This is a genomic window from Streptomyces hawaiiensis, assembly GCF_004803895.1.
GTDB classification, from domain to species: domain Bacteria; phylum Actinomycetota; class Actinomycetes; order Streptomycetales; family Streptomycetaceae; genus Streptomyces; species Streptomyces hawaiiensis.
Genome location: NZ_CP021978.1, coordinates 6590964 through 6647868, shown reverse-complemented (window position 1 = coordinate 6647868; position 56905 = coordinate 6590964). Strand labels below are relative to the sequence as shown.

52 protein-coding genes and 7 pseudogenes (2 of these 59 only partly in view) are annotated in these 56905 nt (G+C 69.9%); 25 read left to right on the top strand and 34 right to left on the bottom strand.

What is annotated here, in order from left to right; genetic code table 11:
• Both CEB94_RS30670 and CEB94_RS30665 read right to left on the bottom strand, forming a co-directional pair.
• Positions 1-185, bottom strand: the start of a protein-coding gene (locus CEB94_RS30670) for an AAA family ATPase (RefSeq protein WP_175435248.1). The gene continues 949 nt to the left of window position 1, outside the view; only the first 185 of its 1134 coding nucleotides appear in the window; it begins with the start codon at positions 183-185; its stop codon lies beyond the left edge, outside the window.
• Positions 186-269: 84 nt separating this feature from the next.
• Positions 270-665 carry a cell division protein SepF gene (locus CEB94_RS30665; RefSeq protein ID WP_031134653.1) on the bottom strand — a complete coding sequence of 132 codons (396 nt, stop codon included), beginning with the start codon at positions 663-665 and terminating at the stop codon, positions 270-272.
• 194 nt (positions 666-859) lie between these two features.
• Here CEB94_RS30665 and CEB94_RS30660 point away from each other — a divergent pair, with 194 nt between their 5' ends.
• The 6 genes from CEB94_RS30660 (at position 860) to CEB94_RS30635 (ending at position 10413) form a co-directional block, all read left to right on the top strand.
• Positions 860-4882 carry a bifunctional nitrate reductase/sulfite reductase flavoprotein subunit alpha gene (locus CEB94_RS30660; RefSeq protein ID WP_175435247.1) on the top strand — a complete coding sequence of 1341 codons (4023 nt, stop codon included), beginning with the start codon at positions 860-862 and terminating at the stop codon, positions 4880-4882.
• 252 nt (positions 4883-5134) lie between these two features.
• A complete protein-coding gene (locus tag CEB94_RS30655; RefSeq protein WP_175437222.1) occupies positions 5135-6817 on the top strand; it encodes a hypothetical protein in 1683 nt (560 codons plus the stop codon).
• 237 nt (positions 6818-7054) lie between these two features.
• On the top strand, positions 7055-8389 hold the full coding sequence (locus CEB94_RS30650; RefSeq protein WP_175435246.1) for a hemolysin family protein: 1335 nt from the start codon (positions 7055-7057) through the stop codon (positions 8387-8389).
• Positions 8386-9408 (top strand): hemolysin family protein, encoded by a 1023-nt coding sequence (locus tag CEB94_RS30645; protein WP_175435245.1) that lies wholly within the window; start codon positions 8386-8388, stop codon positions 9406-9408. Before CEB94_RS30650 ends, CEB94_RS30645 begins: the two co-directional genes overlap by 4 nt.
• Before the next feature lie 388 nt (positions 9409-9796).
• A complete protein-coding gene (locus CEB94_RS30640) occupies positions 9797-10027 on the top strand; it encodes a hypothetical protein (protein WP_175435244.1) in 231 nt (76 codons plus the stop codon).
• A 215-nt stretch (positions 10028-10242) separates the two neighbouring features.
• Complete coding sequence (locus tag CEB94_RS30635) at positions 10243-10413, top strand: hypothetical protein (protein ID WP_175435243.1); 171 nt, start codon at positions 10243-10245, stop codon at positions 10411-10413.
• 76 nt (positions 10414-10489) lie between these two features.
• Here CEB94_RS30635 and CEB94_RS30630 read toward each other — a convergent pair whose 3' ends face one another.
• The 6 genes from CEB94_RS30630 to CEB94_RS30605 all read right to left on the bottom strand — a co-directional run bounded on the left by CEB94_RS30630 (position 10490) and on the right by CEB94_RS30605 (position 16532).
• Positions 10490-11611: an acyltransferase family protein gene (locus CEB94_RS30630; protein ID WP_175435242.1), complete on the bottom strand. Its 1122-nt coding sequence runs from the start codon at positions 11609-11611 to the stop codon at positions 10490-10492.
• 200 nt (positions 11612-11811) lie between these two features.
• Complete coding sequence (locus CEB94_RS30625) at positions 11812-12873, bottom strand: peptidoglycan recognition protein family protein (RefSeq protein WP_175435241.1); 1062 nt, start codon at positions 12871-12873, stop codon at positions 11812-11814.
• A 198-nt stretch (positions 12874-13071) separates the two neighbouring features.
• Entirely contained in the window at positions 13072-13761 is a 690-nt protein-coding gene (locus CEB94_RS30620) for a class I SAM-dependent methyltransferase (RefSeq protein WP_175435240.1), read from the bottom strand.
• Positions 13762-13837: 76 nt separating this feature from the next.
• Positions 13838-14875 (bottom strand): hypothetical protein, encoded by a 1038-nt coding sequence (locus tag CEB94_RS30615; protein ID WP_175435239.1) that lies wholly within the window; start codon positions 14873-14875, stop codon positions 13838-13840.
• Complete coding sequence (locus CEB94_RS30610; RefSeq protein ID WP_175435238.1) at positions 14868-15392, bottom strand: hypothetical protein; 525 nt, start codon at positions 15390-15392, stop codon at positions 14868-14870. Before CEB94_RS30610 ends, CEB94_RS30615 begins: the two co-directional genes overlap by 8 nt.
• Positions 15393-15644: 252 nt before the next feature.
• On the bottom strand, positions 15645-16532 hold the full coding sequence (locus tag CEB94_RS30605) for an NAD(P)-dependent oxidoreductase (protein ID WP_175435237.1): 888 nt from the start codon (positions 16530-16532) through the stop codon (positions 15645-15647).
• 288 nt (positions 16533-16820) lie between these two features.
• On the opposite strand from CEB94_RS30605, the gene CEB94_RS30600 reads away from it, so the two are divergent.
• Entirely contained in the window at positions 16821-20075 is a 3255-nt protein-coding gene (locus CEB94_RS30600) for an AfsR/SARP family transcriptional regulator (protein WP_175435236.1), read from the top strand.
• Between the two features lie 199 nt (positions 20076-20274).
• Here the strand turns inward: CEB94_RS30600 and CEB94_RS30595 are convergent, their stop codons facing one another.
• A complete protein-coding gene (locus CEB94_RS30595) occupies positions 20275-20691 on the bottom strand; it encodes a DUF6223 family protein (RefSeq protein ID WP_246111959.1) in 417 nt (138 codons plus the stop codon).
• 290 nt (positions 20692-20981) lie between these two features.
• Here CEB94_RS30595 and CEB94_RS30590 point away from each other — a divergent pair, with 290 nt between their 5' ends.
• The 6 genes from CEB94_RS30590 to CEB94_RS30565 all read left to right on the top strand — a co-directional run bounded on the left by CEB94_RS30590 (position 20982) and on the right by CEB94_RS30565 (position 29615).
• Positions 20982-22109 (top strand): sensor histidine kinase, encoded by a 1128-nt coding sequence (locus CEB94_RS30590; protein ID WP_175435235.1) that lies wholly within the window; start codon positions 20982-20984, stop codon positions 22107-22109.
• Positions 22106-22768, top strand: a complete 663-nt coding sequence (locus CEB94_RS30585; RefSeq protein ID WP_175435234.1) for a response regulator — start codon at positions 22106-22108, stop codon at positions 22766-22768. Before CEB94_RS30590 ends, CEB94_RS30585 begins: the two co-directional genes overlap by 4 nt.
• 530 nt (positions 22769-23298) lie before the next feature.
• A complete protein-coding gene (locus CEB94_RS30580) occupies positions 23299-23721 on the top strand; it encodes a hypothetical protein (RefSeq protein ID WP_175435233.1) in 423 nt (140 codons plus the stop codon).
• Positions 23711-24367 (top strand): hypothetical protein, encoded by a 657-nt coding sequence (locus CEB94_RS30575; RefSeq protein ID WP_175435232.1) that lies wholly within the window; start codon positions 23711-23713, stop codon positions 24365-24367. Before CEB94_RS30580 ends, CEB94_RS30575 begins: the two co-directional genes overlap by 11 nt.
• A 2-nt stretch (positions 24368-24369) precedes the next feature.
• Entirely contained in the window at positions 24370-29145 is a 4776-nt protein-coding gene (locus CEB94_RS30570) for a putative T7SS-secreted protein (protein WP_175435231.1), read from the top strand.
• A gap of 32 nt (positions 29146-29177) precedes the next feature.
• A complete protein-coding gene (locus tag CEB94_RS30565; protein WP_175435230.1) occupies positions 29178-29615 on the top strand; it encodes a PH domain-containing protein in 438 nt (145 codons plus the stop codon).
• Positions 29616-30397: 782 nt separating this feature from the next.
• Here the strand turns inward: CEB94_RS30565 and CEB94_RS30560 are convergent.
• From CEB94_RS30560 to CEB94_RS30520, 9 genes and pseudogenes are all read right to left on the bottom strand, one after another.
• On the bottom strand, positions 30398-31186 hold the full coding sequence (locus CEB94_RS30560) for a polyprenyl synthetase family protein (RefSeq protein WP_246111958.1): 789 nt from the start codon (positions 31184-31186) through the stop codon (positions 30398-30400).
• Between the two features lie 264 nt (positions 31187-31450).
• A complete protein-coding gene (locus CEB94_RS30555) occupies positions 31451-31957 on the bottom strand; it encodes an MmyB family transcriptional regulator (RefSeq protein ID WP_175435228.1) in 507 nt (168 codons plus the stop codon).
• 181 nt (positions 31958-32138) lie between these two features.
• Positions 32139-33320 carry an aminotransferase class V-fold PLP-dependent enzyme gene (locus CEB94_RS30550; RefSeq protein ID WP_175435227.1) on the bottom strand — a complete coding sequence of 394 codons (1182 nt, stop codon included), beginning with the start codon at positions 33318-33320 and terminating at the stop codon, positions 32139-32141.
• Between the two features lie 204 nt (positions 33321-33524).
• The gene (locus CEB94_RS30545) at positions 33525-34766 is read right to left on the bottom strand and encodes an MFS transporter (RefSeq protein WP_175435226.1); all 1242 of its coding nucleotides are present in this window, start codon (positions 34764-34766) and stop codon (positions 33525-33527) included.
• A gap of 173 nt (positions 34767-34939) precedes the next feature.
• A complete protein-coding gene (locus CEB94_RS30540) occupies positions 34940-35878 on the bottom strand; it encodes an alpha/beta fold hydrolase (RefSeq protein WP_218945943.1) in 939 nt (312 codons plus the stop codon).
• Positions 35879-36069: 191 nt separating this feature from the next.
• A pseudogene (locus CEB94_RS30535) lies at positions 36070-36279 on the bottom strand (helix-turn-helix domain-containing protein); the annotation flags it as partial.
• 249 nt (positions 36280-36528) lie between these two features.
• The gene (locus tag CEB94_RS30530; RefSeq protein WP_175435224.1) at positions 36529-37068 is read right to left on the bottom strand and encodes a DinB family protein; all 540 of its coding nucleotides are present in this window, start codon (positions 37066-37068) and stop codon (positions 36529-36531) included.
• Between the two features lie 107 nt (positions 37069-37175).
• A complete protein-coding gene (locus CEB94_RS30525) occupies positions 37176-37859 on the bottom strand; it encodes a hypothetical protein (protein WP_246111957.1) in 684 nt (227 codons plus the stop codon).
• A complete protein-coding gene (locus tag CEB94_RS30520; protein WP_175435223.1) occupies positions 37856-39232 on the bottom strand; it encodes an APC family permease in 1377 nt (458 codons plus the stop codon). Before CEB94_RS30520 ends, CEB94_RS30525 begins: the two co-directional genes overlap by 4 nt.
• A gap of 70 nt (positions 39233-39302) precedes the next feature.
• On the opposite strand from CEB94_RS30520, the gene CEB94_RS30515 reads away from it, so the two are divergent.
• The 4 genes from CEB94_RS30515 (at position 39303) to CEB94_RS30500 (ending at position 41666) form a co-directional block, all read left to right on the top strand.
• Entirely contained in the window at positions 39303-40310 is a 1008-nt protein-coding gene (locus tag CEB94_RS30515; RefSeq protein WP_175435222.1) for a GlxA family transcriptional regulator, read from the top strand.
• Positions 40311-40486: 176 nt separating this feature from the next.
• Positions 40487-41113 (top strand): HD domain-containing protein, encoded by a 627-nt coding sequence (locus CEB94_RS30510; protein ID WP_175435221.1) that lies wholly within the window; start codon positions 40487-40489, stop codon positions 41111-41113.
• Positions 41110-41256, top strand: coding sequence for a hypothetical protein (locus tag CEB94_RS30505; RefSeq protein ID WP_175430201.1), 147 nt, complete (start codon positions 41110-41112; stop codon positions 41254-41256). Before CEB94_RS30510 ends, CEB94_RS30505 begins: the two co-directional genes overlap by 4 nt.
• Before the next feature lie 74 nt (positions 41257-41330).
• Positions 41331-41666: an ankyrin repeat domain-containing protein gene (locus tag CEB94_RS30500; protein ID WP_054214933.1), complete on the top strand. Its 336-nt coding sequence runs from the start codon at positions 41331-41333 to the stop codon at positions 41664-41666.
• Here the strand turns inward: CEB94_RS30500 and CEB94_RS30495 are convergent.
• A protein-coding gene (locus CEB94_RS30495; protein WP_425472531.1) for an IS5 family transposase occupies positions 41638-42437 on the bottom strand; the annotation gives its coding sequence in 2 pieces (ribosomal slippage) (positions 41638-42089 and positions 42089-42437; 801 coding nt in all). The two genes, CEB94_RS30500 and CEB94_RS30495, sit on opposite strands and share 29 nt — an antisense overlap.
• A 36-nt stretch (positions 42438-42473) precedes the next feature.
• On the opposite strand from CEB94_RS30495, the gene CEB94_RS30490 reads away from it, so the two are divergent.
• Positions 42474-42833: a hypothetical protein gene (locus CEB94_RS30490; protein WP_175435220.1), complete on the top strand. Its 360-nt coding sequence runs from the start codon at positions 42474-42476 to the stop codon at positions 42831-42833.
• Between the two features lie 51 nt (positions 42834-42884).
• Here the strand turns inward: CEB94_RS30490 and CEB94_RS30485 are convergent, their stop codons facing one another.
• The 5 genes and pseudogenes from CEB94_RS30485 to CEB94_RS30465 all read right to left on the bottom strand — a co-directional run.
• Positions 42885-44111, bottom strand: coding sequence for a cytochrome P450 family protein (locus CEB94_RS30485; RefSeq protein ID WP_175435219.1), 1227 nt, complete (start codon positions 44109-44111; stop codon positions 42885-42887).
• Between the two features lie 11 nt (positions 44112-44122).
• Positions 44123-44356 (bottom strand): ferredoxin, encoded by a 234-nt coding sequence (locus CEB94_RS30480; RefSeq protein ID WP_175435218.1) that lies wholly within the window; start codon positions 44354-44356, stop codon positions 44123-44125.
• A gap of 168 nt (positions 44357-44524) precedes the next feature.
• Positions 44525-44869 carry a cupin domain-containing protein gene (locus CEB94_RS30475; protein ID WP_175435217.1) on the bottom strand — a complete coding sequence of 115 codons (345 nt, stop codon included), beginning with the start codon at positions 44867-44869 and terminating at the stop codon, positions 44525-44527.
• On the bottom strand, positions 44862-45269 hold the full coding sequence (locus CEB94_RS30470) for an MmcQ/YjbR family DNA-binding protein (RefSeq protein WP_175435216.1): 408 nt from the start codon (positions 45267-45269) through the stop codon (positions 44862-44864). The genes CEB94_RS30475 and CEB94_RS30470 overlap by 8 nt, the downstream gene beginning before the upstream one ends.
• 40 nt (positions 45270-45309) lie before the next feature.
• Positions 45310-45606 (bottom strand): annotated as a pseudogene (locus CEB94_RS30465) (amidinotransferase); the annotation flags it as partial.
• Positions 45607-45947: 341 nt separating this feature from the next.
• On the opposite strand from CEB94_RS30465, the pseudogene CEB94_RS41165 reads away from it, so the two are divergent.
• From CEB94_RS41165 to CEB94_RS30445, 7 genes and pseudogenes are all read left to right on the top strand, one after another.
• Positions 45948-46232: pseudogene (locus CEB94_RS41165) on the top strand (hypothetical protein); the annotation flags it as partial.
• Positions 46228-46416: pseudogene (locus CEB94_RS42285) on the top strand (RHS repeat-associated core domain-containing protein); the annotation flags it as partial. The pseudogenes CEB94_RS41165 and CEB94_RS42285, both read left to right, overlap by 5 nt.
• A 140-nt stretch (positions 46417-46556) precedes the next feature.
• Positions 46557-46787, top strand: coding sequence for a ribonuclease domain-containing protein (locus CEB94_RS41160; RefSeq protein WP_246111956.1), 231 nt, complete (start codon positions 46557-46559; stop codon positions 46785-46787).
• Complete coding sequence (locus CEB94_RS30455; protein WP_175435215.1) at positions 46784-47248, top strand: barstar family protein; 465 nt, start codon at positions 46784-46786, stop codon at positions 47246-47248. Before CEB94_RS41160 ends, CEB94_RS30455 begins: the two co-directional genes overlap by 4 nt.
• Positions 47197-47376, top strand: a complete 180-nt coding sequence (locus CEB94_RS42280) for a polymorphic toxin type 30 domain-containing protein (RefSeq protein ID WP_381108670.1) — start codon at positions 47197-47199, stop codon at positions 47374-47376. The genes CEB94_RS30455 and CEB94_RS42280 overlap by 52 nt, the downstream gene beginning before the upstream one ends.
• Positions 47377-47393: 17 nt before the next feature.
• The gene (locus CEB94_RS30450) at positions 47394-47714 is read left to right on the top strand and encodes a hypothetical protein (RefSeq protein ID WP_175435214.1); all 321 of its coding nucleotides are present in this window, start codon (positions 47394-47396) and stop codon (positions 47712-47714) included.
• Between the two features lie 122 nt (positions 47715-47836).
• Positions 47837-48076, top strand: a pseudogene (locus CEB94_RS30445) (isocitrate lyase); the annotation flags it as partial.
• Between the two features lie 742 nt (positions 48077-48818).
• Here CEB94_RS30445 and CEB94_RS30440 read toward each other — a convergent pair.
• From CEB94_RS30440 to CEB94_RS30400, 10 genes and pseudogenes are all read right to left on the bottom strand, one after another.
• Positions 48819-49628 carry an alpha/beta fold hydrolase gene (locus CEB94_RS30440; protein WP_175435213.1) on the bottom strand — a complete coding sequence of 270 codons (810 nt, stop codon included), beginning with the start codon at positions 49626-49628 and terminating at the stop codon, positions 48819-48821.
• Between the two features lie 237 nt (positions 49629-49865).
• Positions 49866-50027 (bottom strand): annotated as a pseudogene (locus CEB94_RS30435) (type II toxin-antitoxin system CcdA family antitoxin); the annotation flags it as partial.
• Between the two features lie 112 nt (positions 50028-50139).
• On the bottom strand, positions 50140-50712 hold the full coding sequence (locus CEB94_RS30430; RefSeq protein WP_246111955.1) for a hypothetical protein: 573 nt from the start codon (positions 50710-50712) through the stop codon (positions 50140-50142).
• A gap of 52 nt (positions 50713-50764) precedes the next feature.
• A complete protein-coding gene (locus tag CEB94_RS30425) occupies positions 50765-51076 on the bottom strand; it encodes a hypothetical protein (protein WP_175435212.1) in 312 nt (103 codons plus the stop codon).
• Positions 51077-51560: 484 nt separating this feature from the next.
• The gene (locus CEB94_RS30420; RefSeq protein ID WP_175435211.1) at positions 51561-52946 is read right to left on the bottom strand and encodes an FAD-binding oxidoreductase; all 1386 of its coding nucleotides are present in this window, start codon (positions 52944-52946) and stop codon (positions 51561-51563) included.
• A gap of 622 nt (positions 52947-53568) precedes the next feature.
• A complete protein-coding gene (locus tag CEB94_RS30415) occupies positions 53569-54177 on the bottom strand; it encodes an aldo/keto reductase (protein WP_246111954.1) in 609 nt (202 codons plus the stop codon).
• Positions 54178-54303: 126 nt separating this feature from the next.
• Complete coding sequence (locus CEB94_RS41155) at positions 54304-54462, bottom strand: alpha/beta hydrolase (protein ID WP_246112235.1); 159 nt, start codon at positions 54460-54462, stop codon at positions 54304-54306.
• Positions 54463-54902: 440 nt separating this feature from the next.
• A pseudogene (locus tag CEB94_RS42275) lies at positions 54903-55061 on the bottom strand (alpha/beta hydrolase); the annotation flags it as partial.
• Between the two features lie 235 nt (positions 55062-55296).
• On the bottom strand, positions 55297-56142 hold the full coding sequence (locus CEB94_RS30405; RefSeq protein ID WP_175435210.1) for an SDR family oxidoreductase: 846 nt from the start codon (positions 56140-56142) through the stop codon (positions 55297-55299).
• 97 nt (positions 56143-56239) lie between these two features.
• On the bottom strand, positions 56240-56905 hold the 3' portion of the coding sequence (locus tag CEB94_RS30400; protein ID WP_175435209.1) for an SDR family NAD(P)-dependent oxidoreductase. Its footprint extends 99 nt past the window's final position; 666 of the gene's 765 nt are visible here — the last part of the coding sequence; the start codon falls outside the window, past its right edge — the gene reads right to left on this strand; it ends in the stop codon at positions 56240-56242.

Genomic DNA, 56905 nt, shown 5'->3' with positions numbered 1-56905 from the left:
TCGGCGCCGCCCCCGAGCCGGGCGAGGGCCTCGTACGCCCGCAGCGCGCTGGTCTTGCCGCTGCCGCTGGGACCGGCGAGGAGAGTGAGGGGCCCGAGCGGGAACGCGGCGCGGCGGTGGGTGGTGAAGGCGGCCAGGCGCAGTTCGGTGACGCGGGGGCGGTCGGGGAGGGCGGGGTGTGTCATGTCCGGACGGTAGGGCTCCGCCGGCAGGACGAACCGTTCCGTCTCCGGGGGCTTCCTACGATCGAGCTACGGTCACCCCCGCGGTCACACCCCGGGGAGCCCCGCTCCCTCCATCAGCCCGGTCACCTCGGTCCCCGCCGGCGTCAGCAGGAACACGTTGCGGTCCACCCGGTGCATCCCGCTCGCCAGGCCGAAGACGACGCCCGTGCTGAAGTCGAGGACCCGCTTGGCGACCTCCGTCTCCGCGCCGGTGAGGTCGAGGAGGACGGGGACGCCCGCCATGAGCCGCTCGGCGACGTCACGGGCGTCGGCGAAGACGTTCACCCGCAGGACGACGAAACGGCGGCGGGTCTCCGTCTCGGCCTCGGGTATGGACCGGTGGCCGACGGAGGACGGCCAGGCGTCCCGGCCCCGCAGCGGTACGACCTGGGCGAGCCCCTCCCACTGTTCGTCGGTGACATCGTGGCTGTTCACCGGCATGCTCCGTCCTGGGTCGCGCTCGCTGTCTGCATCGGGCAATTCTTGCGCAGAGTCACCCGTTCGGCCCAACAGCGACACGCTCCGCCACCTCATTGCCCCTCACAACGGCCGGAAGGCGGATGTGTGACGGGCGTAACTGCTCGTGATCAAGCGATGTGACACCTGCGTAACGGGATGTTCGTACCGTCGACGGCATGACCACGACCCCCCGGCCGCAGCAGGAGACGCAGCGGGTGCGCACCGTCTGCTCGTACTGCGGTGTGGGCTGCGGCCTGGTGCTCGATGTGGGGACGGGCCCGGACGGGCGGCGCACGGTGCTGAAGGCGTCCGGTGACAAGGCGCATCCGGCGAACGCGGGCCGGCTGTGCACCAAGGGCGCGACCACGGCCGACATGCTGGCCGCACCCGGGCGGCTGACCACCGCGCTGGTGCGGGACGACCGGGGCGATGAGGCGGTCCCGGTGCCCGTGGCCGACGCGATCGCCGAGACGGCCGCGCGGCTGCGGTCGATCGTCGACGAACACGGGCCGGACGCGGTCGCCTTCTACGTCTCCGGACAGATGAGCCTGGAGGCGCAGTACCTGGCGAACAAGCTGGCCAAGGGGTTCGTGGGGACGAACCGGATCGAGTCGAACTCGCGGCTGTGCATGGCGAGCGCGGGCACCGGCTACAAGCTGTCGCTGGGCGCGGACGGGCCGCCCGGGTCGTACGAGGACTTCGACCGGGCGGACGCCTTCCTCGTCATCGGGTCGAACATGGCCGACTGCCATCCGATCCTGTTCCTGCGGATGATGGAGCGGGTCAAGGCGGGCGCCAAGCTGATCGTCGTCGATCCGCGGCGGACCGCGACCGCCGAGAAGGCCGACCTCTTCCTCCAGATCAGGCCGGGGACCGACCTCGCGTTGCTGAACGGCCTGCTGCGTCTGCTGCACGAGAGTGGACAGGTCGACGAGGAGTTCGTCACCGCGCACACCGAGGGCTGGGAGACGCTGCCCGGGTTCCTCGCCGACTACTCCCCGGCGGCCGTCGCCGAGATCACCGGCCTCGGTGAGGACGACCTGCGCGAGGCGGCCCGGATCATCGGCGCGGCGGGCCGGCGGTGGATGAGCTGCTGGACCATGGGCCTGAACCAGTCCACCCACGGCACCTGGAACACCAACGCCCTGGTCAACCTGCATCTGGCGACGGGCGCGATCTGCCGTCCGGGCGCCGGGCCGTTCTCCCTGACCGGGCAGCCCAACGCCATGGGCGGGCGCGAGATGGGCTACATGGGCCCGGGGCTGCCGGGGCAGCGGTCGGTGCTCGTCGAGGAGGAGCGGGCGTTCACCGAGGAGGTGTGGGAGCTGCCGCCGGGGACGCTGCGGGCCGACGGGGCCGGGCAGGGCACCGTCGAGATGTTCCGGCAGATGGCCGACGGGGAGATCAAGGCCTGCTGGATCATCTGCACCAACCCGGTCGCCTCGGTCGCCAACCGCCGCACGGTCATCGAGGGGCTGGAGGCCGCCGAGTTCGTCGTCGCGCAGGACGTGTTCACCGACACCGAGACCAACGCGTACGCCGATGTCGTCCTGCCCGGCGCGATGTGGACCGAGGCGGAGGGTGTCTTCGTCAACAGCGAGCGCAACCTCACCCTGACCCAGGCCGCCGCGGACCCGCCCGGGGAGGCGATGGCCGACTGGCGGATCATCGCCGAGGTGGCCTGCGCGATGGGGTACGAGAAGGGGTTCTCGTACGACAGCGCCGAGCAGATCTTCGAGGAGATCCGGCGGTTCCGGAACCCGAAGACGGGGTGGGATCTGCGCGGGGTCACCTACGAGCGGCTGCGGGAGACTCCCGTGCAGTGGCCGGCCGCGCGGGAGGACGGGCCGGAGCGCAATCCGATCCGGTACGTGGGGGAAGAGGGGCTGCGCTTTCCGACGGCTTCGGGACGGGCGGTCTTCTTCGCGCGGCCGCATCTGCCCGCCGCCGAGATGCCGGACGACGACTATCCGTTCGTGCTCAACACCGGGCGGGTCCAGCACCAGTGGCACACGCTCACCAAGACCGGGAAGGTCGCCAAACTCACCAAACTGAACCCCGGGCCGTTCGTGGAACTCCACCCCCAGGACGCCTCGGCGCTCGGGGTCGCCGACGGTGATCTCGTCGAGGTCGCCTCGCGGCGCGGGCGGGCCGTGCTGCCGGCGGTGGTGACGGACCGGGTGCGACCCGGGTGCTGTTTCGCGCCGTTCCACTGGAACGACCTGTTCGGGGAGTACCTGAGCATCAACGCGGTGACGAGCGACGCGGTGGACCCGCTGTCGTTCCAGCCGGAGTTCAAAGTGTGCGCGGTGTCGCTGGCGAAGGTGGCGGCGCCCGTACCGGAGACACCGGCCCTGACGCCCACGACGGTGACACCCGGCACCGCGAATCCCTTCGGCCTCGAACCCTCCCCTCCCCCTGTGCTCTCCGCCCAGGAGCGCCGGTACCTCACCGGTTTCCTCGCCGGGCTCGGCTCGGGCGCCCCTGGCGTGCCGGTGCTGCCGCCCGACGCGCCCTTCTCCCCCGAGCACGCGCTGTGGGTGAACGGGGTCCTGGCCGGCATGTACTCACGAACCGGGGCGGCGGCGCCGCAGGATCGGTCCGCAGGACGGGAGATCGTCGTGCTGTGGGCCTCGCAGACCGGGAACGCCGAGGAGTTCGCCACCGCCACCGCCGAGCGGCTGACCTCGACGGGGCACCGTACGACCCTCGTCGGCATGGACGACGCCGATGTCGGGGCGCTCGCCCGCACGGCGGACCTGCTGTTCATCACCAGCACCTTCGGCGATGGCGACGCACCCGACAACGGCTCGGGCTTCTGGGACGCGCTCCGCGGCGAGCGGGCCCCTCGGCTGGACGGGGTGCGGTACGCGGTGCTGGCCTTCGGCGACTCCTCCTACGACGACTTCTGCGGCCACGGGCGGCGGCTGGACGCGCGGCTCGACGAGCTGGGCGGGGTGCGGCTGGCCCCGCGTACGGACTGCGAGCCGGACTTCGAGCCGTCCGCCGGGGAGTGGCTCGACCAGGTGTTGTCGGCGCTGGGCGAGCGGTCCGACGTCCCGGCCGAGAAGCCCCGGACGAGGTCCAGGCCCGTCACCACCGCCCGCCTCGTCGGCAACCGGCTGCTCAGCCGGGCCGGGGCGGGCAAGGAGGTCCGGCGGTTCACCTTCGACACGAGCGGTACGGACCTGGCGTACGAGGCCGGGGACGCGCTCGGTGTGCGGCCGGTCAACGCGCCCGCCCTGGTGGAGGAGTGGCTGGCGGTGACCGGGGTGGACGCCGGGTCGGCCGTGACGGTCGACGGTGTCGGGGAGGTGCCGTTCGGCGAGGCGCTGCACCGGCATCTCGACATCACCCGGATCACCCCCGACCTGCTCCGCTTCGTCGCCGAACAGGCCCGGGACAAGCACGAGTTGCGCAGGCTGCTGCGGCCGGACAACAAGGACGGGCTGGCCCAGTGGAGCTGGGGGCGGCAGACCGTGGACGTGCTCACCGAGTACGCGGTGCGGGCGAGCGCCGAGGAGTGGGCCGGGGTGCTGCGCAAACTCCAGCCGAGGCTGTACTCCATATCGTCCAGCCCGCTGGCCGATCCCCACCGGGTGTCGCTGACGGTGTCCGTGGTGCGGTACGAGAGCCTGCACGGCCGGGCGCGCGGCGGGGTCTGCTCGCCGTTCCTCGCGGACGCCGAACCGGACACGGAGGTACCGGTGTTCGTGCAGCGCTCGCCGCACTTCCGGCCCCCGGCCGACGCCTCGACGCCGATGGTCATGGTCGGCCCGGGCACCGGCGTGGCGCCCTTCATCGGCTTCCTGCAGGAGCGGCGGGCGCTCGGCCACCGCGCCCCCAACTGGCTGTTCTTCGGGGAGCAGCACCGGGCGACGGACTTCTACTACGAGGACGAACTGACGGCGCTGCGCGACGAGGGCACCCTCACGCGGCTGGACACCGCCTTCTCCCGGGACCAGCGCAAGAAGGTGTACGTGCAGGACCGGATGCGCGAGCACGGGCCGGAGCTGTGGCACTGGCTGCGCGACGGGGCCCGCTTCTACGTCTGCGGCGACGCCTCCCGGATGGCGAAGGACGTGGACCGGGCACTGCGGGACATCGCGATGGCGCACGGCGGACTGGGCGAGGCCGAGGCCGCCGCGTATGTGAAGCAACTCGCGGCGGACAAGCGGTACATGCGGGACGTGTACTGACCTTCGGGGCCGAGGGCCGAGGGCCGGGGACCGAGGAGCCGGGGACCGAGGAGCCGGGGACCGAGGGGCCGGGGACCGAGGGGCCGGGGACCGAGGGGCCGGGAGCCCGGGGGGCGAGAGGCCCGCTTACCCGGATCACACCGGAATCTTCACCTCCCTCCGGGCCCCGCTCACCGGCGGCGATTAGCGTCCTGCGGCGTGTACTCGGCAGAAACCACGCTGGTGGTGCCCGGCCCGCGCACGCAGTCGGCGGTGTCGGCGGCGCCCGCTCCCCCGGCCCAGTGGCACCGCGTCCTGACCCTGCTCGCCGACATCGGCCTGCTGATCGGCACGCGGGCGGTGTGGACGTCGGCGGCCGGTCACCGGCCGGCCGTGGCCGCGGTGATCTCGCTGTGCTACGCCTCGATCCTGGCGTGCGGGGTGCTGGCCCTGGTCGTCCGCGGGGCCCGGTCGCTGGCCCGGGTGGACGGTTGCGTGCTGGTGACAGGCGTGACGCTCACCCTGTGCGCGTGGATCATGCTCCACAACGGCTCCGACGAGGCCCTCCTCACCACCCAGGCGGCGCGCGAACTGGCCGCGGGGCATCCGGTGTACGGGCAGCCGTGGCCCTGGCTCTTCGGCCACGGCGTCGCCCTCACCCCGACGGTGACCGGCGGCTACGACTACACCTACGGCTATCCGCCGCTGGCCCCGCTGCTGACGGTGCCGTTTCTGTGGCTGGGCCACGGCGGCACTCCGGCGACGGCGGTGAGCACCGGCGCGCTGATCGCCGGGACGGTCGCGCTGTGGCGGATGCTGCCGGCGCCGTGGCGGTCGGCGGCGACCCTGGTGTGTCTGGGCTTCGGGATGCTGCCGTCGTACGGGCGGCTCGGCTACCCGGCGATCGTGGCGCTGGCACTGCTGGTGCCGGTGGTGGTGCGCTGGACCCGGACCGGTCAGGGCGGACGGCTCGGGACGGCGGGTCTGGCGCGGGCCGTGTGTCTGGGGGTGGCGTGCGCGGCGCAGCAACTCCCCTGGTTCCTGGCGCCGTTCCTGCTGGCCGGGATCTACGCCGTGCGGCGCGGCGAGCTGGGCGGGCGGGCGGCGGCGCTGGTGGTGGTGGCGAGGTTCGCCGGGACCGCGGCCGGCGTGTGGCTGCTGATCAACGCGTACTTCGTGGTGAGCGAGCCGGGGCGCTGGCTCACGGGGATCGCCCTGCCGCTGACGCAGGGGGCGGTGCTGCACGGCCAGGGCGTGGTCGGCATCTCGCTGTATCTGACGGACGGCAGCGACCGGCTCGACTGGTACTCCCACGCGAGCCTGCTGCTCCTCGCCGGGCTGCTCGCGCTGTTCGTGCTGTTCGTACGACGGCTCGGCCCGGCCGCGACCGTACTGCCCTGGTGCGCCTTCTACCTGGCGACCCGGTCGCAGGACGGCTACTACCTGCTGATGACGCCGTTGTGGCTGGCGGCGGCGGTGACCGCTCCGGCGTCGGCGTTCGCGAGGGCCTTGCAGCCTCGCCCCGGCCTGCTGTCCGGGCCGCACCGCCGCCCTGCGCGGATCGCCGCGACGGCCCTGCTGCTGGCGCCGGCGCTGGCCTGCGCGGCCGTGGCGGCGACGGGCACACCGCCCCTGCGGATGCGGGTCACGGCGGCCCGGCACCCCACCGCGGCGACCGTCTCCCGCCTCGCCCTCCAGGTCACAAACACCGGCGACACGGCCCTCACCCCGCACTTCACCCTGACCACCGGCCAGGGCATGGACCCGTACTGGCGGGTCGTCCGGGGCCCGCGCACCCTGCCCGCGCACGGCACCGCCCGCTATGAACTCCGACCTCCCGCGGGCCGCTTCCCGCTCCCCCGGCCGGGTGTCCGGATCCGTCTGCGCGCGTTCACGGCGTCGCCGCAGACCCTGTCGAGCACGGATGTGCAGGCGGCGGTGCGCGCAGCGGGCTGACGGGGGGAAGCAGGGCCGCGTGGGCGACGGACGCCTTGGCTTCCGTGCCCTCGGGCGGCTGGATCTACACGGTCGTAGAATTCGGGAACACCGGAGCGACGACCAGCGTTGAACCGGAGACACGCCGCACGTAAGGAGCACGTTCTTGTCCGCCAGAGCGACGGACCCCCCGGGGCACAGTCCCCGACCATCCCGCCACGGCACCCATGATCGCGGCACACGGCGGGGTGGTGTTCGATGAGTGCCGCAGAGGCCCTGCTGGGCCTGCTCGCCGTGTTCGTGCTGACCGCCGGCACCGGCTACTTCGTGGCGCAGGAGTTCGCCTACGTCTCCGCCGACCGGCTCACCCTCGCCCGTGAGGCCGAGGCCGGGGACCGCAAGGCGGCCCGTGCCCTCAGGGTGCTGGAGCGGCTGTCGTTCATGCTGTCCGGCGCGCAGCTCGGCATCACCGTCACCGGGCTGGTGGTCGGCTTCATCGCCGAGCCGTCGGTGTCCGCGCTGCTCAGGCCCGCCCTGTCGGGGCTCGGCCTGCCCGACGCGGCCGTCAGCGGCATCGCCGTCGCACTCGCCTTCGTGCTGGCGACGGTCGTGCAGATGGTGCTGGGTGAACTCGCCCCGAAGAACCTCGCCATCGCCGTGCCCGAACGCCTGGCGAAGGCGCTGGCCCCGTCCACACTGGCGTATCTGAAGGTCGTCGGCCCGCTGGTACGGATCTTCGACAGCGCGGCCAACCGGCTGCTGCGCAAGGCCGGGATCGAGCCCGTCGAGGAACTGCACCACGGCGCCACGCTGGAGGAGCTGGGCCATCTGATCGGCGAGTCCCACGAGCGGGGCGAGCTGCCCGAGGACACCGCCGCGCTGCTGGACCACGCGCTGGAGTTCTCCGAGCGCGCCCTCGACGAGGTGATGGTGCCGCGCGCCGACGCCGTGTTCGTCCGCAAGGACGCCGGCGCCGAGGAGGCGGTCGGTCTGATCGCCCGGCACGGCCACTCCAACTACCCGGTGCTCGGCGACCACCCGGACGACATCGTGGGCGTGCTGGGCGTGCGCGAACTGATGGCGTTGCCCGCCGCACGTCTGGCCGGCGCGCGGGCCGGTGAGGTGGCCCGGCGACCGCTGCTGCTGCCGGACACGCTCGCGCTGCCCGACGCGGTGGCGCGGATGCGGGAGCAGGACGACGAGTTCGCGGTCGTCCTCGACGAGCACGGCGGCGTGGCGGGCATCGTCACCTACGAGGACATCGCCGAGGAGCTGGTGGGCGACATCGCCGACGAGTCCGACCAGGTCACCGTGCTCGCCGTCGCGGACGGCGACGGCTGGCTGGTGGACGCCGGCCGCCGCGTGGACGAGGTGTCCGAGGCGACCGGTGTCCGGCTGCCGGAGGACGACGACTACGACACCGTGGCCGGCCTGGTCGTGGACCGGCTCGGCCGCTTCCCGACGGTCGGCGACCGGGTCACGGTCGAGCTGCCCGGGGGCGGCCGGGCCCTGATCGACGTCCGCACGCTGGACCGGCACGTGGCCGACCGCGTCCGGATCAGCCCGCTCGTGGAAGCCGAGGAGATGGCGTGAGTTTCCCGATGGCGGTCTTCGTGACCGTGCTGCTGCTGATCGGCAGCGGTTTCTTCGTCGCGGCCGAGTTCGCGCTGGTCGCCGCCAAACGGCACCGCATGGAGAAGGCGGCGGCCGAGGGACGGCGCGGCGCCGGGGCGGCCCTGGCCGGGATGCGCGAGCTGTCGCTGATGCTGGCCGGCGCCCAGCTGGGCATCACCGTGTGCACGCTGGGCCTGGGCTCGGTGTCCAAGCCGGCGATCTCGCACGAACTCGACCCACTGCTGCACAAACTGGGCCTGCCCAGCGCCGTCAGCTACGGCGTGGCCTTCGCCGTGGCGATGGTCGTGGTGGTGTTCCTGCACATGGTGCTCGGCGAGATGGCGCCCAAGTCCTGGGCGATCGCCCACCCGGAGCGTTCGGCGATGCTGCTGTCGCCGCCCTTCCGGGCCGTGGTGCGGGCCGTACGTCCGCTGATCCGGCTGCTCAACTGGGTGAGCAACGCCCTGGTACGGCTGTGCCGCGTGGCCCCGCGCGACGAGCTGGCCTCGGTGCACAACCGGGAGCAGCTGACGCACCTGGTGGAGGAGTCGGAGCGGCTGGGCCTGATCAGCGCGACCGATTCAGAACTGCTGACCCGCTCGCTGACCGAGCCGGAGACACCGGTCGCCGCGCTGCGGATCCCGGCCGCCGAGATCACCTGGGTCGAGGGCGGCGCGGACCTCGACGCGCTGCTGCGCTTCGCCGCCGAGCACGACCGCACCCGGCTGCTGGTCCGGGAGAACGGCGCCGTCCTCGGCTCGGTGCACGCCCGGGACGCCCTGGTGGCCCGGCCCCGGGGGCGGGCCACGACCGCGCGGGACCTCGCCCGGCCGGTGCCCGAGCTGGCGGAGACCGCCACGGTCGCCGAGGCGATCGAGGTGCTGCGCCGCCGCCGGTCGTCCCTGGCCGTGGTGCGCGACGGCTCCGGCCGGCTCACCGGCCTGGTCACCCTGGACGACCTGCTGGCCCGCCTGATGCAGCCGGCCGCGGCGGTCTGACGGGGACGGGGCCCGAACATCCAGCACATCTGCACACCGCGCCCCGGGAGGCGGCGCGGCGTCCGGCCGGCCGCCGAGTCCCGGCTCCGGTGTGGGCACTTGGCGGCGAAGTGCCCGCTTCGGGAATCGGGGCGCAACGCCCTATCGCCCGGGCGGGCGACGGGCTGTGTGAAGGAGTGGGCGCATCCGGTGACCCCGTGGTCATAGGGGTGAAGGCGGTGGCGGAGCGGAGCCGCGCATCGCCGGTGAGCGGTTGGCTCTCCGCTCCGGGGAGTGCTTTGATCCTGCGCACGGCGGGAGCGGCCGGAACGGAATCCCGGTCCCCGGATTCCGGTTTCGCTCGCGCTCACCGCCATTGCGAGACATTCACGCGAAGGGAAACACCCCCATGAACCTCACCTCTCGGGTCGCCACCGCCGAGCTCTCCGACGCCGACCTGGACACCGTCGCCGGCGGCAACGCGGGCGGCGTCGGTGTCTCCGCGGGCCTCGTGGGCGGCCTCTCCGCCGGCCTGGTCGGCCCCCTGACCGGCGAGGCCTGCGCCACCGTGCAGGCGGTCCTCTCGCCGGAGGGCGCGGCTGCGGGCGCGAACGCGGGCGTGCACACGACGTCGCTCTGACGACATCCGCGCGGAGGGCCCCGGGAAGCGATTCCCGGGGCCCTTTCGTATCCGCGTCCGCGCACTCTCGCCCGTCACGGCCGCAAACGTGGGGGATTTGCGAAGCACGTGACGGAAATCTGGACACCACGGGGGTGGGTAACGCGGTGAACGGGCGTGACGCAGACTTACTCGGACCCCTCAGATCCCGGCTGCGAAGCGATAGGAACAGCACTGTGAAAACCGACTCGACCCGGACCGAAGAACTGCCGATCTACGAGAGCCTCATACGCGAACGCGGTGACGTCGTCGAGGAGGCCCGTGCGGTGGCAGAAGAGACCCAGCACCAGATGAGCCAGGCACTGAACGGCGTCGCCCCGACCCCGCGCGAGACCGGCGCGCACTGATCTCCGGGGGCCGTCCCGGCCCCGGTTCACCGTCCACGCCGCCTCACTGCGCTGTCTCTCCAGCGGGCCGGTTCGGTCAGGGCGCGGCTCGACGGGCCCCGGCCCGGGTGGCGGCCGTGTCGCGGAAGGCCCACGCCATCTCGGGTTCCGTCACAGAGCGGAAGACCCGCCGTACGGACGGTGTGCACAGGGCGGTGACGACGACGGCGGCGACCAGGGTGGCCGCGATCATGCCGACGGGGCCGCGGACCCAGGCCGGCTCGTACCAGCCCCCGTACTTCGCGGCCTGCGCGACGAAGCCGTGCAGCAGGTAGCCGGACAGGGTGCCGGCGCCCAGCGCGGTGAACCAGGTCCGGCGCCCGGGCACCCAGGCGAGGAAGCAGCCGGCCAGGACGAGGGAGCAGCCGAAGGCGGCCAGGGTCATCAGCGGCCCGTACCAGAGGGGGACGCCCAGCTCCCGGGCGCTGTCGGCGTGGAAGAACCAGGCGTAGTCCATCCGCGGCACCGCCCAGTACGCCATTCCCAGCGCGCAGACGGCCACCGGCACGGCGAGGATCCGTACCGTGCGCCGTCGCACCAGCCGGAAGTGCTCCGGCCGCAGCAGCAGACCGCACACGAAGTACGGCAGGAACTGCAGGGTGCGCTGCAGATCGAGGTCGTGGCCGATGGACGGCGCGGTCGTCGCCGCCATCGCGATGACCAGGGCGAGCGGGAGCGGCCACCGCACCAGCCGCCACAGGGGTGTGGTCAGCCGCCAGACGAACAGCGCCGCGAGGAACCAGGTGAGGTACAGGGGGTCCAGCAGGCTGACCGGGCGGTCGGGGTCCTGGCTGGTCCAGCGGGTGAAGTACGTGTACGCCGTCTCGAACACCACGTACGGGACGGCGACGCCGGTGACCAGGCGCCCGATGCGGGACGGGCTGCCGTCGAAGGTACGGGAGAAGTAGCCGGAGATGATGATGAACGCCGGCATGTGGAAGGCGTAGACGAGCATGTAGAGGGCGGTCACGGCCCTGCTGCCCTGACGCAGTGGCTCCCAGGCGTGCCCCACGGCCACGAGCACGATCGCGAGGTACTTGGCGTTGTCGAAGAACGCGTCCCGCTGCCGGACCGGGCGGGGCGCCGCGTCCTGCTCCTTGGTCCGCGTGCCCCGGGTCGCTTCGGCCCCTGGGCGGACCGGGGTCACCGTGTCACTCACGGGCCCTCCCGGAGCGACTGAGGGCGAGGGCGCCTCTTCCGGCCGGGAGTAAGGGAGTGGCGTGTGCGCAGAACATCGCCCGCACCCTAATCACAGGGCCGCGTGTTCGTTCAACTCGTAACGGACATGGCTCGCTTCGGTTCATGCCGGGCTATACGTGCCGAGGCGGGCGATCGTCTCCCGGTGTGCCCTTCCGGTGCTCAGGCCTCCTTCCACACGAGCACGGTCAGTACGGCGCTCGCGACGGTGACCGGGACGGGGGCCTGGTTCAGCAGCCGCACCCGCATGCTGCGGCCCGACGCGATCCGCTTCGTCACGGGCAGTACCGCGAAGGTGCCGCCGCCCGTGCCGACGATCTCGTGGATCGGATGGTCCGCGCGGTGCCGGTCACCCTGGTACTCCGACATGCGCGCCTGGACGACCGCGCCGACGGGCAGACCGTCGAGGTGGAGGCCGAGGGTTCCGCTGAAGCGGGCCGGGCCGCGGGCGAAGACGCTCCCTCCGGTGGCGTGGTCGCCGGTCTCGTCGGTCCACTCCGCAGTGAACTCGACCGAGTCCCAGGCGCCGGGCGCGAGGTGGTACCGCGCGGCGGCACCGAGGTTGACGTACTGGGGCATGGGGTCCTCTCCTTCCCACCGGCCCGCCGGGTGGGCCAGGGCGTCGGCGACGTCACGGCGGAAGCCCGCCATGTCGAATCCGCGCGGGTCGATCTTCCAGTCGCTCCATTCCAGGTGGCCGATGGCGCTCTTGCGGCCCCAGCCGTGCGCGCGGCAGATCGCGGCGGTGGCCTTGACCATCGCGACGTACTGGGCGGGCGGCCACGGGTCCTTGCCGTCGCCCTTGTTCTCGCACTCCCAGCCGTAGAACCGGGCGTTGCCGTCGACCGCGCCGGCCGAGCCGTCGTGCTCGTGCGTCGGGGGCGGGTACGTGCCGTACGACTCGCCGATGACGGCGTTGAGCACGTCGCCGTCGCCGCCGCCGGCATGGTTGGCCCGGCCGTTGCCGGTGAGGTGGACGACGCCGTCCTTGGTGACGCATCCGGTGGCGAGCGGGCCGGGCAGGGCGCTGTGGCCGTGGAAGATCAGCCCGACGACGTCCGTGCCGGGGCCGGTGACGGTGTGGTGGATCATCACGCCGTGCACGGGGCCCCAAGGGCCTTTGTGGTTCCGGTTGTTGGTGCGCCAGCCGGTGACCTCGTGAACGGCGCAGCCCTCGGCCTTCAACGCGGCGACGAGCCGGGCGGCGGTGAGCGGGGTGGCCATGAGTCAGTCCTCCGTTCCGGCGCGTCCGTGCCGGTCTGAAGACGGTCCGATCACATCTGGGGAGCGTGCCTGATCTCGGAGCTTGCCTGCCTCGGCAGCGTTCCGGTCCGCGGAGCTCGCTGCCGGGCCCTCACCATTCTCTCGCCGCTCGCCCCGTCGCTCACCCGGCCGTACGCCACGACCGCAAAATCGGCGTGATTACGACGGCGTCGCATCAGGGGCGGGCGGGGCACCTCCCGTCCCGGTGCGGGTCCGCAGCACGTCGTAGCCGACGAACTCGAACATGCGCAGGCCGGGGCGCGGCGGCCGAGGGGTGCCGGCGAACCGGTGCACCCCGACGCCGTAGCCGGCCTCCGGTTCGGACAGCCACCGCGGTTCGAACCCCTCCCTCTCGAACCACTCGCAGATCAGCGGCACCCGGTCGGGCTCGCCGCGGTGCCGGGTCCAGACGACGGTGCCGCCGGTCCTGCACAGCTGGGCGCATGCGCCGATGGTCCGCTCGATGTCGGGGTCGGTGATGTTGCCGAACACTCCGCAGACCAGCACGAGGTCCGCGGGAGCCAGGTCCTGGTACCGGTCGACGAGCGAGGCGTCACCCGTCACCACCTCGACCCCGTCCAGGTGTGCCCGGCGTGCCGTGTCCGAGGCCGCCTCGGCGTTGCGGGGGTCCAGTTCGACCAGTCTCGCCCGCACCTCGTGGCGCCGGGGGTGACGGGCGAGGACGTGGAGAAGGTCCCTGCCGTCCCCGGCGCACAGGCTGATCACCTTCAGCGGTCCGGCCGGGGCGTCGTCCAGGGCCTGGCGGATCTGCTGCCGCACGGTCCGCAGGCGCCGCGCCATCCAGGAATCGGCCGTGTCGTACTTGCCGTGCCACGCACTCCAGTCCATGGCCGCACCCTAGGCTCGGCCGGCCGTCGCGGACGACCGGATTCCGACCACCGTCCGCGGACCGCGGCGGGTCGGGTCAGGCCGGGTCCGTGGTGGGTTCCGCGCGGTAGGCGTCCAGGGCGGCGGCGCGTTCGTGGTACGGGATGCGGGAGAGCCGCGACACCATCGTCCACATGTCGCGCTCCGCGGCGAGGGTCTGCGGGAGGGTCAGGCCGAGGGATGCCGCGAGGGGTTTCCGGCCGGTGTTGACCAGGGCGCGGACGGCGGCCGCCCACTCGTCGGTCGCGGTGACCGCCGACCGGTACCAGACCGGCACGAGCGCGAGGAGTACGACGAGGGCGCTCAGCAGGGCGAGGCGGTCCGGCCGGCTGCCGGCCGCCAGGGCGAGAGCCGCCGCCAGGGCGACGGCGACGTGGCCGGACAGCAGGGCCACGAAGAAGTCGACGCTGGCGCGGGCGAGTTCACTCTGGCGGCGGATCTGGTCCGGGACGCAGCCGGTGAGTTCGTTCCACAGCAGCTGGGTGTCGAGGCGGTAGCGGTCCCAGCCGTACTCCTCGAAGCGGCGGATGGCGTTCCCGAGCCGGGTCGGGGCGATCTGGTCGTCGGCGATCGGGAACCGGGCGAACCGCTCACGCAGCAGCCCGCGCTGGACAGCGGTACGACGGCGGTCCCGTGCGGCGGCCCGGGCGAGCCGCGGGTCGGCCAGCAGCCTGGCGAGCTCCTGGGCGTCCTCGGTCCGCAGTGGCCCCTGCTCGGCCTCGCGGAGCTCCAGACGGAGCACGGTCAGCCGGTCCGCGAGGAACGCCCTGTTGCGGCGACCGCGCCGGCAGCCCGCTTCGAAGGCCCGGGCCGGCCACAGCAGGTACCCCTCCAGGAGCCGGTAGAGCGCGTTCTGGCAGGCGTTGGCGACCAGTCCGAGCAGCAGTGCCCCGGTCAGCAGGGTGAGGCCGGTGCCGAGTCCGCTCGCGCCGCGCAGCCGTTCGAGCGGGCCGAGGCCGCGCAGGCTCGGGGCGACGGCGAGCAGGAAGACGGTGAGATTCAGCGCGGTGGGCAGGATCCAGCCCACCAGCAGCGTCCAGGCCCCGCCCAGTACGCCTTTGGCGATGTCACCCATCGGCCGGGTCGGGCCATTCGTCGTCGTCGGAACCGGTGCTGGGGCCGGGTGGGGTGTGGCCGGCCGGGGTTTCGTAGCCGCCGGGGCGCGCGCGACCGGCGGGCATGGTCCGCATCGACGCCTCCCCGACAGGGCGCGCGGTGGGCAGGTGCGCCTCCAGCCGGTCGAGTGACCGGGCGAGAGCGGTGCCCGAGGCCAGGAACGGCTGGGCCGGTCCCGCCGCCGCGAGACGGGCGCGGAGCCGGGCGATGAGATCCGGCGTGACGCGGCCGGTCCGGGAGATCTCCTCGACGGCCGCGTCGCACTCGTCCCGCAGGGCGACGATCTCGTCCGTGCCTTGCAGGGGCGCGAGGTCGGACCGCACCTCCCCGAGGACGGCGAGGAGTTCGACGGCGCTCGCGTCCGGAGGCGGCGGGGACACGTAGCCCCACCTGCCGTCGCCGGGCGTGAAGTGCCGGTCCGGCCCACTGGCAGGGCCCGGCGCCGCGCTCTCCGGCCGCTCCCCCTCTGTTGCCATCAACTCTCCTCGGTCGCTGCCTCGTTCAGGCGGTCCGCTGATCCAACCGCATGCCGAGAGGGCGGGGCAATCCGGCGAGGCGGGTCATGCGCCGGGTCATCGGGAAGGCGGTCCGGCCGGTCCGCGACGCGATCGGGGGACGCGTCCGGGGAATGCTCCCGAGGGTCCCGCCCGGCTGACACGGCCCGCCTCGATGCCGGTTCGGCGCCCGGGAGAACGCGCGGCACCCACGGACGGAACCGGACCCGGTCATCACTGGTTCGGGCGGCGGTATGCCTTCACGACGCTGGCGTAGCTGTTCTTGGCGTGGCCCTGGGCGATGATGCCCTCCATCAGCGCCTCGGAGTACCTGGGCAGTTCGGTGTCGACGCCGAGCGCCTCGCTCTCCTCGACGAGGTGCTTGAGCGCGCCCAGGTGCGTCTCCAGGGTGGCGTCGTTGGCCGGGAACCTCTCGTCGCCGGCGTCGATCTGCGCGGCGTAGTCGGCCGTGAACATCTTGATGGCGTCCAGCCACATGTGCGCCCACGGCAGGAACTCCCGCGCCTTGACGCCGCCGGTCTCCACGATGGCAACGCCGTGCAGGAAGCTGTTGAGGGCGCCCCACATCAGGCCGAGCAGCGACACGTCGAACAGGGCGGGCTTGCCGTGGTCGGTGCCGAGGTAGGTGGTGCCGCCGCCGAGGAGCTTCAGAACGGGCTCGTGGGCGTCGAAGACGGACTGGTCACCGGCGTAGAAGACGACGGAGGTGGCGGCGCCGATGCCGGGCGGTGTGATCATGATGGCGCCGTCGAGGTACCGCGCGCCGTTCTTCTCCGCCCACGCGGCGGTCTGCCGGGCCTGCTCGGAGGAGCCCGTGGTCAGGTTGACGACGGTCTTGCCGCGCAGGGCGTCGCCGAGCGAGCCGATGACGTCGTGCACCACGTCGTACGTCGACACGCATACGACCACGAGGTCGCTCGCGGCGACGGCGTCGGCGGGGTCGGCGGCGAGGACCGCGCCGTCCGCGACGAGACGATCGGCCTTGTCCGCCGAGCGGTTCCACACGGTGGTGGCATGACCCGCCTTCAGGAAGGCGGCGGCCAGGGCCTGCCCCATCAGGCCGAGGCCGAGCACCGACACCGAGGTGTGGTTGTCACCCATGATCTGTTCCTCCAGTACGAAGTGGTGTGCTGTGCGGGCCGGCACGCGGGGGCCCGCCGATGGGAAGGCGGCTTGAGATGTTCCGCGGGGCGTGACGTCGGCTCAGAGAAAAACGCTGGGCCGGTCCGGACGCGGCCCCGGGCCGCTTTCCTCGGGGAACCCTGGCATCCGCCCCTTCGGATTCGCTTCGGACGACTTCGGAAAACGCTGCGGGGGCGCCCTCCGGACCGGCGGCAGAGCCCTTTTCGTCGCACGTGGCGCCGGTCGTCCGCCGGTTACGCTGAGATCATGGAGTTCGGGGTGCTGGGGCCGCTGGAGGTGCGCACGGACGAGAGTCGGGTCGTGCGGGTCCCCGAAGTCAAGGTGCGCATGCTCCTCGCCGATCTGCTCGCCCACCACGGGCAGGTCGTCCCGGCGGCGCGGCTCATCGAGGACCTGTGGGGCGGCTCGACGTTCACGGCACGGCCGACGGCGTCGCTCCAGGCCAAAGTCTCCCAGTTGCGGCGCGTGTTGGAGGACGCGGAGCCGGGCGGCCGCGAACGGATCGCACACCGGCCGCCCGGATACGTCCTGGACGTCCCGGCCGCAGCGCTCGACGCCGGGCGGTTCCGTGAACTGGTCACCCGGGCCCGGTCCGGCGAGGACCCGGTGACGCGGGCACCGCTGTACGCCGAGGCGCTGGCGCTGTGGCGGGGCCCCGCCTTCGCCGGGTTCGCGGACCAGCCGTCGGTGCGGCCGACGGCGGCGAGCCTGGAGGAGGAGCGGCTGGCGGCGGTGGAGGAACACGCCGGAGTCCGGCTGGAGTTGGGCGAGCACAGCATGCTGGTGGGCGAGCTGACGGAGCTGGTGGAGCGGCATCCGCTGCGCGAGGGACTGCGGGGCGCGTTGATGCGGGCGCTCTACCAGGCGGGCCGCTCCTCCGACGCGCTCGACTGCTTCAACGATCTGCGGCGCCGGCTCGACGAGGAGTTGGGGCTGACCCCCGGGCCGTCCCTGGAGGCGCTGCGGCAGGCCGTCCTGCGCCACGATCCGGTTCTGGCCCGCCCGGCACCCGGGGCATCGGCGGCGCCCGCGCGGTCCACCGCGGGGGTGCGGGCGGGGCCCGGGCCGGCCGGTTCGGCCTCGGCCCTGGTGGGCCGCGAACAGGACGTCCGGGCGATCCGGGCCCTGCTCTCACAGCACCGTCTGGTGACGCTCACCGGCCCGGGCGGGGTCGGCAAGACCCGTCTCGCCCAGGCCGCGGCGGAGAGTCCGGCGTGCGCGTTCGGCGAGGGCACCTGGCTGGTGGAGCTCGCGGACGCCGGGGGTCTGAAGCGGTTCGCCGGCGCGGAGGCCCTGGCCGAGCAGGTCATGGCGACGCTGGGAATCCGGGACAACCCCTCGGACGGCAACGCCAAGGGCCCGACGGACCGTCTGGCCACCGCGCTGGCCGGCCGGCGGCTGCTGCTCCTGCTGGACAACTGCGAACACGTCGTGGAGGCCGTCGCACGACTGGCCGCCCTGCTGCTGAGCCGGGCACCGCACCTGCGCATCCTGACGACCAGCCAGGAACCGCTGCGCACTCGGGACGAGACGGTGTACCCGGTGGCGCCCCTGTCGCTGCCCCCGGCGGACGACCCGGACCTCGACGCCCTGACGAGCGCGGGCGCCGTACGCCTCTTCCTGGACAGGACCAGGGCCACGACCCCGGAGTTCGTGCTCGACGCCACCACCGCCCCCCTCGTCGCCGATGTGTGCCGCCGTCTCGACGGCATCCCGCTCGCCCTGGAACTGGCCGCCACTCGCGTGAGATCGCTGGGCATCAGGGAACTGCACGACCGGCTCGACGATCGTCTCAAGGTGCTCAACAGCGGTTACCGGGACGCCCCTTCACGCCAGCGGACGCTGCGGGCCACGCTCGACTGGAGCTGGGGCCTGCTCGACGACCGCGAACGGACCGTGCTGCGCAGGCTGTCGGTGTTCGGCGAGGGGTGCGGACTGCGGGCCGCCGAGGACGTGTGCTCCGGCGGCGGCGTGTCCCCCGCCGACGTCGTCGACGCACTGAGCCTGCTCGTGGAACGCTCGCTGGCCGTCCGCACCGAGGGACCTCTGGGTGCGCGCTACCGGTTGCTGGAGTCCGTCGCGGTCTACGCGCGTGACCAACTCGCCGAGTCGGGTGAGTCCGCCGAGACCGCCGCCCGGTACCTGCGCCACTGCGTCCGCCTCGCCGAGCGGGCCCGGCCGCGTCTGCACGAGCGGGAGCAGTCCCGCTGGTTTTTGTACCTGGACCTGGAGACGGCGAACATGCAGCGCGCGCTGGCGGAGGCCGACCGCGCCGGGGCCGCGCGGGAAGCACTGCGCCTGGTCAACTCGCTGACCTGGTACTGGTACGTCCGTGGCCGGCTGGGCGAGGCCCGCAGGGCACTGGCGACGGCCCTGGACACGCCCGGTGAAGCCGCTCCCGAGGAGCGTGTGGAGGCGATGTTCTGGTACACCGGCATCCGCCTGCTGCTCGGCGAGCACGACGGGGAGTGCGACGCCCCGGAGGAGTGCCCGCCGGAGTCCACCCTGGAGTCGACCAGGGCCCAGTGGTTCCTGGCGCACGCGCAGTGGACGGTGGGGGCGCTGGTCGAGGGCGAGCGGCGCGCCGAGCGCGTCCTGGTCCGCTTCCGCACCCTGCGCGACGCGTGGGGCACCGCCGCCGCGCTGACCACACGCGCGTGTTTCGCCCTGGCCCGCGGGGACCTGGAGTCGCTGCGCGGCAACGCCGAGGAGGCCCGCGCCCACTTCGCGGAACTGGGCGACCTGTGGGGCCGGTTGAAGACGACGGACGTGCTCGGCAGGCTCGCCGAGATCAACGGCGACTACGACCTCGCCGCCCGGCTGCACCGGGAGAGCCTGAGCATCGCCCAGGCCCTGGAGGCATGGCCCGAGATGTCCACGAAGCTGTCGGGTCTCGGCAGGATCGCCCTGCTCACCCAGCGCTACGACGAGGCCGACGACCTGCACACGCGCGCCCTGCGCATCGCGGTCGGGCAGGGCAACCAGCCGGAGGAGCAGTTCGCCGCGCTCGGCCTCGCCCTGAGCGCCCGCCGCCAGGGCCACCTCGACGCCGCCGAGGAGTTGCTGCGCCCCTGGCTCGCCTGGAACCGCCGCCGCGGCGACGGCCCGGGACTGGCCTTGGTCCTGGCCGAGTTGGGGTTCATCGCCGAGCAGCGCGGCGACGCCAGGGGGGCGTTGGCGTACCACCGGGACGGCCTCGCGGCCGCCGCCACGACCAAGGACCCCCGCTCGGTCGCCCTGGCCCTGGAAGGCCTGGCAGGCGCCTACTCCCTGACAGACGCCCCGGAACGGGCGACCCGCCTCCTCGGCACGGCAGCAGCGACCCGCGAACGCGCCGGTGCTCCGCATCCACCGGCGGAGCGCGGAGACGTGGAACGCGTCGTGGGCCGCCTGCGCGCCGCCCTGAACGCAGCCGTCTACGCCCACGAGTTCACCCTGGGCACCCAGCAGCACCACGAGACCCGGACAACGGAGGAACTCCCCCACCAGGGGACGCCATGAGCCGGAACGTCTCCACTGGGGCGGGCGGCGGCCCGGTCAGGCCATGAAAGAGGCGGGTCGGCGGCCCCCTCCTCGGGTCCCCGCCCCCGGCCGGGGACGTACCCGCTGCCGGTGGCCGGTGGCCACCACTCGGCGTTGTTCCCGGCGGCTTCGCGCCGGGCATCCGGGCCGCTGGGCTCGCCGGTCACCGACGCGCCCTTCAAGGTCCGGACGATTCGTGTGAGGCGGACCCGAACTCCCGCCCGCGTTCGAGGCGATCGCCGTTCCCCTCCGCGGCACGGGAGCGGGCGAGGGCCCGCCGCCCGAATGCCATGGCGATCAGCCCCAAGGGGATGGCCGCGATGGCTCCCACCATCCCGTTGCCGGTGCCTGGCCCGCCGCTGGAGGTGGCCAGATGCACCACCGCGAGAGCCGTGCCGAGCAGGCCCACCGCCATGGCCGACATGGCGCCGGTGCGCGCGTTGCCGGTGCTGATACGGCCGGCGACACGGGCCAGGGCAAGCCAGCCGGTGATCACGCCGGTCAGCCCCACGCCGAGGGCCAGGTTGGCCCCCGTACGCCCGTCGCCGATGACGCCGCCCTCGGCGGCCACCGTCAGGACCTCTGCTGCGCTCACGCCGTCTCCTCCTTCGTAGTCGGCCGTGTTCGGCCGTGGTCGCCACCGTCGGCGCATCCTTCGTGCGGGAACTTCGTGCGGGAACAACGTCCGGGATTCGCTGTGCCTCGAGCGTGCCTGCCGACCGCACTGCCGGTCGTCCGGCGAGTGCGGTCTTTTCGGCCTGCCCTCGACATGGCAGGCGACTGCTGCGGATACGGCAGGCGGTGCGCCACTACCGCGGACGCGGTAGCCGGCCGCTCGTCCGCGGGCGGGACTCACCGGAGGCAGCGCCCGGCTAGGGTGCGCGCATGGACACAGGGCGTTTCCGTGTCCCGGCCGGTGCCGTGGACTGGGCGATCGCCGTCAGCGTGGCGGCACTGCTGCTGGGCACCGGCTTGTCCGGACCGCACCCGGCCGGAGCGCGTGCGCTGTTCGGCTCCGTGCTGCTGGCGGCCGGCGGTCTGACGCTGGTCGGGCGCCGCAGGGCTCCGATCGCCGTGCTGGCCGTCACCGGACTGTTCGCGGTGGGGTACGAGGCAGCCGGTTTTGACGTGCTCGCCGTGTCGTACCTGGTCGCGGTGTACGGGGCCGTGCGGACCGGGCACCGGACCCTGGCGGTGGCGGCATCGGTGTCCCTGCTCGTCGTCCTCCCCCTCGCGGCCCTGGTCTTCAACGACGGGTCGGCGCGCGAGGCATTCGCGCAGGCCCGGAACGTACTCGAAATCGCCTGGCTGGTGGCCGCGTTCGCCGCCGGGGAGGCGCTGCGGCAGGCCGAGCAGCGGGCGGACGAGGCCGAGCGAACCCGGGAGGAGACCGCGCGGCACCGGGCCGACGAGGAGCGGCTGCACATCGCGCGGGAGCTGCACGATTCACTCACCCACCAGATCTCGATCATCAAGGTGCAGTCCGAGGTCGCCGTCCACGTGGCCCGCAGGCGTGGCGAGCAGGTGCCCGGGACGCTGCTGGCGATCCGGGCGGCCGGGCGTGAGGCGACCAGGGAGTTGCGCGCGACCCTGGAAGCGCTGCGCGACGACGGCACGACCCCGCCGCAGAGCCTTGAGCACCTGCCCGGACTGGTGGAGCGAGCCCGTTCGATGGGTCTGGACGCGACGCTGACGGTCGAAGGGCAACAGCACGACGTGCCGGCCGCGGTGGGCCGGACCGCCTACCGCATCGTTCAGGAGGCGTTGACCAACACGGCCCGGCACGCCTGTGCCACCACCGCGACAGTCCGGATCGAGTACGGGCCCGCCACGCTGTCCGTCCAGGTCGACGACGACGGCAAGGCCACCCCCGATGACGCCCCGGTTCCCGGCCTCGGGCTGCTCGGCATGCGCGAACGCGTCAACGCCCTCGGCGGCCGGCTGCGCGCCGGACCGCGCACCGGGCACGGCTTCACCATCCAGGCAGAACTCCCCGTGGAACGAGCATCATGATCCGTGTCCTGCTGGTCGACGACCAGCCGCTCATCCGCAGCGGCTTCCGGGCGCTGCTCGACCTCGAAGACGACATCGAGGTGGTGGCCGAGGCCGGCGACGGCAGGGAGGCTTTGACGCTCGCCCATGAGCGTCTGCCCGATGTCGCGCTCATCGACATCCAGATGCCGGTCATGGACGGCATCGAGGCGACCCGGCGCATCGCCGCCGACCCCGCCCTGACCGGCGTGCACGTCGTCATGCTGACCAACTACGGCATGGACGAGTACGTCTTCGAGGCACTGCGCGCCGGCGCCGCCGGGTTCCTGGTCAAGGACATCGTGCCGGAGGACTTCCTGCACGCCGTACGGGTCGCCGCCCGCGGCGACGCCCTGCTCGCCCCGTCCCTCACCCGCAAGCTGATCCACCGGTACGTCACCCAGCCCCTCCCCACCGCCACCGGCGCCGCACTCGCGGAGCTGACCGGCCGCGAACGCGAAGCAGTCGCCCTGGCCGCACAGGGCCTGTCCAATGACCAGATCGCCGACCGCATGGTGATCAGCCCGATGACCGCGAAGACCCACATCAACCGGGCCATGACCAAACTGCACGCCCGCGACCGGGCCCAACTCGTGGTGTTCGCCTACGAGTCCGGCCTGGTCGCCCCACGCAACGCCTGACATCCCGGCAGCGGCTGCCGCCCGGCCGACGGCGGAGGTGCCGCAATACGATGTCCGTGACATACCAGCAGGTCAGCTGCCGTTTTCCGGTCTGCCGGAGGAGCCTTCGGGCACTCGGAGCGTCAAACGAGCGTCACGACTGGCCGGGGCGGCTTCCTTACTCAATCGCTTCGACCAGGCGAGCCAACAGGACGTCAGCCACCAGTTCCTCGAACACGGCGGTGAGACCTCGCGCTGTACGGGAGAAGTTCCGGCGGCGTCTGCCGAGTCGCTGGACCTGTTACAGGGGCCCCACCTCATCCGGGACGCCTCCCGCAACTCGTGTCCCGCACCCGGGCGGCCGCGTGACGGACATGCCGAAGCTGCGCACGCGGCTCCTGGCGCGAATCTGCACCGTGAGGGCTGTCTCCACAGCGGTCTCGTACTGAGGGCGACACGCAGGGCCATGATGAGCCTTCAGGAGAACCGCCGACATGTTCGCGTGCGTCTTGATCTACGGTGCCATCAGTCACCTAGGACGGGGAGGACCCGTGGAGCAGACCAGGACAGCGCTCGCCGAGCGAATCGCCGAGCAGCGAAGGGGAGTCGGCGACCCTCGGGCGTTGGTCGGTGAGATGCGTCGCTCGGTCCTTCTGGTGCCCACGGCCGGTGGGGGCCTTTGGTCGGCGTGGTCGGGCGGGGTGCGGTGGATCTGCGGGTTCACCGACGAGGCCGCACTGGCCCGGTTCGCCCTGCATCATGCATCCGGTGATCAGCCCATGGACTACGCGGCGCTGTTGGGTGCGCGCATCGTCGACGAGGTCGTGCCGTCCCTGGACGAGCCCGCTGGGCTGGCCGTCGACATCGCCACCGAGGACGGGTCGATGTTCTTCCCGCCGGTCGTCGGCATCGTTGCGGACGGCGTCGCCGTCGACTCCGGCGAGGCGCAGGAGGGGCGGGGCCATGGGCGGTGACGGGGCTGACCTGCAGTTCGACAAGGCGTCTGTCGCGAAGTTCACGCAGGGCGTGGGCGCGACCATCGACGGGCTCGGTGATCTGGGCGGCGCCACCGGTTCGGTGCTGGGCAAGGGCTTTTCGGAGCTGGCGATGACCGGGATGGAGGCCGGGCACCACGGCCTCTCGGTCGACTTCGAGGACTTCTGCGAGCGCTGGGAGTGGGGTGTGCGGGCCCTGGTGGGCGACGCCAGCGCGCTCGCGAACCGCCTCGGCCTGGCGGCGGGCACCCAGTGGGAGCACGACCAGTACGTCGAGGGCACGCTGAAGGTGGGCGTCAACTCCGTGATGGGCGGCAACCCGCACGCCACCGAGGAGGAGATCACCCAGCAGGGCTGGGGTGACATCGTCACGCCGGACTACCTCAACCCGGACTGGAGCGCGGAGTCGTTCGACCAGGCGGGTCAGGACATCGAGCAGACCTGGAAGGACACCGGCCGCACGGTTCTCACCGAGGGTGAGGGCGGCCGGCGGTCGCAGGCGATCATCGACGCGTCGGGGGTATCCGACGAGCAGTGGAACCAGGCACTGGACAACACCTTCGGGCCCTCGCCCGAGGAACGCGCCCAGCAGGCGCAGCAGCAGGGTGAGTCCGGGGGGAACTGACGGTGGGTATAGGCGACTTCATCAGCGACATCACGCCCGACTCGGTCGAGGACGCGGTCGAGGACGGTGTCGAATGGGCAGGCAACCGGGTCGAGGACGCCGGTAACTGGACCGCCGACCGGCTGCAGGACGTCGGCTGGGAGTCCGGCGCGGACTGGGTGCGTGAGCAGTCCCGGTCGGTCGCCAACCGGATGGGCGCCGAGGTCGACGAGATGGACCTCGGGCAGACCGAGGACAAGACCAAGCTGATCTACGGCAGCCCGAGCAAGGTCACCGCCACCGCCGACAAACTCCGGGCCTTTCAGACGGCCTTCGACGACGCCGGTGACGGTCTCAAGGGCCTGGACTCCTCCCGACTCAAGGGCGAGACGGCGAACGCGCTGCGCACCGCGGTGAGCACCCAGCCGCCCAAGTGGTACGCCGCCGCCGACGCCTGCGCGAAGGCGCTCGGCGCGCTCGACGCGTTCGCCGGCACGATCACCTGGGCGCAGGCACAGGCGCAGACGGCGATCGACAAGTGGAAGGAGGGCGTCAAGGCCTCCGAGGACGCCGCCGACGCCCACCGCAAGAAGGTCGACGGCTACAACGCCGCCGTCGACCGCTACAACGCCCAGCCCGCCGACAAGCGCGACCCGGCCTCGCTGCCGCCCAGGCCCGCGGCGACGTTCGAGGACCCCGGCAAGAAGCTGATGCAGGAGGCGCAGGACATCCTCGCCGAGGCCCGCAAGCAGCGGAACTCGGCAGCGGAAACGGCACGCACCGCGGTCCGCGCCGCCCGCGACATGGCCCCGCAAAAGCCCTCCTATGCCGAGCAACTGGCCGGCGGGTTCCAGGAGTTCCAGATCATGGGCGACCATGTCGGGGGCGGGATCATCAAGGGCACGGCGGGCATCCTCAACTTCGTCCGCAGCGTCAACCCCGTCGACCCGTACAACATCACGCACCCGGCCGAGTACGCCACATCCCTCAACAGCCTCGCCGCCGGCCTGATCGTCGCCGCCAACGACCCGGTCGGCACCGGCAAGCAGATGGTCAGCGACTTCATGAAGGACCCGGCCGAGGGCTTCGGCAGGCTGATTCCCGACCTCGCGCTGACCGCCGCCACCGGAGGCGGCGGCGCCGCGGTCAAGGGCATCCGCATCGCCGAGGAGGCCGCCGACGCCGCAAAGGCGCGCCGGCTGCTCGACGACGCCCCCGACGGCACCCACAACCGCCCCGACGGCGAGCGCACCACCGACGGCACCGACCCCGTCGACCTCGCCTCCGGCCGGATGTTCCTGCCCCAGACCGACCTCGAGATACCCGGTATCCTGCCGCTGGTCTTCACCCGCCGCACCGAGTCCGGCTGCACGGTCGGTCGCTTTCTCGGCCCCTCCTGGACCTCCACCGTCGACGAACGACTGGAGATCGACGCCATCGGCGTCGTCCACGTCACCGCCGACGGCCTCCTGATCCCCTACCCGCACCCGGTCCCCGGCGCGCCCACCACCCCGGCATCGGGCAGAGCCCGCGCCCTGCTGGCCCGCGACGCCGACGGCGACTACACGGTCACCGACCCCGACAGCGGCCTGACCTTCCACTTCACCGCCCCACCCGGCAGCGAACCAGGGGACGACGGCGAAGCCTGGCTGACGGGCATCACCGAACGCAACGGCCACACCATCACCATCGACCGCACGGACGACGGCCTGCCGCTGACCCTGGCCCACTCGGCGGGCCACCAGGTGAAGCTGTCCCTCGCCGACGGCCTGGTCACCGCCCTGTCCCTGGCAGGCACGGGCGAGGGCGGCGCGGACCTGCCCCTGATGAACTACGGCTACCAGGACGGCAACCTCACCACCGTCACCAAACCCTCCGGTGCCACCACCACCTTCGTCTACGACGACCGCCGCCGCGTCATCGCCTGGATCGACTCCAACAACAGCCGCTACGACTACATCTACGACGACCACGACCGCGTCATCGCCGAAGGCGGCGAAGCAGGCCACGTCCAGATCACCCTCACCTACACCGAACCCGACCCAGAAACCGGCCACCGCACCACCACACTCACCACCACCGGCGGACACACCACCCGCCACCTCATCGACCACCGCTGCCGGGTGATCGCCACCACCACCCCCCTCGGCCACACCACCCGCTACGCCTACGACACCCGCGGCAACCTACTCACCCGCACCGACCCGCTCGGACGCACCACCACCCACGCCTACGACGAGAACGACCGGCCGGTCGCCGTGCTCCGCCCGGACGGCAGCCGACTCGCCATGAAGCCCGGCCCGTTCGGGAGGTGCACGGACCTCCACGGCCCGGACGGCAGCCGCTGGGTCCAGAGCTTCGACGAGCGCGGTAATCGGGTAGCGGTCACCGATCCGGCCGGCCATACGACCCAGTACGCCTACGACGCTCGGGGATGCCTGACGTCGATCACCGACGCGCTGGGAGCCGTCACCACAGTCCGCTGCGACGCCATGGGCCAGCCCGTGCAGGTCATCGACCCTGCCGGCGGGACCACTCAGATTCAGCGCGACGTCCTCGGACATGCAAGACGCGTCACCGACCCCACAGGCGGCGTCACGTGCCTCGAATGGGACCCCGACGGCAATCTGGTCCGCCGGGAGACCCCGAACGGCACCACCGAGTCGTGGACCTACGACGGCGAGGGCAATCGCCTCACCCACACCGACCCGATCGGCGGGGTGTTCCGCTTCGAGTACACGCACTTCGACCTGGTGGCGGCCCGCACCCAGCCGAACGGAGGCCGGTACGAATTCGGGTACGACGCCGCCCTGCGGCTCACCCAGGTCACCAACCCGCAGGGCGCACGATGGACCTACGAGTACGACGCAGCCGGTCGCATGGTCTCGGAAACCGACTTCGACGGCCGCACCCTCATCTACCGCTACGACGCCGCCGGACAACTCATCTCCCGAACCGACTCGCTCGGACACGTCATCTCCTTCGAGCGAGACCAACTCGGCCAGGTGATCCGGAAGGACGCCGACGGCGAGATGACCACCTACGGCTACGACCGGGCCGGACGTCTGCTGCAGGCGTCCGGCCCGGACAGCGAACTCCTCTACATGTACGACCGCCTGGGACGGGTCAAGTCCGAGCTGGTGGACGGCCGCGCCATGAGTTACGCGTACAACGCCGTGGGCCGCCGCACCCGCCGTATCACTCCCACCGGCCACGTGACCACCTACACGTACAACGCCAGTGGCCGTCCCGAACGCCTGACCGCTGGAGGGTCCCCGGTCGTCTTCACCCATGATGCCGCGGGCCGTGAAACGGCTCGTGTCTTCGCGGACTTCGCCGACCCCCTCACCGTCACCTCGGCCTGGGACGAGGCCGGGCGGCTGTCCGCCAGTCACCTGACCGCCGGCGGCCGTACTCTCAACAGCCGTACCTACTCCTACCGCCCGGACGGCCACCTCAGCTCTAGCAGCGACCTCCTGTCGGGCACCCGCAGCTTCGACCTGGACGCGGTCGGCCACGTCACAGCCGTCCACGCTCAGGGGTGGACCGAGCGGTACGCCTACGACGCGAGCGGCAACCTCACCGAGGCGTCCTGGCCCGCTTCCCACCCTGGCAACGAAGCCACCGGACCGCGGACTTACGCCGGCACGGCGATCACCCGTGCCGGAGCCGTCCGCTTCGAGCACGACGCCATCGGCCGCATCACCCTGCGGCAGAAGACCCGTCTGTCCCGCAAACCCGACACCTGGCGCTACGAATGGGACGCCGAGAACCGGCTCACCTCGGTGATCGCCCCGGACGGCACCCGTTGGCGCTACCGCTACGACCCCCTGGGCCGCCGCGTCGCCAAGCAGCGTCTGGCAGACGGCGAGAGCGTGGCGGAGGAGATCCGGTTCGCCTGGGACGGCATGACCCTCTGCGAACAGACCGTTCACCGCCCCGACCTCCGGAACACAGTCGCCCTCACCTGGGACCATCGGTCCGGCGTTCCCCTCTCACAGACCGAGCGCATCCTCACGGCGGACACCCGTCAGGACGAGGTGGACCGGCGCTTCTTCGCCATCGCCACCGATCTCGTCGGGACCCCTACCGAGTTGATCGGCCAGGACGGCGACATCGCCTGGCGCACCCGCGCCACCCTCTGGGGCACCACCGCCTGGAGCAGTTCCAGCACGGCCTACACCCCGCTCCGCTTCCCCGGTCAGTACTACGACCCGGAAACCGGCCTGCACTACAACTTGTTCCGCCACTACGACCCTGGGACCGCGCGATACCTCACCCTCGACCCCCTCGGGCTCACTCCCGCGCCCAATCCCGCCACCTACGTCCACAACCCCCACACCTGGTCCGACCCCCTCGGACTCAGCCCGTATCCGCGTGGCGAGAAAGGCAACCCGTTCGAGAACCGTGCGGATGCGGAAGAGGCGGCTTACGAGCTCGCCGGTGTTCGTTACGGCGAAGAACCTATCGCCGAGTGGGTAGTCACCGGGGACAAGCAACTGAAGCACGCGCCGGATTATGTTTATTCGCCCGACCCGGCACATTGGGGTAATTTCCGACAATTCGAAACAGACAGTGGCTCGCGTGTCGTCGTCGAGCACACCCACGATCCGGCAGGCCCTCACTTCCATGCCGGCAAACCGAAGATCGATGACACCCGGAACTTCGTCAACTTCGGCTGGGACAATGCAAGGGTGCAGCGGCCCGACGGTAGTCTTGGCTATCCGGAGTCCATGGAGAGATATGCCAAGATAAACAAACCGGGTGGCGATCATCACCTGTTCTACGAAGGCGGCTGAATGCCGTGGGGGCCGACGAAAGGTCAGGGATCATGAACGACCGGCAGGCACCGGAGTGGCTGGACACCCTTGGGCGCTGCGGACTTGAGGTAACGGGGAAGGCGGCACCTGACGGCCCACCCGTGAACGCCGCCATCTATGCGGTCAGCGGATTCGAGGTGGAGCCGGTCGCCGCAGTCCCCGCCTCCACGTCCCACTCCGCCGAGGGACTGGACGAGGCGTGGCATCACCATGCTGCACAAGCTTCGCTCTACGGGGAGAACGGAGAGTTCCTCATCCTCCCGCCCGTACCTGGCGGGAGCCAGGTCGGCTGGGTGCGTGTAAAAGACCCGGTCGGCAAGAACCTCCCGTCCCGTATCTGCGCGGCGACGGGTTCACCCGAGTTCATGGCCGTTTCGGTTGACGGCCGCCACCTATGTGCCACCTCGGTCGAAGAATCCGACTACTGGGTCGTAGTGCACGAATTCTGAGGTCAGATGAGCGTCACGAGCCTCATTTCCCGGTCGGTTTGAGTGATGCGTTCGGTCGGTGTGCTGGTCAGGGCCCGGTAGATCTACCGGTACGACTACAGGAATCAGGGACCGGCGGTCGGGTTCATCGACCCGGCATCCCAGAAGATGGTCATGCTGCACGCCGATGGTAGATTCTGGTCGGCCTGGAAAATCGGTGACGAACAGTTCGGGGGAATCATCGACAAAGGGCTTCTGTGGTGACCGGTCCAGAACACGGAAAATCATCGGACCTGAGGATCGTGCTCGATACGGACGGCACTTTCACCTCGTCCTGGCTGCTTGGGAAGTCGGTGGCCCCGGTGCCTGTGGGCGCGCAGATCGACGCGGCGCCGGCTCGCCGGATCACGGACGGCTGCCGTGCCGTCGGGGCCTCCCACGTCCTCACCACGAGCCTCGCCGGCAACCCCGGTGCCACGTCCCGGCTTCCCGCCGACGCGGACTGCACGGGCATCCGCCCAGCGCTCCTGCTGCGCACACCCGATACGCAAGGAGCCGTGCTTTATCCGGAAGAAGGCTATGCACTGATCACGGGAACCGCCGCTTTCATGGCCGCGGCCGTCAACGAGGGCACCGACACAGCACGCGCACGCTTCGGCCGTCATGCGCGCGCTCTCCGGAAACGTCACCCCTCACTCGCGGCCATGGCCGCCTCTCCCCCCCCCGCCAGAGGGCGTGGTCCCACCCGGGCGACGTCGACCCGGGCAGTGCGGCAGCACGGCAACTGACGCTGCTGGACGCATTCACCGACGGGACGTGCAGCGCACCGGACTTCGCCCATGGCTGGTGGGAGGCCCGGCGGCTTTCCCAGGCGAACGGGGAGCGCGTCCGGGGGGCGCTCGAGGATCTCTTCGACCAAGAGAGGCCTTTGTGGCCTGCTCGGCTCCAGCTACCGAGGCACCGAGATGCAGCGGACGCTCGACTGTGTACTTGGCCGTCTTATAGCGAATGATCTCCATCGCGTGGCCGAGGTCAGTGGTGAAACTCTTTGCCGTCAACAGATCCAGGTACTGTCCGTACATGACCTCCGTACGCATCACGTCCAGCACAGGGAGAGCAGCAGCAAGCTGCGCCGGAGTGAGGCCGGCCGAGTGGAAAAGCTCCTGACTCCAGGCAAGAGCCAGGTCACCAAGCAGTATGGCGGCGTTTGTTCCGAATTCCATGGCGTCAGGGCGTGCAGCATACCTGCGGGCAAAGGCGCGGTGCACCGTCGGTTTACCCCGGCGCGTGGACGAGTTGTCCATAACGTCGTCATGAATCAAGGTGAACGCGTGAAACATCTCAAGCGAGGCGGCAATTCTCAGGACCTTCTCCGTGTCCGCGCTCTCGGCAGTGCTATGCCAGCCGACCAGGCAGAGAAGTGGTCTCATGCGTTTTCCGCCGGACCCCAGAAAGTCACGGAAAATCTCTATTGCTTCCGGAGGGAAACAGCCATCTGCGGCAGCCGTTGATTTCTCGACCAGGAAGGCTTCCAGGACGGAATCAACCGCGCTGCGCATCTCGTCAAGATTGAGGGGATCTAATGCCAGCATGGACCTGCTCATTTCTCACTCTTTCCTCTTCGCGTCTCAGGAATCCGGCCGAAGACATCTCCAGGCGACCGTGCCAGCTGCTGAATCGGAAGGTGCGCTCTCCAGGAAGCGGAGCGCGCCAAAGAGCACGGCGAGCCTGACGGTTCGCGCAAAAGGCGGAACAGGGCACACCGACTGCCCTCCGCCCACGGCGCTGAAGATCGGCCCCACTGCGCCCGGGTAGAGCCGAGGGCCGCACGGCGGTACGTGGCCTGCGGACAACCGTCATCCACCCCAGCTTGCCAGCAGCCGTAATAACTCTGCGGACGGTGAATCCGGCGCGGCATGACAGGTGATCAGAAACTGGTGGGGGTCGTTGGCGGGTGCCAGGACCTCGAACCAGAGAGTCAAGTCCCCTACCAATGGATGATGGATCCGTTTCGGACCGCGGATCATCTCCCTGCCTGTCCCACGGGACCAGATCAGATGAAAGTCCCTGCTTTCGGCAGAGAGTTCGTCGACAAGCGTGATGAGTTGCGAGTCATGGGGAGCACAAGCCATCTGCGTTCGTAAGTGATGGACCACTTCTAGGGCCTTGTGGTCCCAGTCGGGGAAGAGATCGTGAGCCCGGGGATCGAGAAACGTGATGCGAGCCCAGTTCCTTTGCCGAGGCGTCATGTCTCCGAAATCGCCGTACAGAGACGTGGCAAGGGTATTCCAGCCCAAAATATCCGTCTCCCGCCCCATCACGTAGGCTGGAACGTCGATTAATGCGTCTAATAACTGCTTCATCCCTGGACGCAGAGGGCTGCATTGCACCGGTTTTCTCCTCACGAGATGGATCGTGGCCATGCGTAAGCCAGCGGACTTGCCGCTGTGTCGAGGCCGGCCGTGTCGGAGGGGCGGCGGGGTGAGGGCTCGTACCGGTGTAGCCGGGGAAGGGGTCGGGCAGGCTTCACCGCGCCATGCGCCATCAGCGCAGCGCCCTCACGGCCTTGACGACCCTGCCTATCTGCTCGGGGGCAGTCAGCATGGTCGGCCCGAAACGCAGGTGCGGCTGGGCGTAGGGGGTCTCTGTGGCGATGACTTTGTGGACGGCGCGGAGTTCGTGTTCGGCATCGGCAGCGGCCCAGCCCTCCACAGTGCAGCAGACGACGCCGGCCGAAATAGACGGGTCGCGGGGGGTCAGAACGCGTACGTTGGGGAGCCGGTCCAGTTCGTCCTTGAGAAGGGTGGCCTGGGATGTGATGCGCTTGGCAATTCGGGCGCGGCCGATGGTCTCGTGGAAGCGGACGGCCGCGGGAACGGCCCAGCGTTGTTCGAAGGAGTGGTAGCCGCCAGGGGTGTTGAGGATCGCGGGCGCCGCCACCGGGTCGCGGTCGCCCACCCAGCCCTCATAGCCTTCACGGCTGAAGTTGGGAATCACCGGAGCCACGAATGGCCAGTGCTCGGGCTTGCCCCATAACAGGCCGGTACCGCGCGGGCCGTGCAGCCACTTGTGCGTGCTGGTGGCGAAGAAGTCGCAGCCGAGGTCCGTCATCGTAATGTTCTCGGCCGCGAATCCGTGGACGCCGTCCAGGCACAACAGGACGTGGTCGGAGAGGTCCCGCCTGGCATTGATGTCTCGCAACGCGTCGGCTATGGCACGCGCCGGCAGTTTCACGCCGTTGTCGGAGTTCACCCAAGTCAGAGCGAGCACACGGGTGCGGGGGGTGATCGAGCGGACAATCCGGGTGACGATCTCGTCCGGCGTCGCCATCGCCGGGTCGTCGTACAGCCTGATCTTGCGCACCGGGACACCGCCTCGCTGGTGGCGCAGGCGCAGCGCCTGGTGCGTGGCGTAGAAATCGTGCTCGCTGGTGAGTACCTCCTGGCCGCTACCCAGCCGCAGGCCGCCGTAGAGGAGTGCGAGCCCCATGGTGGTGCTGTCGGTCAACGCCACATCGTCTGCGTCGGTACCGAGGAAGCCCGCAAGCGATGTGCGCACTTCCAGGCTGCCGTCCTCGTCGATGAAGCCGGCTCCGGCAGCGATCGGGTCCGCGTCCAGCGCGTCGCGGTAGCGTTCGATGGCGTCGCGTACCTGGCGGGGGTGCGAGGCGAGGACAAACGCCGAGAACTGCAGGTAGTCACGCGACAGTGTGAACTGGTCGCGCACGGAACCCCAGTCTGCGGGGTCAAACCCGTGCTGGGAGGCGGCGGGATCAGCCTGAGCCGCACTGGCCGGTAATCCGATGGCTGCGGTGGCGCCGAGAGTAGCTGTGGCGAAGCCGCGACGGGTCAGCCCGCCTCGTGATGTCTCAGGTCGCGGGATGGCTACGCCGGTCCTGCCGGTCGTGTTCACAGTAGTCACCATTTGTCGTCAGAGGGGGAGCGGGGAATCATCCGTGTGACTGGGTCGGGTCTTGGAAGCCGTGTCCGTGCCGTGGTGTGGGTGCCGTCGCGCGTGCACCGCGATGGCCGTCGCCGTGATGACGGCCATCAGCTCCAGGCCGGCCGCGGTCCAGCCGACTGCGGGGACCCCGGACCGGTCGAGTGCGAGAGAGCCGAGGAAACCGCCCAGGGAGATGCCGATGTAGATGGCGCTGGCGTTCAGGGACAGCACGATGCCCGCGGACTCCGGTGCCAGCTCCACGAGGCGATGCTGCTGCACCGGAGCGAAGGACCAGCCGAAGATGCCCCAGACCACCAGAGCCACGGCGGCCAGGCCCGCGCCCAGCGAGCCGTGCACGCCCAGCGAACCGAGCGCCCCGAAGGAGGCCAGAGCGAGGGTGAGTCCGCAGGTGCTGATCACCATGAGCCGGGTCGTGGGATAGCGGTCGGCGGCCCGTCCGCCCAGCGCGTTGCCCCCCACAGCCGCGAGGCCGAAGACCATCAGCCAGATGCTGAGTGCTCCTCCGTGGATGCCGCCCACCGCGTCCAGGACCGGGCTCATGTATGTGAGGACGGTGAAGGCGCCGGAGATCCACAGCATGGTGAGGCCCAGCGTCGCGGGAACCCCCCGGGTCCGTGCCACCGACAGGCGTGCCCTGAGACCGATGGCGGGTTCCGGCGGCAGTGGAGGCAGCATCAGCACCAGTCCTGCGGTGGCCACGACGCTGAGGCCGGCCACGAACAGGAAGGTGGTCCGCCAGCCGAAGGCGCCGCCGATGAGGGTGCCCAGCGGCACGCCGGCCGCGGTGGCGATGGCGATACCGGCGCCCACGGTGCCCAGGGCCCGGCCCCGTTCTTCGGCGGGGACCAGTGCCGGTACGGCGGCGGCCGCGGCCGGAGTGAACACGGCGGCGGCGATCGCCGCCAGGACCCGTACGGCGAGCATTGTCCCGTACGAGTCGACGAGGGCGGCGGCGACGTTGGAAACGACGAACAGAGCGAGGCTGCCGATGAGGACCGGCCGACGCGGCAGATTACCGATCGCCAGGCCCAGCACGGGGGCGCCGATCGCGTAGGCGAGGGCGAACACGGTGACGAACTGGCCTGCCGCACTCTCGGTCACGTCGAGATCGTGCGCCATCTCGGGCAGCAGACCGGCGATGACATAGCCGTCGGTGCCGATGGCGAATGTGCCAACCGCCAGCAGGAGCAGCCAGACCCTGTGGGACATGAGGGGGGGTACCTCCAGAGGAGCGGACAGGGCGCCGTCGGGGCATCGGGCCACCCCCGCCTCGGTGGCGAGGTGCGGCCGACGGCATGGGTGCGCGGACCAAGGCGCGGTCACTGGGTCGAGGCCCGGGTCTGGCCCGGGATGCGCACGCCGGTGGACGGCATCGGAGCTTGTCAGGTGGTCTGCAGGAAGAGGTGGAGAAGGGCCAGCAGGGTCTCGGGGGCGTCTTCGGAGGGGAAGTGCCCGGTATCCGCCAGCTCGATCACCGGCGCATCGGGATAGGCCAGTTGAAACGCAGGGATGACGTAGCGCGGCAGGAGGGCGGTGTCGCGCATGCCCTCCACGAGAACGGCGGGCTTGGCCCGCAAAGCCGCGACAGCGTCCAGGTCCGGCGGTGCGGGTGTGACGTCCGGGTCCGGCGCCACCAGCTGCTGCGGGAAGCGGAGCACGCCTTGGCAGGCCGCCCGGTCGGTGAAGTGCGCGGCGTACGCACGAACCCAGGTGGGGGTGATGTGCTGTGGGCGCGTAATGGTCTGCAGCGCCAGCATCAGATGTGTGACGCTGCTACCTGCTCCGCCCAGGGTCTGCTCCAGCGTGCCGTTGGCGTGGGCCGCACTCGCCCAGCGGAACCAGTGGCTGTCAGCGAAGTTCTCCGCCATCAGCTTGTCGTAGCCGGGCAGGCCGAGCGGGAGGACCGTGTTGGTGGCGAAGACGCGGGCGATGCGGCCGGGGTGGCGTAATGCGAATCCGGTGCCGATGGGTCCGCCCCAGTCGTGCATGACGAGCGTGATGTCGTGCAGATCGAGCACGTCGACCAGCAGCGCTTCGAGATTGTCGATGTGCTCGCCGGCCAGATAGGTGCGGTCCGCGGGGGTGGCGCTCTTTCCGAACCCCATGTGGTCGGGGACGATGACCCGCCGTTCCCGGGAGAGGGGTCCGATCAGGTGCCGCCACAGATAGCCCCACGTGGGCTCGCCGTGCAGGAACACGACGGCGCCGCCGCCGTCGCGCGGACCTTCATCGACGTAATGCTGGCGAAATCCTGCGGCCTCCGTGAAATGCGGCGGGTAGGGCCAGGTCCTGTCGAAGGTCTCATCAGCTGGGATCATCATTCGCCCTTCTCATGCGCATGTTCACGACGACGCGGCCTCATGGGCCGTCCACTCGCCTCCGTCAGTCTTCGACATCCCAGAAGGATGAACAATGAACAGAACCGTCAATGATCACTGAATTCCCGCCAGCAGCCGTCGTTGGGCCGCGTATGCCAGTGCGCGGATCCCCCCTTTCGCTGGGGCAGCGATTCGGCGCCCAGGTGGGCACGGTTGGTGAGCAGTGGGCTGCCGTGGCGCTCGCAGGTTCGGGTGATCCGGTAGGCGCGGGCTGCGATGAGATCGTGCGCCTGTCCGGGCCCGTGGGCGGTGCCGACGCAGATGCCGAAGCCGGTCGCGATCTGGGCGAGGGTGTCGTGCCGGCGCAAGGACACCAGTCCGACCACGGCACGCCGACGCCATGGTCCCCAGCGCGCTCACCACGGCCCCCAGCCGAGGACTGCTTGTTCGTCACGTACGTCGACCACGTCGTCGTACGTGAGCGTGACCACCGGCTCCGGGATCCGGCTTGGCAATCGCCGCTCCGTCGGCGTCTGTTGGTGCGCGGCCGTGTCATCCAGTGCCGATCCGGCCGCCATCCGGTGGCGGCCACGTCCGTGCAGAGGCGAGGTGCGCGGACGCCGGGCGAGGCTTTCACACCCGCCCTCGTGCCGTCACACGCCGGTGAGCCCGTCGACCGACTCCCGGAGAAGATCGGCATGTCCGTTGTGGCGTGCGTACTCCTCAATGACGTGGCACAGGATCCATCGAAGGCTGGGGGCCCCACCGCCGGGCTGCGGGCGTCGGGCCGGGCGGTCGAGACCGCCCTTCGCCAACGCCTCCGTGGTCAGAGAACGGGAGCGAGCCACGGCATCCCGCCAGAGGGAAACGAGCTGCTCCGGAGTGTCATCGGCGGCCGAGTTCCAGTCCCAGTCGTTGTCGTCGCCCCAGTCGACTGCGTTCCACGGGGGCGCCGGAGCGTGGCCGTGAAGTCGCCGGGAGAACCACCAGTCCTCGGCGAAGGCCAGGTGCTTCAACAGCCCGCCCAGCGTCATGGTGGAGGCACCCACGGTCGCCCGAAGACCGGCTGCGTCCAGCCCCGAGCATTTCCATTCCAGTGTCGCGCGCTGGTAATCCAGAAAACCCAGCAACGTGACGGTCTCGTCGCCCGAAAGCGGGGGTTCTGGGCGCTTCTGATCGTCTAGCTCCATCATGCCCAGAATTATATCCGCCTTGCCTTCGCAGCGGCAGTGAATGAACCCCTTGGATTCATATCTGAATTCCCAGAAAATGACGGTTAATCAATTCACTGCCATTGGCTTCACAGGGCGAATTCTCCTCTGGTGAACCGCATGTAGCAGTAGTCGTCCAGCAGCTTCGGCAGTGACCTGCCCTCGCTGCCGAGGGCCGAGGCCAGCGCCCGCTCGTCCAGCCCGCTCTCGTCGAGCAGTCGCCGTGCCCATCCTCGTCCGAGGCGCTGGTGGGCCATGAACGCCACCGCGTCGCGGGCGCCGTGCAGGCTGTTCGCGATGGCGTCGTCCCATGGCATGAAGGTGCGCGGGCGCAGCCGGTACAGCGTCTTGGCCGCCGCCGTAGGCCCCAACGACCGCGGGCGCACGGGCGTCCCGACGGTAAGATTCGCCAGATCCGCGTAGTACTCGCCCAGCAATGTGATGTCCTCGTGGGTCAGCCGGGCGAGCGTCACCTCAGCCGGGACGATCGCACCCGCCCAGCGGGCCGCCCAGTCACGGATCCCGGCGTCGAACAGATCGGTCTCCCCGTCGCGTGGGTAGCGGATGCGGCACCCCCAGGAGTTGAGCCAGCGCAGCAGCGCCGTTCGGTGCTCTGGGATCGCGAGGTCCAGCGTCGGCGCGGTGGTCTCGGGTGTCGCCGTCTTGTCGACTCCCGGCAGTTGCGAGAACCGGCTCACCGCCGCTCGGAGCTGTGCCAGATCGGGCGCGTGCAGCCCGGCGACGGGCACGCTGATCAAAGGTCTGTCGGTCACGAGCTTCTCTCTATGGGGTCCGAAGACGCGTCAATGGATGGGGCCGCAACCACGGCCTGGGGCACGCCGTCCGATGTCGCCCCGACGGATGTCACTCGGTCAGCGCGTCGGCCCTTGAGGCTGAGGTAGAGCAGTGCGGCGCCGGTGACCGCGAGCGGCCAGAGGAGATACCGGCCCGACATGAGCAGCATGATCACCACCGCAGCGAGCGCAGCGACCGCCGCCGTCCGAGCCTTGCCTCGCTTCGGCAGCAGCCGCATCGCGGCGGCCACGCCGACGGCATACACCGCTACGAACGACCCTGTGGTCAACAGCACCAAGGGGCGGGCGCCCAGGCCGGCCACGGTCACGATGGCAAGTGTCAGCAGGGCGAGCGAGGAGACGATGCCGAGGCTGCGGCGTGGCACCTCGCCGACCCTGCTACCGCGGGTGAGCCAGGCCGGCAGCGCCCCGTCGCGGCTGAGTGCGGCACCGAGCTTGGCGGCGCCCGCGAAGTAGGCATTCATCGCTCCGAGAGTGAGGAGCAGCGCCGCCACCGCGGCCAGCATCCGGGCGTTGCCGCCCAAGCCCCGGGCCATGAGCTCTCCGAGCGGCGCCTCGGCGTGTGCGGCGCCCGGCCCCAGCACCGAGATGACGGCGAAGGCCACGGCCAGGTACAGCACACCGACGATGACGACTGCGGCCGTCGTCGCTCGGGGCAGGTCACGGCGCGGGGAGCGGAACTCACCCACCAGGTGGGTGATCGCCTCCCACCCGGCGAAGCTCCACACCAGCAGGGCTGCCGCCGGAGCGATCGTCGCCCAGCCGTGCGGTGCGAAGGGCCTCAGGTTGTCAGTGCTCGCGTGCGGCAGCGACAGGGCCACCGCCACCAGCAGCAGGGCGACGAGCAGCCCGGCCAGGGCAAACTGGAACCGCCCGGTCACCTGTACGCCCACCGCGTTGGAAGCGGTGACGACGGCCATCAGCGCGACCGCCGTCACCGTGGTGGTGGTCCCCCCGCCACCGAGCGCCGCCGACACGTAGGCGCCGCCGAAGAGAGCGGCCGCGCTCGCCCCCGGGGGCACCGCGAGGTAGAAACACCAGCCGACCACCGCTGCCGTACGGTCGCCGAACGCCAGGCGCGCGTAGGTCGACACCCCGCCCGCGTCCGGATGCCGTGCGCCCAGTGCCGCGAAGGTCGCCGCCAGCGGAGCCGACAGCAGCACGAGCGCGAGCCACGCGAGCAAGGAGGCGGGACCAGCGGCCTCGGCGGCGAGTGCGGGCAGGGCGATGACCCCGGTGCCCAGGACCGCGCCCACGTACATCGCCGTGCCCTGGAATACCGTGAGCCGACCCGCTGGCCGGCTCTTCGTCTCGCTCGTCTCGGAGCTCATGGAAGGAGGGTTCCTGACATGATCAGCATGAACAAGCGGCGGAAAAGACAGGGTGCGCTAAATTTCTGCCATGCAGCGACATGTTGTGGCCGTCGCCGTGACCGACGGTGCCCCGACCTTCGAACTGGCCGTTCCCTGCGAGGTGTTCGGCATCGACCGCAGTGACCTGGTCGATCCGTGGTATGAACTGCGCCTGTGTGCCGCGCAGCCCGGTCCGCTGCGCACCGCGGCCGGGCTTGTCGTGCCCGCCTCACACGGCCTGGACCATCTGGCCGAGGCGGATACCGTGGTGGTGGCGGCATGTTCCCGGGACGTGCAGATCGATCCTCCCGTCTCCCTGCTACAGGCCGTACGCGAGGCCCATGAGCTGGGTCGGCGTATCGTCTCCATATGCTCCGGCGCCTACGTGCTGGCGGCCGCGGGGCTGCTCGACGGGCGGCGGGCCACGGCACATTGGATGAACGCGATGGACTTCAGCCACCGCTTCCCCGACGTCGAGTTCGACCCGACGTCCCTCTACATCGAGGACGGCACCATCCTCACCTCGGCCGGCACGGGATCCGCCATCGACCTCTGCCTCCACCTGGTCCGCCAGGACTTCGGCTCCGCGGTCGCCAACGAGGTCGCCCGACGCATGGTCGTACCGCCACACCGCGAGGGCGGACAGGCCCAGTACGCGCGACCGCCCGTCCGGGTGCGCAGGACGAACGACACCCTCGCGCCCGTCCTGGAATGGGCCCGCCGCCGTCTGCACGAGCAGCTGACGGTGCCACAGCTCGCTGGCCAGGCGGGGCTGAGCGAGCGCACCTTCGCCCGTCGGTTCCGTGAGGCTCTCGGCACAACGCCCCTGCAGTGGGTCCTGCAGGAACGGGTCCGGCTCGCCCAGGAGCTGCTGGAGACGACTGACGACCCGGTGGAGAGCGTCGCACAACGCACCGGGTTCGGCAGCGCCACCAACCTCCGGTACCACTTCGGCCGGCTCACCGGTGTCTCCCCGCAGACGTACCGCCACGTCTTCCGCCATCGCGCGGCCCAGCAGCGGCGTGGGACGTCGCCATCCGGAATGCGCATCGGATGAGGGGGGGGAAGGCACCTTCCGGCGACCTCGACCGTGCCCGAAAACCTCGGAGCGACCCTGGAGTTCGAGCCCCTCCGCATGCCGCTCAGTGCCTGGAATTCTGCGAACGCTGTCGTTAATCCCGCGATTCGATCCGCCCCCCTGGCGACATACCAAACCGGCACTATGGTGAGCCCGTGATCGAATTACCTTCCCTGCCCAGCCATCCAGGTGCGACCAGGGCGCAGCACGTCCTGGCCCGTCTCGTGCGTCCTGCGATCGTGAACCACAGCATCCGCACCTATGTGTGGGCCGTCCTCGCGGGCGAACGACGGGGCATGGCCCCCGGCACCGACTACGACGACGATCTGCTGTTCTACGCCTGCTCGTTGCACGACCTCGGCACCTCGGACGCCTACGACGGCCCTCTCCGGTTCGAGGTGGATGGCGCTGACGCGGCCGCCGAGCTGCTGACCGCCGAGGGGCTGGATGCCGCCCGGGTCGACCAGGTGTGGGAGGCCATCGCCCTGCACACCTCACCCCATATCGCCGAAAGACGCGGCCCCATCACCCTGCTCACCCGGCTGGGCGTGCTGACCGACTTCGGCCAGGAGACGATCGACGATCCCGCCGTACGGGAGGAGGTGGAACGGCTCCACCCCCGGATGGACATCGAACGGGAGCTGACGGACGCCGTCGTCGCGCAGGCCGTGCGCAGGCCCGAGAAGGCTCCTCTCCATTCCTGGCCCGGCGGCCTTCTCCGCGCCCACCTCGACGCCGCCGTCTCTCACACCGCCGCACAGCCCGAAAGGACAGAAGCGTGACGGATTCCGCCGCCTCCCTCGCCCGCCCCACCGGGCCGGGCGCCTTCGACTTCCTGATCGGCACCTGGCATGTGACCAATCGCCGGCTGCGCGAACCGTTGTCCGGCAGCGGCGACTGGGAGGAGTTCCCCGCGACGGCTTAGACGTCATCTCAATTGGTGGATAATTGTGTAGATAGTCGCTGGCAGACGTGCTGTGGTGGCGGTTGAATGCCTTGGTGAGCGACTACTGGACACCCGCGCATCACGCGGTCGAGCACGAGGATGCGGAGACCCTGGCCCGGTTGCTGGCCGACGGTACCGATCCTGATGAGGTCTTCAGCAACATGACGCTGCTGACGCACGCAATCGACGCCGAGGGCGATGGCTCCCTGCAGAGTGGTCAACCGTTGACCGTGCACACCACTGCTGTGCTGCTGGCCTTCGGGGCTGACCCGGAGCTCGCCGATCCAGACGGTCGCACCCCCATGGACATGGCCAAGCACTACGGCCACGACTTGGCGGTGAAGCTGCTGCGGGCCCACATCAGCGGCCGAGCCGCCGGTAACAGATGAGGGTGCAGGCGATACTCGTGAAGGCGAGGAAATGCTCGGCCTTGCGCTCATAACGACGGTGGAGACGGCGGCAGCCGGCGAGCCAGGACATGGTGCGTTCGATCGTCCAACGATGACGTCCCAGCCGCTGGGAGGTCTCAACTCCCTTGCGGGCGATGCGGTGCCGGATGCCTCGGCAGCTTAACCATCGCCGCAGGTGGGCATAGTCGTAGCCCTTGTCGGCATGGAGCTTGCCGGGCTTGCGACGCCGGGGGCCCCGGCGGGACCGGACCGGCGGTATGCCCTTCACAAGCGGGATCAGGGCCTGGCTGTCATGGACGTTGGCACCCGAGGTCCCCACGGACAGGGGCAGACCGGTCCGCTCGGTGATCAAGTGGATCTTTGAGCCGTACTTGCCCCGGTCTACAGGATTCGGACCTGTCAGGTCCCCCTTTTCAGGGCGCGCATGTTCACCGAGTCGATCGCGCACCGCGACCAGTCCAGTTCGCCACGGGACCCGAGCTCGTCAAGCACCAGGCGGTGGAGCTTGGCCCACACCCTGGCCTTCGTCCACTCGGTGAAGCGTCGGTGAGCCGTCGCGCCGGACGGCCCGAACGACGCGGTCGGCAACTGCTGCCACGTGCAGCCCGAGGTCGCCACGAAGACGATCGCGGCCAGCACTTCGCGGTCGCCATGCCTCCGCCGGCCCCCACCCTGGGGCCGCGACGGCGCTTCCGGAACCACTCGCTGGAACAGCTCCCACAACTCATCCGGCACCAGCCGCTCGACGATCCTCACCACGACCGCCAGCTTACCCAGCCAAATGAGATGACTTCTAACTGCCGCAGCACTCTGTTCGACGGCGGAGCGAACCTGGACGAAATCGTCTTTCCCACCAAGGACTTCTCGGGCCTCACGTTGCGCCTGTACGACACAGAGCGCGACGAGTGGTCGCTGAACTGGGTCAACAGCCTCACCGGACGGATGTCCCCGTCGATCGTGGGCCGGTTCGGACCGAACGGGATCGGCGAGTTCCACGGGGAGGAGATCCACCAGGGCGCCTCCGTACGATGCCGTTTCATCTGGTCCGGGATCACGGCGGACTCGGCACGTTGGGAGCAGGCGTTCTCCACGACGGGGGGCGGCTGGGAGACCAACTGGATCATGGACTTCCGGCGTACTGCCTGACGGTTCGGGGGTACCGGCGTGCCGCTTGCCGGTACCCCCGTGGCACCGGCCTCAGGCGACCGTGCGGACCGGTAGCTCGACCAGGCCGTGCATGATGGTGCTGGCCTTCCAGCGGAACGTGTCCGGATCGGCGGCGAAGCTCAGGTCCGGGAAGCGCCGCAGCAGCCGGCCCACGCCGATCTCCACCTGGAGCCGGCCCAGGGGCGCACCCGCGCAGTAGTGAATGCCGTGACCGAAGGCCAGGTTTCCGCTGATCCTGCGGGTGATGTCCAGCTCGTCGCCGTTCTCGAACTTCTCCGCGTCCCGGTTGGCCGAGCCCAGCGCGACCACCACGATCTCACCGCCAGGAATCGTCACCCCGTTCAGCGGGATGTCGTCCGTGGTGAACCGGAAGGTCGCCAGGCCCACCGGCCCCTCGTAGCGCAGCATCTCGTCCACCGCGTTCGGCAGCAGTGACGGGTCGGACTTCAGCAGAGCCAGCTGGTCGGGGTTGCGCAACAGCGCGTGGACCGCGTTGCCGATCATGCTGAGCGTGGTGTCGTGGCCCGCGACCACGAGGAGAAAGACCATCGCGACCAGTTCGGACTTGGTGAGCCGGTCGCCGTCCTCGGTGACCTGGACGAGGGCGCTGAACATGTCCTCGCCCGGGTTGGCGTTCTTGGCGTCTATCAGTGCCTCGGTGAACGCGGTGACGGCGGCCGAAGCCGAAGCCACCTCCTCCTCGGTGTGGTTGGCACCGACCAGGGTGTTGGTCCACGAACGGAACACCGCACGGTCCTCAGGCGGCACGCCGAGCAGCTCCGCGAGCACGGTGATCGTGAGCGGGGCGGCGAACTGCTCGATGAGATCGGCTTGCGGGTTCTCGGCCAACCGGTCCAGCAGTTCGTCGGTGATCTCCTCGATTCTGGGGCGCAGCGCCTTGGCCCGGCGCTCGGTGAACGCCTTGCCGACCAGCCGGCGCAGCCGGGCGTGGTTCGGGGGATCGCTGTTGAGCATGTGCGCCGCCAGGTCGTTGTCGACCGCGGCCGGTGCTTCGGTGGGTGTCTCGGCATGCCGGGCGAACATCTCGTTGATGCGCCGGCCGTCCTTGCTCACCCGGCTGTCGGCCAGCAGCGCCCGCACATCGTCGTAGCGCGTCACCATCCAGACCTTGACACCGTGCGGCATCAAGACCTTGCGCGGCGGTCCCTCCTCCCGCAACCGGGCGTAGAGCGCGTAGGAGTCCTGTACGAAATCAGCGGGTATCTTTTCCAGGATCTCCGCCTGGGAATTCTGCATCTGTAATCCTCTCAATCCACCGGGGCCAGTACGTTGCCCGTGGACACCTCGACGATGCGGATCGCCTCTCGCGGGCAGGAATCCGCGACGGCCAATACCTCGTCGTCCGCGTCGATTTCGGCGTCGATCGGCTGCGACTGGCCGTTCCGCAACGTGAAGCGGTCGGGCCGGTCTCCCATACAGACTCCGGAGCCGATGCAGAAATCACGATCCACGGAAATATGCCAGCGGTTCTCAGTAGGCATGCACACCACTCCCATCTGTCGTCTTCAGGACAGCAGTAGAGAAATCGGTACCGCAGTGTTCGACAGCGAATCAGCCGCGCTGTCCTTCGGCAATGTTCACGCGATGGGCGAGGCGTTCAAGCGTGGCCGGTCATCACTTGAACGCGGCTCACCGGCCATCGCCGCGGATCACGGCTCGGGTGTCTCGCTCGGCGAGAAGACGACGAGCACCCGCAGGTCCTCGGTGATGGAATGGAAGCGATGCGGTACCCGCGCCGGCACGAAGCAGACCGAGCCGGCTGCCACCGGATGGTCCTTCTCACCGATCCGCAGCACCGCACGACCGGTGACGACGTGGTACAGCTCGTCCTCCGCGTGCGGCTGCTGGGGATCGGCGGCCCCGGCCTGCAGCGCGTACATCCCGGCGCTCATGGCGGGAACCCGGAGGAACTCCAGGTACCGGCGTTCCTCGGCGGCCTGACGGGCGTCCAGAGTCGCCAGGTCGTGCACCTCCGCGCCGCCGCCGTCAGTCATCTCCCACACCGTCCTCCTTCACGGGCGCGGCGGGCTCGTCCCGCCGCGCCCGTGCTTCCATCTGGGCCAGGCGGTCCGCCGAGAGCCGTTTGGGCACGACCATCGCCCAGGCGCCGACCACGAGTTCGGTCAGTTCGTCCTCGTCCAGCGGTGCCAGCCACACGCGGACCCAGTTGTACCGCTCGTCGGAGGGCACCGGCATGAAGTACTTCTCCGGCTCCGAGGCGATCAGCGCTACGCGTTCCTCCCGTGGAAACGCGAACCCCATGGACCGTTCATCCCGGGACAGCGCCACGTAGACGATCCGGCCGACCCGGAATTTGGTCTGGTCACGTACCAGCGCCTCCTCCGTGCGAGGCAGGGTGAGCGCCAGTGTCCGGACGTCCTGCGCCGTCGCCATCGTCCCCGTCCTTCCGCCCCTGTTGCTCAGCCTCGCTTTGACGAAGCTCCAGCGTGCAACATTTGACGCTACCGCCCGCCTTGAGCAGCTCGGCGACGTCCACCCCGACGGGATGGAAACCCCGGTCCTTCAGCATCTCGACCAAGCCCATCGCCGCCTGCGGCAGCACCACGTTGTATCCGTCGGAGAACGCGTTCAGCCCGAACACGTCCGCGTCCGCCTTCGCCACCTCGATGGCCCCCGGGAGCATCTCGCGCAGGACCGACAGGCTGCCGGGCGAGAAGGCGTCGGGGTAGTACATGATCTCGTCCGGCGACAGGACGGCCAGGGCCGTGTCACCGAACAGGACGGTTGATCCGCATACGACAGAAACCATGCAGCCGAGCGATCTGCCTGCGAATCCGCGCCGGCGAAGTCCGCTACGGGGCACTCGCGTACCGGAACGTGATCAACGCAATGCGCGCGTTGGCACCTTGTAGCGGACGCAAGCCGGATTTACCCATCCGATGTGTCGGCTCGGCGGGCAGCCGCGGCCCCAGCTGAGGCGGGCCGTGGCGACTCCCGCCCCTCCGCTGCGGCGGCCGTCACCCTGACGCCTCATCAGAACAAGCGTCGAATGAGCGTCAGCCCGTAAAGAGGGACCTCCTGCCCTAGCCGCCCACCTGCTGCGCAACCTCGCGTACCGTTCTCGGCAGACTCGTAAGCACCGTCGACCCTGTGGGCAGAGCCACCAGTCTCACCTGGAACGCCGACGGGCAGCTCGCCCGCCGTACGGCCCCGGACGGCGCCACCGAGTCATGGACCTACGACGGTGAGGGCAACTGCCTGACTCACACCTCTCCGGCTGGTGGAGTGACCCGGTTCGAGTACACCCACTTCGACCTCCTCACTGCCCGCACCGGGCCGGACGGCGCCCGCTACGCGTTCGAGTACGACACCGCCCTACGGCTTACCCGTGTCACCACTGCGCTTCCCCGGTCAGTACTACGACCCCGAAACCGGCCTCCACTACAACTACTTCCGCCACTACGACCCCGAGACCGGCCGCTACACGGCTCCGGACCCCCTCGGCCTCACGCCCGCGCCCAATCCGGTCACCTACGTCGACAACCCCCACACAGGCGCCGACCCGCTGGGACTCTCACCGAACTACCAAGTGGGCCAGACCCTGGGCGACACATCAAAGCTGAGCGGGTGGATTCCCACCAAGGTTCCGGCGGAGTCCGAGGCGGTCCTCCCGACATCCGCGAGTTCGGTGTGGAGGCTCAGGGCGCGGGTCCTCAACGCATGGGGCCGTCCATCCCCCAGCCATTCGAGAACAGCGGGAAGAAAGGCGCCTACAAACTTCCCGAATTCGACAGCCAGGGGAATAGCATCCGCTATACAGAATGGGGCACGGTGCAGTCGATCGACAACCCGAACTGGGGCGGCGAGAGGGTCGTGACCGGGTCGGACGGATCGGCGTACTACACTCCGACCCATTATCAGACGTACATCGTGATGGAGACCGGCCGATGAGCAACGCCATCTGGTGGGAACGATACGAGGAAGAAGTTTGTGTCGTCTCGACCGACTCCTCGCTCTCCGTTGCCCGCGCCCTGCCTCCCACCGGGCTGATCTACTCGGCCCGGATGCAAGGACAGGAAATGCCCGACTCCGACGGGGTGTTCACTCAGTTCTACGAGGCACTGCGCCTCCCGGACTACTTCGGCTGGAACTGGAACGCACTGCGGAACTGTTTGACCGATCTACACTGGATCAGCGCCAAGCATTTCCTCCTTACCGTCGATGACGCCGACGCCGTGCTTTCCGAGAGCGCCGAAGAACGCGAAATGCTCTTCCGTGCCCTGAACGACGCCGCTAAGTTCTGGGCGGGAAAGCCCGAGCTTCCGGGCCAGGAGAAGATCACTTTTCAGACCGTACTGCTGTGCCCGCCCGACGCTCAGGAGGAGGTGCTCCGCGAAATCAAGACCCATTGAGGCCGTCATACGCGGGGAACCTGTATCACCGACAGGTCCACAACCCGAACAGTCCCCACTACAATCCGGACGCGGCCCATGCCACACACATCCCCTGGCCGGCTCAGTTTCCACTTCCGTACTGGTGACGAACGGGTGTCTCACATTGAAGTCTCACGGCTTCATCGGTATCGCGCGAATGATTTCGGAAGCCGATGCACAGGCACGAGAACGCGCGGCCGACGAAGTGACCGACCACCTGGGTGCGTACACACCCGCCCAGGCGTCGGCTCTGGCGACATTGCTGGCGGCAACCGCTGTCTGTGAAAAGGAGAACTCCGCGCTGGAAGCCGAACTGCACGCCATCATCGAACTGACGTCCACGGGCCATGTCGGCCTTGAGCACATCGCACCTCTGGAGGAGATCGTCCTCGCCGACCTTCCTCCTCAACTCCGCGACTATGTCAGCGACCTACTGGAAGGATGAAGACCCAGGACGGGCAGGCACAGCCATCGGCAGGGGCCTGGCCCAGCCCGGCGTCGTAGTGGGCTGAAGCCTCACCGACGCCGCGCACCACCTGACCACGGCTTTCGCCGACGGTGGCAGTCATGGCAGAAGCGAGGACGCAGGCGGCCGAGGAACTGGCCCGGCGCTGGGCCACCGACCTGAGGTGGCAGGGCATCGAGCGCACCTACAGCGCCGAGGACGTCGTCCGGCTCTCGGGCAGTGTCCGTGAGGAGCACACCCCGGCGCGGCGCCGAGCGGCTGTGGCGCCAGCTGCACGAGCGGACTACATCCACGCGGTGGGCGCGCTCACCGGCGGTCATGCCGTCCAGCAGGTCTCGGCATTCTGCAAAGTTCCTGGAGACGGTCGCTGGACGAATTGCCTGCGTGATCTCGGGTACGTCTCAGCGCGTGCCTTACCTGACCGTCCAGTCCGGCGAACCGGCTACCGAGTCGCTCGACTGCTGTCTCATTCGCAGCCAAGCCCTCTGGCTCTGGTACGACGGCTCCTTCTGGGATGCCCTCCAGAGAGAAGAGCGCATCGGCGGCCGCAATCCCCCGCTCCACCGCGGCCGTTCGACGCACTGCACCCCCGTACTCATCTCTGCCCCCGCGTACCTCGACACTCCCTACGACACAGGGTAACGAGGCCAGCGCAATCGGCACACGTGACCTTAGACCTGTCGCCGTATGGCCCGAGCCCCGAGAACAGCCCTAACGCACTGCTCGACGGGTTGAGCCCGACAAGTCGATTGGCCCGCGCTATCTGATCCAGGACGACCACCTCACGCTCCTTAAGAAAGAGCGTCGAACGAGCGTCATGGCCGACGGCCTATCTCTCCTGCTCGAGTTGATACTGGTACACCCGGCTGTGCGCGCCTCTGATTGCCGTGACCGTCACGCTGCTGCTTGGACGGCAGGTCAGCTGTTGGAGCGGCTGCGAGATGACGCGTACGGAGACGGGAACGGTTCGGCCCTTCGGCCCGGAGACGGGGACGAGGAAGAAGTCGGAGGCCGGGCCGATACGGATGCGGCTCCGGCAGCTGGACCGACCGGCAGGGTCGGCATCCGGCCGCCGGGCGTTCCTCAACCCCGGATCTGGACTTCCTGCCAGAAGGTGGCGACCCGTGCGTTGAAGGCGTCGGGGACTTCCTGGAATGGCTGGTGGGCCTCGCCGGGCAGCACCTCGAACCGCGCCCCCGGGATCCTCTCGGCGACCGCGCGCCCGAGGCGCGGTGGCGTGGCGATGTCGAGTTCACCGGCCATTACCAGTGTCGGCGCGGTGATCTCAGACAGGCGGTCGAGCGTGTCGTGCGTCCGGAACGGTGCGAGCTGGCGCTGGAAAGCTTCGACGGACTGCGGATGCGGGAAGGCCATCGTCTCCTCGATGACCCTGTCGACCGTGCCGTCGTTGTGCGCCCGCGGCGTGTAGATCCACAGCAGGAACGCCTCCAGCATGGCGCGCTCATTCGGCGCGCGCTCGGCCATCCAGTGCCAGAAGCCCATCATCGAGTGAGAGTAGGCGTCGGGACGGGCCCATGTGCTCACCAGGACGAGACTGCGGACGAGCCGGGGATGGTTGAGTGCCAGCTCCTGCGCGATGCGGCTGCCTCCCGAGAAGCCCACGACATGCGCGGCTGGGATTTCCAGCGCGCGCAGCACCGCGGCGGCGTCGTCTGCCATCCCGGGCACCGACAGAGGTCCCGCGGGCAGCGGCGTACGCCCGGTGCCGCGGTTGTCGTAGGCGGTGAGACGGTAGCGGTCGGCGAGCCCGTCGAGCTGTGCCTGCCACGCCTCGGCGGGGTCGCTGAGCCCCGCGATGAGCAGGACGTCGGGCCCCTCACCCCGGCGCTCGACCCAGATCCCGCCGGCGTCTGTTTCGATCGTTTCGCCCATGCCCGGCCTCCTGGAACGGTCTCCGTGGAAAGCCCACACCCCCGTACTCACACCGTCCCACAGGTCTCGGACGGCTGCCTGTGCTGCGACGGCCTGAGCAGCCCGGGCCCTCCTCTGTCCCGCGATGGCGCCGCCTTCCGCCCGGCGCGATGCTGAAGAGACTGGAGGCGACCACCATGAACGAGACGTACCCTCGCGGCGCGGATCCGGCATCGAGCGGGCCGATCAGGCGGGAGCAGTGAACGCCCCGTGCTCCTCCTGGTGGCGCTGCAGGCCGGCGCCGAGCAGCTGGCGCGCCACCGCCTCGGCCACATAACCGGAGACGTTGTCGGTGAGCTTCCTCAGTTCGGCGACCTGCTCGGTCGGCAGCGTCACCGTGATCCGTGTCGTGTCCGCCATGACCCGAACGTACTGCGATATGCACGCCCTCGGGCCATCCGGCCTGCGGTTCCTCCGCTCCGATGGGCCACGGCCGACGGCGGCCCGGGGCCTCAACGGGAATCGGTGACTGTCAGCGGCCGACGGCAAGCGCCCTGAGTCTGTCGCCGATCACGGAGACACCGGGGCGGGGTTCGTTCACGTAGTACCAGGACTTGCGTCGGCGCAACAGCGCCTCGCCGTGCTCGCTCCAGGTGAATCCGGGCTTCCGCAACAGCTTCCGGAATGCAGCGTCGGCTGTCTCCGGATGAGCGGCAGCCAGTCGACGGATCGGCAGTGGCGCGATCGACTCCTCGCGCAGGTACGTGCGCAACAGGTCCTGGTGCTGCCTGCGGCCCGCGAGCGCCGGGTTCGCGAAGAGCTCCCGCAGCATTCCGTAGTCCGCGTAGAAGTTGAGCCCGTCGACCTCGTCGTAGATGACACCGATGCTGTCCGAGTCCGCCAGTTCTCGCGGTAGCTCGAAGAAGGGCAGGTCCAGGCCGGCTAACCGCCTGCCTCGGGCACGGTCGAGCCGTCCGGTGACAGCGGCCTCTTGGCGGTGGCGGTAGTTGGCGTTGAGGAGGTCCTCGGCTTCGGCACGCGGAAGGACCAGTTCGTCGCCGCCGCAGAACTCGACGAACGCGGCCCCCCGTACGGCGTCAGCCACGTTCAGCCCTCCCAGACAAACCGGTTCCGCGTGGGGCGTGAGGTGCCCGACCTCAACCGGCCCAGTGACGGTACGCCTCGATCCACTCCGCGCCCTCGGGCGCCGAGCTGGGCAACGGCAGCTCCAGGATTCCGATCGATTGCCGCATGCCGCCGCGAGAGCACAGGGCGACGATCCGTCCGTCCGGCGTGAGGTCGATGCCGTCCACGGTTATCTCGACGCCGAGAACCGCGGTGGTGAAGGGCAGGCCGAGGTGTTCCTCAAGCATGGTGAACAAACCGGTCAGCTGCTCGTCGTCCTTGTAGGCATCGACAGTCGCCTCTTCGATCATGGCCTCAAGCTCGGCCGTGTCCAACACGCCCATGGGGCAACACTAGCGACCCTCGGGCTGACACCGGGCGGCCATGGCGCTGCTGGTATCCCACATCCGGGACGACGAGGACGGATGGTGGCCCGTGGCACCGGCCGACACCGACCTCATCTCGGCACTCACCACGGTCTGGGCCTAGCGCATCAGCCATCGACCTGGACGAGACAGGACCGCCACCGCAAGTCCCAGGTGAACCATCCAGACCAGGAGCCGGGAGGCACAAGTTCACATCCCCGAATTTCCGCCATCCGGTCACCTCCGCCAAAGCCGCCTTGCCTTTCTGGCCGATGAGTATCGGCGGACGCTGGCCCTCTGATTTCACACTGGTCACCACGTCCGCCGCGAACGGCCTCCATCACGCGCTGCACGGTCTCTGCCAGGTTGACCTGTTCGGGATGCTCACGCAGGGCGCCCACCAGCGGTGCGCAGAGACCGCGGCCCCCGAAGCACCGTGGACGCGGACGGCAAGGTCCGGCAGTCAGTGCTGCTGAGCGGGCTTGATGTTCTGGTTGGCGTGGAAGAGGTTGTCCGGGTCGTACGTCCGCTTGACCTGCGCGAGCCGGTCGTAGTGGTCGCGGTAGGTGGCCCGAACCCGCTCCTGGTCCTCGCCCTGTCCCATGAAGTTCACGTACGAGCCGCCCATGGAGTGAGGGTGCATCTCCTCCCAGTAGTCGACACACCATTGCTTGATGGCCTCGGCGTTGGCGGGGTCGGGGTCGACGCCGGCGAAGACGCCGGACCAGACGGCGTCCCGGTAGCTCCACGCGGTGTCTTCCCGGCCCACGCGGTGGGCGGCCGCGTCGACCGGGTAGAGGTGCATCAGCGACAGCGGGGTGGGGAGGTTCTCGCCGTACTTGAGGTGCACGTCCACGGCGGCGTCCGGGATACGGTCGAAGAAGTCGCCGCGCCAGTACCACTGGTACCCGGTGGGGATCAGCTCGTCGAACAGGCTCTGCAACGCGGGATAGGGCATCGGTGCCGTGAAGTGGAAGACGGGCGGGGCGGGCTCGTTCACCGCGGCGAGGGCGTCCTCTGTGCGGTCCGGGTCACCGGTGTGACACCACACGATGCCGCACACCTTCCGGCCGTGGATCTCTTCGGGAAAGGGTGGGCCGGGCGGGATGGTGAACAGCGTGAAGAAGCCGTATATGTCCTCCGGGGCCTGCGGGAGGAAGTCTCGGTACCACGTGAGCACCTCGCGGGTGTGGTCGACCGGCCACGCGGTAATGCCGACCCCGACGGTGTTCACCGGGTGCAGGCGGTAGGTGAAGGAGGTCACGATGCCGAAGTTGCCGCCGCCACCGCGCAGGGCCCAGAACAGGTCCGGGTGCTCGGTCTCGCTTGCGGTGACGAAGCTGCCGTCGGCCAGTACGACGTCCGCGGCCAGCAGGTTGTCCACCGTCAGGCCGTACTTGCGGGTGAGGTATCCATGGCCACCGCCGAGGGTCAGGCCCCCCACGCCCGTCATCGACACAATGCCGGTGGGGGTGGCGAGCCCGAAGCCGTGGGTGGCGTGGTCGAGATCACGGAGCTGGCTGCCACCGCCCACTTGGGCGGTCCTCGCGGCGGGGTCGACCCGTACCCAGCGCATCGGCGACAGGTCGACGGTGACGCCGCCCTCCACGAGGCACAGGCCGGGACCGCTGTGTCCGCCACCCCGGACGGCGAGTTCCAGGCCGTTGGCGCGGATGAAGTTGACCGCATCCATGACATCCGCAGCGTCCGCGCACCGCACGAAGGCGGCGGGACGCTTGTCGATCATTGCGTTGTAGATTTTGCGAGCCTGGAGGTATTCGGGGTCCTGCGGGCCTATGACCGGCCCCCGCAGAGAGGTCTGCATCGCATCCAAGGTCGCACTGTCCATGGTGATCTCCTCGAGAGGCGCGGATTTCTTGCGCCCGGCTTCGTCCTTCCACGGCTGTCACCTCGATCACCCGCTGCTTGGACCGGGACTTCACCAAGTTGTCTCTGCGCCCGAGGCATTTCGCGGGCGTCGGCTCATCGGATGCCGCAAGGCTGACTTGTCCAGCGTCCCGCCGACTACCGAGCCCTGCAATTCCAGGATCTGCTCCTCCAGCTGTGGCCGGTGCTGCGCACCCTCGTCGGTCGTAGCGTGCGCGCCGTGTGGGAAGACGCCTTCCCCCAGCTCGCGTCCCGCACCCGGGCGTTCGCGTGACGGACATGCTGGAGCTGCACACGCGGCTCCTGGCTGATGTGATCGCACGCGGTTCCCCGTATCCAGAGCGGATTTCTTGCCTCTCTCGCGCAGAGCGTCAAATGAGCGTCACGCCGGGCAGCGGTGACGCCGCATGCCGATCTACTGCGAGGCGCCACACCTGGCCGCCGCGCGTGCAGGGGCGGGGAGACAAGGCTCGGTCACGGGAGTGGGCGGTCGAGCGGGGCACAGCCCCGGGGCCGATCACTCCGCCGGTATGCCGTCACGGTGACCCGACTCGATCGACCATGTCCGGCCGAGCCGGGTCACGTCAGCGCCGCCGCTGGTCAGCCCGTAGCTCGAAGTCTCCGTAGCTGTTGTCGACGGGGTTGACCGTGACTCCGGGGGCGACGATCTCGTCGATGGCGTCGAGCACGTCGGAAGACAGCGTGACGTCGGCGGATGGCAGGAACGCCTCCAACTGCTCCATGGTGCGCGGGCCGATGATCGCCGAGGTGACGCCGGGGTGGTTGATGACGAAGGCGACGGCCAGCTCGATCAGGGTGAGACCGGCCTTCTCCGCCAGGACGGCGAGCTGTTCGACGGCGTCGAGCTTGCGCTGGTTGGCGGGGGTGCTCATGTCGAACCGGGCCTGGGGGCGCGCCGCGGAGGCTGGGCCCTCGGAGGCGTTCTTGCGGTAGCGGCCGGAGAGCCACCCGCCGGAGAGCGGACTGTAGGTGAGCGTGCCCATGCCGTGACGGCGCACGGTGGGGAGCACGTCCTCCTCGATGCCCCGGACCAGGATCGAGTACGGCGGCTGCTCGGTCACGAACCGCTCCAGGTGCCGCTCCCGCGAGGTCCACTGGGCCTCGACGATCTGGGAGCCGGAGTAGGACGAGGAGCCGATGTAGCAGCTTGCGATGATCGACGTCGGGGCCAAGCTGGGGACCAGCTCTGACGGTGGGCACGGCAATTCGCCCCTGCCATAGGAGCCTTCCGCCTACCATTCAACAGCTCAGTGGGACACGGTTCCTGTTCGGGCTCCGGCCCACCCGTGGATGCTTCGTCAGCCCTGTGTGACGGGCTCCGCGGCCAGGTTCTCCCTGAAGAACGGCGTGGCCTCCGCCATGGCCCGGTCCACGTACTGGGGCACGTCGTAGAAGTCCATGTGCGTGCCGCCGTCGACGACCACGAGCTTCTTGGGGCTGCGTGCCCGGCTGTGCAACTCGGTGGAGTGCCACAGCGATCCCGCCTCACTCTGCCGGCCACAACGAGGACCGGCTGGGTGAGCTGGTCCTCAACCAGGTGGAAGGCGTCGAACGCGGCGATCTTGGAGAAGCTCCTGGTGAACAGGAACTGATTCTTGGCGTTCGGGTGCTGGGCGCGAGGGGTGAGGTAGCAGTCGTGCGCCTCGCGCATGTCGCGGTTGGTGTCCTCGTCGATGGCCCACGGCACGTACGGGGCCATCGCGGGCTCGGCGCCCTGGGCCTCGGCGGTGCGCTGCTTTGCCGCCTCGTCGAGGACCGCGGCGGCGGCGGAGTCGGGGTTGAGGCCGTACCAGTCGCGGCGAAAGCCGGTGCCCGTGTTGAAGGCACTGACCGTGGTGACCGCCTTGATGCGGTGGTCGGTCATGGTGGCGTTCACCGCGTAGCCGCCGCCGGCGCAGATACCGAGGGCGCCGATGCGCTCGGCGTCGATGTAGTCGAGCGTCTGCACGTGGTCCACGGCGGCGCGGATGTCCTCGACGCGGGCGTACGGGTCTTCGAGGTGGTGCGGCTCGCCGCCGCTGTCGCCCTGGTAGGAGGCGTCAAAGGCGAGGGCTACGAGGCCCTGCTCGGCCCGCTTGCGGGCGTACCGGCCCGCGGTCTGTTCCTTGACGCCGCCGGCGGATGGACGGTGACGATCGCAGCGTAGCTGCCCTTGGGGTCGAAGTTGTCGGGCACGTAGAGGTTGCCCGCCATGGCGATCGGGCCGTTGGGGAGGGTGATGGCTTCCATGGCCACTCTCCTTCCGTGTTTGTGCTCAGCTTCCGTGTTTGTGCTCAGCGCGGACGCTGCGCTCAGGCGTTGGTGTCGTCGTGGCCGAGGTTGCCGCCCAGCTCACGGGAGGCTTCGACCTGTGCGAGGAGTTCCCTGGCCTTGGCCGAGACGCCCTCGATGGCGTCGGCGCCGGCGACGAAGCGCAGCGGCGGCTGGTCCTGTCCGGCGAGGGTCAGCAGGGCGTGGGCGAGCTTGGCGGGGTCGCCGGGCTGCTGCCCGTTGATGCTCTTCCAGGCTTCGACCGTGGCGGTGGTGCGCTCGGCGTAGTCGTCGATGGTCGGCTCGGGCCAGGTGGTGGAGGCGTCCACGAGCAGCTCGGTGCGGAAGTAGCCGGGCTCCACGATCGTGGTGCGGATGCCGTACGGCTTGATGTCGTGGTGCAGGGCCTCCATCCAGCCCTCGACGGCGAACTTGGAGGCCGCGTAGGCGGAGGTGAACTCCGTGCCGACCTGACCGGCGAGCGAGGAGAGCGTGATGACGTGGCCGTCGCGCTGCCGGCGCATGACGGGCAGGACGGCACGCGTGACGTTCATCGGGCCGAAGAGGTTGGTCTCGATCTGCTGCCGCATGTGCGCGGGTGAGACCTCCTCGAAGTAGCCGGCAAAGAAATTACCGGCGTTGTTGATCAGGACGTCGATGCGGCCGAACCGGTCGACCGCGGCCTGCGCGGCCGCCTGCGCGTCCTCCAGACTGGTCACATCCAGCTTGGTGACCAGCAGGTTGTCCTGCGGCCCGCCGAGGGTCTTCTCGACCTCCTCGGGGCGGCGGCCGGTGGCGACGACCTGGTGGCCGGCCGCCAGGGCCTCGCGGACGATGTCCGTGCCCAGACCGCGTCCGGCACCGGTGATGAAGATGACCTTGCTCATGAGAGTTCCTTTCTTCGGGCTCCGCATACGGCGCCCGGTGTGTCCGTGCGGGGTGATTGACGGGTTGCGCCGACGGGGGGCCAGGCGCTGGAGGGGATCAGCCCTGGTCGGTGGGCATGATCCACAGCTCGCCGATGGCGGTGCGCCGGGGGCGGGTGACCATGTAGGCGACGCCGTCGGCGATGTCCTCGGCGGTGAGGACCTCGATCCGCCCGATGACGGGGTCGACCAGCTCGTTGCGGACCTCGGGCGTGTTGTGGCCGACCAGCTCGGTCTCCACGGCGCCCGGTTCCAGGACACCGACGCGCACGTGGCGCTGGGCGAGTTCCTGGCGCAGGGACTCGGTGAAGCCGTTCACGCCGAACTTGGTGAGGTTGTAGACGCCGTAGCCCTTGCTCGCCATGCGGCCCGCCTGCGAGCTGATGTTGACGATGTCGGCGACCTGGCGCGGGCCCTGTTCGGCGGCCCGCAGCAGATGCGGCAGCGCGGCACGGGTGGTGTAGAGCAGGCCCTGCAGGTTGACGGCGATCATGCGGTCCCACTCCTCGGCGTCCGCGCCGACCACGGGGCCCAGGAGCATCAGACCGGCATTGTTGACCAGCGTGTCAAGCCGTCCGAACCGCTCGACGACTTGCTCCACGGCCCCTTCGGCCTGGTTACGGTCAGCGATGTCCGCTTCCACCACCAGCGCCGTGCCGCCCGCCTTCTCGATCTCGGCGGCGAGTTCTTCCAGGCGGTCCTTGCGGCGGGCCACGAGCGCGAC

What these genes read in the sequence shown, in the direction of transcription:
- CEB94_RS30665 (WP_031134653.1), bottom strand. Translation starts at nt 665, where the DNA reads ATGCCGGTGAACAGCCACGATGTCACCGACGAACAGTGGGAGGGGCTC.
- CEB94_RS30660 (WP_175435247.1), top strand. Translation starts at nt 860, where the DNA reads ATGACCACGACCCCCCGGCCGCAGCAGGAGACGCAGCGGGTGCGCACC.
- CEB94_RS30650 (WP_175435246.1), top strand. Translation starts at nt 7,055, where the DNA reads ATGAGTGCCGCAGAGGCCCTGCTGGGCCTGCTCGCCGTGTTCGTGCTG.
- CEB94_RS30640 (WP_175435244.1), top strand. Translation starts at nt 9,797, where the DNA reads ATGAACCTCACCTCTCGGGTCGCCACCGCCGAGCTCTCCGACGCCGAC.
- CEB94_RS30625 (WP_175435241.1), bottom strand. Translation starts at nt 12,873, where the DNA reads ATGGCCACCCCGCTCACCGCCGCCCGGCTCGTCGCCGCGTTGAAGGCC.
- CEB94_RS30620 (WP_175435240.1), bottom strand. Translation starts at nt 13,761, where the DNA reads ATGGACTGGAGTGCGTGGCACGGCAAGTACGACACGGCCGATTCCTGG.
- CEB94_RS30615 (WP_175435239.1), bottom strand. Translation starts at nt 14,875, where the DNA reads ATGGGTGACATCGCCAAAGGCGTACTGGGCGGGGCCTGGACGCTGCTG.
- CEB94_RS30610 (WP_175435238.1), bottom strand. Translation starts at nt 15,392, where the DNA reads ATGGCAACAGAGGGGGAGCGGCCGGAGAGCGCGGCGCCGGGCCCTGCC.
- CEB94_RS30605 (WP_175435237.1), bottom strand. Translation starts at nt 16,532, where the DNA reads ATGGGTGACAACCACACCTCGGTGTCGGTGCTCGGCCTCGGCCTGATG.
- CEB94_RS30600 (WP_175435236.1), top strand. Translation starts at nt 16,821, where the DNA reads ATGGAGTTCGGGGTGCTGGGGCCGCTGGAGGTGCGCACGGACGAGAGT.
- CEB94_RS30590 (WP_175435235.1), top strand. Translation starts at nt 20,982, where the DNA reads ATGGACACAGGGCGTTTCCGTGTCCCGGCCGGTGCCGTGGACTGGGCG.
- CEB94_RS30585 (WP_175435234.1), top strand. Translation starts at nt 22,106, where the DNA reads ATGATCCGTGTCCTGCTGGTCGACGACCAGCCGCTCATCCGCAGCGGC.
- CEB94_RS30575 (WP_175435232.1), top strand. Translation starts at nt 23,711, where the DNA reads ATGGGCGGTGACGGGGCTGACCTGCAGTTCGACAAGGCGTCTGTCGCG.
- CEB94_RS30565 (WP_175435230.1), top strand. Translation starts at nt 29,178, where the DNA reads ATGAACGACCGGCAGGCACCGGAGTGGCTGGACACCCTTGGGCGCTGC.
- CEB94_RS30560 (WP_246111958.1), bottom strand. Translation starts at nt 31,186, where the DNA reads ATGCTGGCATTAGATCCCCTCAATCTTGACGAGATGCGCAGCGCGGTT.
- CEB94_RS30555 (WP_175435228.1), bottom strand. Translation starts at nt 31,957, where the DNA reads ATGAAGCAGTTATTAGACGCATTAATCGACGTTCCAGCCTACGTGATG.
- CEB94_RS30545 (WP_175435226.1), bottom strand. Translation starts at nt 34,766, where the DNA reads ATGTCCCACAGGGTCTGGCTGCTCCTGCTGGCGGTTGGCACATTCGCC.
- CEB94_RS30540 (WP_218945943.1), bottom strand. Translation starts at nt 35,878, where the DNA reads ATGATGATCCCAGCTGATGAGACCTTCGACAGGACCTGGCCCTACCCG.
- CEB94_RS30530 (WP_175435224.1), bottom strand. Translation starts at nt 37,068, where the DNA reads ATGATGGAGCTAGACGATCAGAAGCGCCCAGAACCCCCGCTTTCGGGC.
- CEB94_RS30520 (WP_175435223.1), bottom strand. Translation starts at nt 39,232, where the DNA reads ATGAGCTCCGAGACGAGCGAGACGAAGAGCCGGCCAGCGGGTCGGCTC.
- CEB94_RS30515 (WP_175435222.1), top strand. Translation starts at nt 39,303, where the DNA reads ATGCAGCGACATGTTGTGGCCGTCGCCGTGACCGACGGTGCCCCGACC.
- CEB94_RS30490 (WP_175435220.1), top strand. Translation starts at nt 42,474, where the DNA reads ATGACTTCTAACTGCCGCAGCACTCTGTTCGACGGCGGAGCGAACCTG.
- CEB94_RS30485 (WP_175435219.1), bottom strand. Translation starts at nt 44,111, where the DNA reads ATGCAGAATTCCCAGGCGGAGATCCTGGAAAAGATACCCGCTGATTTC.
- CEB94_RS30480 (WP_175435218.1), bottom strand. Translation starts at nt 44,356, where the DNA reads ATGCCTACTGAGAACCGCTGGCATATTTCCGTGGATCGTGATTTCTGC.
- CEB94_RS30475 (WP_175435217.1), bottom strand. Translation starts at nt 44,869, where the DNA reads ATGACTGACGGCGGCGGCGCGGAGGTGCACGACCTGGCGACTCTGGAC.
- CEB94_RS30470 (WP_175435216.1), bottom strand. Translation starts at nt 45,269, where the DNA reads ATGGCGACGGCGCAGGACGTCCGGACACTGGCGCTCACCCTGCCTCGC.
- CEB94_RS41160 (WP_246111956.1), top strand. Translation starts at nt 46,557, where the DNA reads ATGGGGCCGTCCATCCCCCAGCCATTCGAGAACAGCGGGAAGAAAGGC.
- CEB94_RS30455 (WP_175435215.1), top strand. Translation starts at nt 46,784, where the DNA reads ATGAGCAACGCCATCTGGTGGGAACGATACGAGGAAGAAGTTTGTGTC.
- CEB94_RS30440 (WP_175435213.1), bottom strand. Translation starts at nt 49,628, where the DNA reads ATGGGCGAAACGATCGAAACAGACGCCGGCGGGATCTGGGTCGAGCGC.
- CEB94_RS30425 (WP_175435212.1), bottom strand. Translation starts at nt 51,076, where the DNA reads ATGGGCGTGTTGGACACGGCCGAGCTTGAGGCCATGATCGAAGAGGCG.
- CEB94_RS30420 (WP_175435211.1), bottom strand. Translation starts at nt 52,946, where the DNA reads ATGGACAGTGCGACCTTGGATGCGATGCAGACCTCTCTGCGGGGGCCG.
- CEB94_RS30405 (WP_175435210.1), bottom strand. Translation starts at nt 56,142, where the DNA reads ATGAGCAAGGTCATCTTCATCACCGGTGCCGGACGCGGTCTGGGCACG.